Here is a 44,625-nt window from a genome sequence, read left to right on the forward strand (position 1 = left end):
GGTGACATCGAGCGTTCCACGAATGGAGCTATCCAGAGTTTGAATACGAAACGGTCCCGCAGGCACCGTTGTTTCTAACACAATACGGTTATGGCTTTTGACAATAACGGTGGCATTAGTCTGGGCAATACCAATAATTTCAGGGGCATAACCTGTTAACTTTGGCGGCATCATGTTTTCATCGGTTTCAAGAGAAATACCGGTGTACTGCCAAGAGTCAAAAATAGCGGAGTAAAAGTAGTTTTCACCTAGCGTTAAAATAGATGCTATTGATTTAATTGAACGATATGCGAATAAGCGGCTAAACGAAGCATCGCTATATTGGTTCTCAAAGCTCCCCGTGGATTTACGGTAATTGGCTTGGTAATCACCCCGTAAGCGCCATGCACCAAAATTAAGGCCTGTTGTTCCATTGGCTGAAATATATGACTCTCGAGAGCCTGAGTTTCTACGCGTTAAAGAACCTGTGAGGTTGTAATCTAATAAAAAGCCATTAACACCTTCCTCCCAACGGGAAGGAGGAACCCAACTTGGATCAGTGTATTCTAAATAGCTTTGTGGAATTAAAATTGAGAGTGTTAATGTGGATAAATCAACATTCAGCGTTGCCCCCTCAAGTGCGGACAAATCCAAGCATTTTCCATTATCACGATATTGAACTAATTTGATTGCATCAGGCGTTAATCCTAAGCGATCCAAAATATTGAAAGGAATACAAACCGTATCGAATAAATTATTTTCTTGAGATTGCGGTGCGATTACTGTGATATCTTGTGCACTTCCCATACTCTCATTATTGACTTTGAGTGTTAAATGGTAAGTGCCAGGCATAATAAATCCGGCCTGAGAAAACTGGCTAAAATCGATATTCTGTGTGTCTTCGGTATCTAACATATCCGTATTAAATTCGACAGCATAGGCTATTGAAGAAATAGAAGATAAAAAAGACGTCACAATAATGTAGGAATAAATATTAAGTCTAACCATGATTTTTTCATCGAATTAATTATGTGTTTATTTATTAATCGTAAGTAACGTTGAATTTAATAGTGGTAAAATAATCCCCAGGCGTAATTTCATTATTACTTGTGCCTAATTCTGTTTCATATTTCAAATAGCTTTCTTTACTTTTATGATCAAAATAAATGTAGTTATTAGATATAGAATAAAGTTTATTTGGCATTAATAAGTTGTCATTACTATCGTAAATATATAGAACAACACCAGGCTTAGGTCCTGAAAGCTTTATTGCATTACTGTATATATCCTGTGGTGCAAAGAAGCGAATTTTAATGCCTTTGTGGTTATTATTGTCATATTCGCTAATACAGTTATTCAATTTTATATAAAATGGCTTACGCGTTATTTTTCTATCTTCTATTTCGTTAATACTAAAGTTAGATATATAGTCGTAATTGATATACTGATACTGGCTATCTGTTTCAATAGAGCAGGGGGCAGCAACAATATAGCCTTGCATTACCGCCTCACCACGAAGCCCATCTTGTACATGTCCTAAATTAGAATCTATTGCATAAGAATTAATAGAGCTCAATAATAAGGTGGTTAATATATAAATATTTTTTTTCATAATGAACCTTTTTATAGGGAGGAATAAAATCCTCCCTTAAAAAATTACTCGTATGTGATTTTAAAATCAGCAATAGAGCTAAATTCACCTTCAGTGACTGCAACAGCACCATCAACACGTTTAGCTAATGCAGTAAATTCTAAAACGTTTTCACCTTGTTTATTACGAATTTGGTTCATCACAGATTTAGCTTCATCAAATTTAAAGTCTTTAATCTGAACACCGATGTTTGTTGCAGAACCTGTAGTACCTAAGAATTCTTTGTTAGTACCCACATAGTTTTTACCACCAAAGGTAATTTTGATATCTTTAACTGCAACCCAGTTATCATCTTTATCTTTACTGAATTCATCGAAATTACAGTCTTTGATTTTAATCGCGATATCTTTTTCAGCTGCATTACCTGCTTCTAAAGATGCGCGAGAAAGTTGACCAAAAGGAACTTCTTGTTTAGTGCTTTCAGATTCAATATTACATGGCGCATTAACAACTTGGCCGCTGAAATGTAATTCGCCTGAGTTGCCACTTGCTAATACAGAGGTAGACAGTGTTGACGCAGCAAATAAAACAGCAACAGATAATTTATTTAATTTCATGCTAAAATCCTTAAGAGAAAAATTAACAATTTCCATAATGAAGCCTCTTAACTAGCGGGCATTATAGGAATTGATTTACTTACCCATCATTGGGATGTAACTGGTTATATATAAAAGAAAAATTGGGCCTTTTATAAACCTGTATCCATTCGTACTTTCATATCAGGAAATGATATTTGAATATCAGTCTATTCGACGAGAGCTATATTACCCTTACTGAGCGTATAGCGAAATAAAATTCTTAATTTTTAATCTAATATGAACGTTTATTCTATATTGTTATTGTGTTTTAATGAGTTTTAATATTTTTATGCTTCATTAATATTGAAGTAAATAATTAATTTTTGTGATTTTAAGGTGTTTTAATATGTTTCAATGTATGAATTTTTTAAAATACAAAAAAAATGCATCAGATATATAGAATATCTGATGCATTTTGTTGTTTTTTTGAGGGTTACTAACAGTGATTAGATTGTACAAATAAACATTGGCGAGTAATTTTCTTCAAAAATATAATTTTTATCGTTTAACCGTTTTACTCTAGTGAAGTAAATTTGGTTAAGCTGAGGGAGGCCTCGTATATAAATGTCATCGCCAGCCTGGTCGCTCGGGTCAATGTAAATATTTTTTATCCGAGAAAAAAAATGACCGCCTTGCTGTTTGTATTCAATAAGCATTTTACGGGAGATCATGAATTTTTTATGATTAAAATTAATTTCTCCTGACATGATAAAAGAATATTGATTATCATTATCCTCACTTGGAATGATACTCAATAAGTAATAGCCATTTAAGCTAGATCGATCGTCTGAGATATCAATTTTTAAAGTTGCACGGCAGTCAGGTACAATAGGTGTATTAATTTGAATATATGTATATAAGCTAATTAAAATCAAAGTGATGGTGGTGAGGAGTAAAAAAACAAATCGTACAGCTTTGTTATTTGGCATAGAAATTCTCACAACTTATTGTAGCACCATCTTTTGCAGTTTTAGGGCAGTATGATAAAAATAGATAGTCATCATCGAAATTTTTATTTCGGGTGATAATTCCCACATTATAGTAAAAAATAGTAGCGGGTTTCTTGCAATTAATATTTAAACTTTTTAGCCTATCTTTTAGTACAGAAAAACTCATTGAGCGAGTATCTGCCTTGTGGTAACTGTTTATATAACGAATTGAGCACTGATCAATTTGACCGACTTCTGGGTATTCAGTACGGCTAGCAAAAAAGTAGCTTTTAAACAAATAAAGCAAACAAAAGATAATAACGGCAATCAGTGTTATTTCTAGGTAGCGATTATTTAAAATATAAGCTTTTTTAACGGGGGTTTTGGCATTTATTTCGTTTTCTTCATCTATTTCTAAAGAAGACTCAGTCGATGGAGATAAGAGGGAGGGGATTTCTGAAATAGTTTCTTCAGGCTGTTCGTCGCTTATTTCAAAGGTTAAATTAGCTGAAAATTTTATTCCTACTTTTGGAATAGTTGAAATAATTTCTTCATCAAAAAAAGATGATAAATGGCGGCGCAAAACAGAAATACTGCTATTTAAATTATTGTCAGAAACAACTTGGTTATGTTCTTCCCATACACGACGTAATAAAGTTTCCCTATCTAAAACTTCTCCGTTATTTTGTGCTAATACTAAAAGTAAACGATTTAACGTTGTCGTCAGCTTAATTGCGTCGTCAACGTGACTCGTATACAACAGCCCCTGATTGCTGTCATAGGTAACATGCTGATTAATTAAATATTTCATTTTAGGATGGGTTTTATTTATAGTGGAATACAACTGTATGGTGTCAGTTTATACCCGTAATTCGGGATATGTCAATTAAACTGCATTAGAGTAATTTATTATATTATTTAAAGTGGAAAATGCGAAATAAATATCTAAGTGAGTAAGTGGGATTTAATTGAGGTAATGACAACTTTATTATGTTTAATTAAACAATAAAAGCCCCGGTTAGGGGGCTTTGATGTATTAGATTATCCGTTAAGCTGTTGGCTCAAGGATTTGATGCATAACCGGATGGAATTTACGTTTAAAGTAAACTAACCCATGCCCTGTATCATTTACAATGATTTGTTTCATTTCAACCATGTAGACAGAGTGCGTACCAATGTCCTGAACTTGCGTGATTTCGCCTTCAAGATTAGCGAGGGCATTTTTCAGTAATGGTTGCTGTAAAATACCGTTATCCCACACATTCCAGTTAAAACGCTCTTCCATTGTGGAACCTTTCATTCCCGCAAAATGGCACGCTAATTCTTCTTGGTCATGGCTTAGCACATTCACACACAGGCGGCCATTCTTTTGAAATACCGCATTCATTGCACTGTTGCGGTTGACACATACCATCAAAGTTGGTGGCGTATCTGTAACTGAACAGACTGCAGTTGCTGTAATTCCACAGCGACCTTCAGTACCATCCGTGGTGACTATGTTCACTGCTGCACCGAGACTAGCCATCGCATCTCTGAAACGCAGGCGATGTTCATTTTCTAAAGACATTTTGACCTCCTGCTACTGATTACTTCAGCAGCGAATCTAACTGATTAATATCATTGTTGTTATACAGGTGTGGACGTTTCCATCCGTGTTGATCGTAATCTGATAAGCAGCGATCAACCATATCTGTCATGGCTTTCATGTTGCCAGAACCTTGTGCATGACGCAGACATTGCAGACGAATTTCGTCTTGGCTTCCTGCGTAGTTAATTTCATACAGTTCATGGCGACCACCAAACTCACTACCAATTGCATCCCACATGAGTTTGAGGATCTTAATACGTTCGACGTGATCCATTCCGTTTGAACCGCGTACATATTTAGCTAAGTACCTATCAATTTCTGGATTATTCATATCACGAACGCTGGATGGCAAGTAGATCAGCCCACTCGTTACGTTACTTTCAATGATATTTTTAATTTTGGTGTAGGCCATAGGTGCCATAACACGGTATGTCTGGATAGCTTGGGTATCTGGTAGGAATGCCCCGCCTTCCCAAGCTTTCGCTTCTGATGTCATTGCATCAGTCAATGACCAGAACAGGTTACGCCACGCGACCACTTCACCTAAATCAGCCTGTACACCACGGAAATCAATAACACCTGTACATTCTAAACTTTTTTGTAACAATCCGGTAATGAAGTCTAATTTAACGGCCAAGCGGACACAAGCTTGTAATGGGAATAAACGTGCGAACCCACCTTGTACAGCCCAATTACGAGCACGGTCAAAGTCACGGTAAATCAAGACGTTTTCCCATGGAATTAACACATGATCCATCACTAAGATGGCATCATTTTCATCGAAACGGCTGGAAAGTGGGTAATCAAATGGTGCGCCAGTTGCGCCAGCTACTAATTCATAAGAGGCGCGAGAGATTAATTTCACACCGTCGGCATCCATTGGTGCAACAAACATCAGTGCAAAGTCAGGGTTATCGCCCATCACTTGCGCAGAACCAAAACCGATAAAGTTATAGTGAGTCAATGCAGAGTTGGTTGCGACGACTTTTGCGCCGCTGACGATAATCCCTGCATCAGTTTCTTTTTCGAGTTTAATATAAACATCTTTCACTTCATCTGCGGGCTTATGGCGATCAATTGGTGGGTTAACAATCGCATGGTTAAAGTATAAGCCGCTTTCTTGAATGCGTTTGTACCAGTTGCGCGCGTTATCCGCAAATTGGCCGTAATATTCAGGGTTTGCGCCTAAACAGCTGGCGAATGCCGCCTTATAGTCTGGAGTGCGTCCCATCCATCCGTAGCTCTGGCGTGACCAATCTGCGATTGCATCACGTTGTTGGCGTAATTCGTCTGCACTTTTCGCGAAACGGAAGAACTTGTGCGTGTATCCACCGTTACCTGTGTCGGTGTTCCAGCAAAGCTGGTCATGAGTCGTTTTATCATGGAGCGCATCATATAACTGTCCTATAGAAGCCGCTGAATTACGAAAAGCAGGGTGAGTGGTGACATCTTTTACGCGTTCGCCATAAATATAAATTTCACGGCCATCTTGTAGGCTTTTTAGGTATTCTTGGCTATTAAAAGGGCGTTTAGCATCTGAGCGAAAATCTTCTGGTTTCATGTCTACCTCGTTATCTCACAATGAGGGCTTGCATTGATAGGGGACAAAGGTGCAAGCGAATATGTTAATTTTATGTTTGTTTTGTGTTTATTAATTGAATCGCTTTCTGAGACAATTTTAAAGAGACTTTAGAAAGGTTTACTGGTACTTTTCGTTGGTATGGTAAGTTTATAAAAGAAATGTGATCTTATCGATATTTTAATGTTAATGTAATCATTATTTTTAATTAAAATAATCTAAATATCATAATATTAAAGTTTGTTTATATATTAACAATAAGTTATTTTATTTTATTCGCATGCCTATTTTTTATCCTTTTATTTCACTTTTTGTTATTCTGGATAACCTTGTTTAAGTAAGTTAAAACAAAATTGATAAGAGATAAAAATGTTTTTAAAATGTAAAATAAAATTTATTGCCGCTGAATTGTTCAACGGCAATGAAACTTTTCAAGTGAAAGGGAAGTATTTGACCGCTTAATGGATATTTTGTTCACGCCAAGTGCTCGGTGAGCTGCCGACGAGTCGGTTAAAAAAGCGAGCGAAGTAGGCTGGGTCTTTAAACCCGAGTTGGTAGGCAATTTCAGAAACAGGGCTGTCCGAAAAAATAAGCAAACGCTTGGCCTCACGTAGAATACGGTCAAAAATGAGCCTTTTTGGCGGCCGATTAGCAAATCGGCGGCACATATCTTTGAGGCGCGATTCTGTTACGCCAAGTTTTTGTGCATATTCAGGTACGGCAAGGTGCTCATGATAATGTAAGTCAATTAATTGGTTAAACCGTTGGAATAGGCGATGCTCCCCTCGAACACCGCTAGTCGGGTGCCCATCTAATGGGATTGACCGTAGTAGAAAAGTAAAAAGTGCTTGCGCCAAAGAGGATAAAGCTTGATGTTTCCCTACATTGTTATTTGCTGATTCACGCGCCATCAATGCCCAGTAATGATTGAAAGTATCAATATCATCGAGCTTATCGGCAACCGATAAGCAAATAGCAGGAATATCCACTAAATCAGGATGAGCAGGATAAAGAGACTCAAGCAGTGGCATGATAAGATCTTGTCGCACAGTCAGTACATGCCCGTCCGTGTCTTCTTGAGTAAAAAAGGCATGGGCGACAGAAGGGGGAGTTAAAATAAACAACGGTGCCTGGACAGAATAGCGTAATTCGTCAAGCTGCAAGGTAATGTGGCCAGTGACCAAATAATGCAACTGGAAGAAACCATCATGGCGATGCGCCTGCATATCACGACCAAAAAAGGCAGCCATGTTGCCGAAGGTTTGGTAGTGGACGTCGTCAGTGCCTTGGGTTTCGTCGTAGTCTGTACTGATGTCGATATTCGTAATTAAAGTTGAGTTACCCTTCATTCTTCGGCTCGCAGCGTTGTTGGCCTCACAAGCCAACCCTAGTCACATACTTCAGTATGCTCCTAGGGATTAACTTGCTTGCCGCCTAGCTGCAACTCGAATTGCTCTTCATTCTTTGGCCCGCAGCGTTGTTGGCTTCACACGCTAACCCTAGTCACATACTAGTGTATGCTCCTAGGGATTAGCTTGCTTGCCGCCTAGCTGCAAGCCAAATTATTTTGAGCAATATCCATTGTTATTGAGTTACAGCACTCTAATTTATTAAACCTTACAGTTTTAAGGTGTTGCTCTTGGTCTTGAGTTTTTCATTGGGATAGCAATGACTAACAGCGCACCGACCACCAGCAGGCCAGCCACAAAATACAGGCCGGAATTAAAGCTGCCGGTTTGGTCTTTTAGCCAACCAATTAACAGAGGGCTGACGGCAGAACCTATATTACCCGTTGCGTTGATAACAGCAATACCGATAGCACGAGCACGTAGACTGATTGATTGGTCTGGCGTTGTCCAGAACACAGCCATTGCAGTAAATGAACCCGTTGATGCCATAATGATACCAATCAATTGAATAATTGGGTGGCTAGTCATTGCAGCGAGAACCCAACCCGCGGCAGCAAATAAATATGGCAAGGCGGTGTGCATTTTCCGTTCTTGCAATCTATCTGAACGGCGGCTCCAGTAAATCATCCCCAAAATCGTACAGAATTGTGGGATAGCGGTAAGTAGCCCAATCATGGCATTACTACTGCCTTGGTTGAAGCTCTGCATGATTTGTGGCGTCCAGATATTAATCGCGCTTAACGTGTTGGTTAAACAGAAATAAGCGACGGTATACATCAAGATAACAGGGGTGAAAATCTCTTTCCACAAACTGGTATTTTGCAGGGCACTGTGACTTTTTGACCCTTGTGGCTGCACGAGTTCCAGCTGGTCTTTATCCATCATTTCTTGCAGTGTGTCTTTATCTTCTTGCGTCAGCCATTTGGCTTTCTTCGGTGAATCATCAAGGTAGAACCAAACTAACACACCTAAAATCACGGAAGGGAAGCCTTCAAGCAGGAACAACCATTGCCAGCCTTTTAGGTCTAAAATGCCATCCATCCCTAAAATATAACCAGAAGCTAGGGAGCCGAACGCCATGGTGACTGGCATCGCAATCATAAATAAGGCATTAGCACGAGCACGGAAATAGGCTGGAAACCAATAAGTTAGATACACCAGAATCCCTGGCAAGAAGCCCGCTTCAGCGATACCCACTAACATTCGCAGAACGTACAAACTTGTTGGCCCTGTGGCAAACATGGTTGCCGTTGAAGCAATCCCCCAAAGTACCATGATGGTGGCTATCCAGCGACGCGCACCAACAATCCCCAACATAATATTACTTGGAATACCAAAAATAACGTAGGTGGCATAGAACAAGGTGGCAGCTAAACCAAACATGGTTGAGGTCAGGCCGATGTCTTTCCCCATGGTGAGACCCGCAAAGCCAATGTTAATACGGTCTAGGAAAGAGAAAACAAACAGCACGAATAAAAAGACGATCAGCCGTTTGAATAATTTATTAATGACCCGCTGCTGCGGCTCAGTTAAATTTTTATGTTGTTCAGCAGGGTTAGTGCTTGCAAGTTGTTGATTACTCATTGTAGGGCCCTCAATTCTTTCTTCTGAAAATTATTATAGGTACAAGGGACGATGAGGCAGTCATGGTGGTGTCTGCCCTTTATTGCGATTTTAATATTTCACTCGTTTAGATAAGCTGTTTGTCTGTAGGGTAAAAAGTTATCTAAATAAGCAGGTTTAGTTAGTAAACACTAGGTGTGCTGGATGTCACTTCCGAGACCGTTTTGCCAAATTTTGCGGCAAGGGCTTCGGCGGTACGTGCTAGCAGCGTAGTATCAACGCCGACAGCGACAAACAGTGCGCCGAGTTTCAGATAATGTTCAGCAACCTCAGGGGCTGCCATTAAGATGCCAGGGGCGAGACCCGCAGCACGAATTTGTACAATCGCTTTTTCTATCACGGCTTTGACTTCAGGGTGGTTAGGATTTCCCGAAAAGCCCATGTCTGCACTGAGATCAGCTGGACCGATAAATACACCATCGACGCCTTCTACTTTTAAGATCTCTGGCAGGTTATTCATTGCTTCGCGGGTTTCGACCTGCACGATCACGCACATTTCATCGTTGGCACGAGTGAGGTAATCAGGGACTCGATTCCAGCGAGATGCACGTGCTAGTGCACTGCCAACACCGCGGATCCCTGCGGGTGGGTAGCGTGTTGCGCGTACTGCTTGCTTCGCTTGTTCGGCATTTTGTACCATTGGCAGCAACAAAGTTTGTGCGCCAATATCTAACAGTTGTTTAATGATCACAGGATCATTCCACGGTGGACGCACAACGGGTTGCGATGAATAAGGGGCGATCGCTTGCAATTGCGATAATGTTGTCTGTACATTATTCGGTGCATGCTCTCCGTCGATCAGTAGCCAGTCAAAGCCAGCACCCGCTAACAACTCGGCACTATACGGGCTGCATAAACCCAGCCATAAACCAATTTGAGGTTGGCCACTTTTTAGCGCTTTTTTGAATTTATTTTCTAAGATGTCCATTATAATTTCCTTATACAAAACGGCAGCTTATAGAACCCATGTTGCCGTAATCGACGTGGAACACATCGCCTTTACGTGCGGGAACTGGGCGGGTAAAGGACCCGCCAAGAATGATCTGGCCGGGTTCAAGTTGAACATTATGTGGCGCCAATTTATTGGCTAACCATGCAACGCCATTGGCAGGGTGATTCAGCACTGCTGCCGCAACGCCAGATTCTTCAATGACACCATTGCGATAAAGCAGGGCGCTGATCCAACGCATATCTAAATCGCGTGGTTTAATTGGGCGTCCGCCTAAAATGACCGCGGCGTTTGCGGCGTTATCTGAGATAGTATCGAACACTTTACGTGGGCGATTAGTTTCAGGATCATTGTTATGGCAACGGGCATCGATCAGCTCAAGCGCGGGGATCACGTAGTCTGTGGCGTTATAAACATCAAAAATTGTGCAGTTTGGCCCACGCAGTGGTTTTGCTAAAACGAACGCGAGTTCAACTTCAATGCGCGGTACAATAAAGCGGTCGGTTGGGATGTCACAGCCGTCATCAAAAAACATATCATCAAGTAGCGCACCGTAATCTGGCTCATCAATTTGTGAGCTGGCCTGCATCGCTTTTGATGTCAGCCCAATTTTATGGCCTTTGAGCACGCGCCCTTCAGCGATTTTTAACCCAACCCATTCTTTTTGAACGGCATAAGCATCGTCGATCGTCATTTCAGGGTGATCTAAAGAAATCTGGCGGATCTGCTCACCGCTTTTTTCCGCTTGATTTAGACGCTGCGCTATTTGCAAGATTATGTCTTTCTGTAACATCTTATTTTCCTTTTGTACCTCAGCTCGTCATGCTTCGAGTGAGAACTGCATTAACTGCCTTGTTCTCACTCGAATTATTTAGAGCTAACAATTTGGATTTAAAATCATCCGTTCAAGTTATACTTCGAGCTTAGGTTTTATCTGCAATTTATTGAAAAATAGTCTGCTAATTAACTAGTTAGAAAGACCGCCAAAGCAGAGGTATTTCACTTCCAGATAATCTTCAATGCCGTAGCGCGAACCTTCACGCCCCAGTCCAGACTGTTTAATGCCACCAAATGGGGCGACTTCATTCGAAATAATGCCTTCGTTGATACCCACCATGCCGCTTTCTAATGCTTCAGCAACGCGATAGATACGGCCGATATCCCGTGAATAGAAATAAGATGCCAAGCCAAATTCAGTATCATTGGCAAGAGCGATAGCGTCTTCTTCATCACGGAATTTAAATAGTGGTGCTAGCGGGCCAAAGGTTTCTTCTTTGGCGACTTTCATGGATTTTGTTACGCCAGTGATAACAGTAGGTTCAAAGAACAAGCCACCTAAACTTGCTGCTTTACCGCCAGCAACCACTTTTGCCCCATGAGAAACAGCATCTGCAATGTGCTCAGTTACCTTATCAACCGCAGCTTGGTTAATGAGAGGGCCTTGTTGGGAGTCGGCTTGTGTTGCAGGGCCAATTTTGAGTGCATTAACCGCTTTGGCTAAGCGAGCTGCAAACTCATCATAGACACCCTCTTGCACTAAAATGCGGTTTGCACATACGCAAGTTTGGCCGCTATTACGGAATTTCGCGGCTAAAGCACCTTGAACTGCGGCGTCTAGATCAGCGTCATCAAATACGATAAACGGTGCGTTACCACCAAGTTCTAATGACATTTTTTTCACGGTGTTGGCACACTGTTCCATCAATAATTTACCAACACGGGTTGAGCCAGTGAATGTCAGCTTACGCACAATTGGGCTTGATGTCATAACGCCACCAATAGCCTGCGCGTCAGTCCCTGGAACAATATTAAATACCCCAGCAGGAATACCAGCCTCTTCACCAAGAACCGCTAGAGCGAGGGCTGACAGTGGCGTTTCAGCCGCAGGTTTCAGCACCATCGTACAGCCTGCCGCAAGGGCTGGGCCCACTTTGCGCGTGATCATCGCATTCGGGAAGTTCCATGGTGTGATGGCTGCGACAACGCCCACAGGTTGTTTGATGGTTACAAGGCGGCGACCTGGTAATGGGGACGGAATGCTTTCACCGTAAACACGCTTACCTTCTTCAGCAAACCACTCAATAAAGCTAGCACCGTAAGCAATTTCACCCATCGATTCTGTCATCGATTTGCCTTGCTCTGCGCTTAGCAGTTGCGCTAACTCTTTTTGGTTATCCATCATTAAACGGAACCATTTATTTAAGATTTGGCTACGCTCTTTGGCAGTTTTTGCCCGCCAAGCAGGTAAGGCTTTTTCGGCCGCTTCGATAGCGCGTTGGGTTTCTACTGCGCCCATATTGCTGACTTTGGCAATCACCGTGTTATCCGCAGGGTTGGTCACCTCAAATACGCTTTTATCTTGGGCATCAACCCATTGACCGTTGATATAAGCCTGTTGGCGGAATAATGTAGAATTGGTGTTTATGCTCATTTTTCGTTTTTCTCCGAAGACACGGATTGAATTTGTGGGCGGATGTTTTTAGCCGATAAACGTTGGCTCGTAAAACTTAATCCAGCACAAATCGCCATCACAAGTGCCATAGCAAAAGGGGATTCATCCTGTAAGACAGAAACTGCAACGCTCGCCAGTGCCGCCAACGCAAATTGAATAGAAATCGCAAGTGCGCTTGCACTGCCAGCAATTTTGCCGCGATGTTGCAGTAACAGTGACAAACTGTTGGTGCCGATAGCGTTGACCATCGATAGGAACAGCACCACAAGAATAACAATTATGGGGAGATTTTGTTGGTAAAAAAGTAGCAAAAGCAGACCAAATGCTAATTGAAAGCCACTTTGCATGGTGAGTATGCGTGTTAAACTGTAAATTTTTAGCAGTTTCACATTTAGCAATAACATCACAATCATCCCCAAAATATTGCAGCCGAACAACAAGCCATAATGTTGTTCAGATACCCCAAAATAGTTGATGTACACAAACGGTGAACCACTGATAAAGGCAAACATTCCTGCAAAAGAGAAGGCCATGGTGCCGATAATACTCAGTGCTTCTCGGTCTGTGAGCACCTGCGTGTAGTTTTTAAACGCCACACAAAGTAAATTCTCTGACGAGCGCTGGTGGACTAACGTTTCGGGTAATAGAAGGAAAATCGTACTCACCGAAACTAGACCAACTAACGCCAACAGATAAAAAATTGCCTGCCACTGAAAATGAATCAATAAAAAACCGCCCAGTAGGGGTGCTAGCAAAGGCGCAATCATGGTGACTAAGGTCATCAATGACAGCACTTTGGGTAATTCATTTGCAGGGTAAACATCCCGCGCGATTGCCCTTGCCATGACAATTGCAGCACCGCTACCAAACGCTTGTAATGCTCTGAAAATAATCAAGGTATTGGCATTAGTCGCTTGAGCACATAACAAGCTTGCCACGGTAAAAATAGCCAGCCCGCTTAACAACATTTTTCGGCGACCCAGTAGGTCACTGAGTGGGCCATAAAACAGCATGCCCACACAGAAACCCGCAAAGAATGCTCCAAGGGTATACTGCATTTGTCCTTGTGTTGCCTGTAGAGCTGTCCCCATTTGAGGCAGGGCAGGAAGATACATATCGATAGACAATGGCCCAAATGCCACCAATGATCCTAATAATGGGATCAGCCAGTGTGGGATGTGTTTATCGAAATTTTTGACCATCGTGCCCTCGCTTTCTTCGCTCAACGTTCACGCTTTGAATAAAGCGTGAACGTTGTTTTGTTTGTAGTTCAATATGGGGTCAAGCTCTTCCATGGTAAATGACAGCGCTAATAGGCGCTTTGCCGTTAAATCTGCAAAATGCGCCTTGATTAGGTCGAAAAGCATTTCCCCTGTTTTTTGCCTGTCTTCTAGGGAACGACCTGCACCAATTTTTAGCGTCATATGCACGAAAGCATAGTCATGTTTACCATCCGCCATTTGCCATGTATCTAACCAAATTGCACGGCTACGAATGCCGCCCAATGGAAAAATACCTGTACCCGCAAGGGCTTCATTTACTTTGGCAAATAATTCGGGAAGCTTAGCCTCTTCACGGATATTTTCGGTACATTCTGCATAAAAATGTGGCATAACAATTCCTTACGCAGTTTCAGTTTGCTTGTCAGTGATATAGCTTGGTAGTGGGAAAACCGCATTGAGCTGCCCTGTACCTGAGCTGGCGAATAAATCGGTTAAGATTTCTACGTTCTCTGAATATTTGTCCCAACCTAACATGCCAAGCAACATAACTGTGTCATGCATATGGCCTTCGCCGTAGCAGTAGTCCGCGTATTCAGGCAGCATTTTGCAGAACTCTTGAAAACGGCCTTCACGCCATAATTTGACGACACGCTTGTCCATTTGCTCATCAAATTCACGGGTGTAGCTATTCATGCCATCTTCCGCTTTTTGGTCATCGATAAAGCGGTGTGATAACGAGCCACTGGCTAATACCGCCACCGTACCATCGTATTTTTCAATGGCAGTGAGGACGGCTTCGCCTAACTTGCGGCTGTCTTCAAAGCTATGTGACGTACAAAATGCAGAGATTGAAATGACTTTGAAGTGGCGATCGCTATTCATATAGCGCATTGGAACTAAGGTTGCATATTCGAGAGTTAAGCTTGGAATTTCATGTGCTTGAGCACGAACACCGAGCTTACGCGCCTCTTCACCTATCATCTGGCCTAAGGCAGAGTTGCCATCATATTCATATTCCATATCGCGAATGAAATGTGGAAGTTCATTACTAGTATAAATACCTTTGAAATGATCGGCACAGTTGATGTGATACGCGCTGTTGACTAACCAGTGAGTGTCAAAAACAATAATGGTATCCACGCCTAATTCACGGCAGCGACGGCTAATTTCTTTATGGCCATCGATAGCGGCTTGGCGGCACCCATGGTTTTTACCTGGTAATTCAGATAGGTACATGGATGGGACGTGTGTGATCTTCGCAGCTAGTGCCAGTTTACCCATATCTATATCCTTACCCGTCATTCTTCAAGCTGTAGCGTTGTTGACTGCTCGCGCTAACCCTAGTCACATACTTGTGTATGCTCCTAGGGATTAGCTTGTTTGTCGCCTAGCTACAACTCGAATTATTTAGGGTAAGACATCGAGTCCGCCTAAGTTGTAGCTCTTCTAACGACCTGAAGTGACTTGGTTTATCAGTTTTAACGATGCTGAGTATCAACAGAATTCAGCGGAAAGTGCTAGAATATAAGGTTTCCAGCACAGAGCTTTGTAAACTTATACACCCCAGCGTGGGATGTTGTGGTCTCCGTAGGAGATACACACGTTCTTCATTTCGGCGAACACTTCAAAGCTGTACTCGCCACCTTCGCGGCCAACACCGGAAGCTTTGACACCGCCAAATGGTTGGCGCAGGTCACGGACGTTTTGGGTGTTAACAAACACCATACCTGCCTCGATGCTGCGAGATAAACGCAGAATTTTGCTGACATCTTGCGTCCAAATATACGAAGCCAGGCCGTACTCCACATCGTTCGCCATACGTAGACCATCTTCTTCAGTCTTGAATGGGATCAAACAAGCGACGGGCCCGAAGATCTCTTCTTGTGCAACGCGCATACGGTTATCCACATCAGCCAGAACGGTTGGGCGCAAGAAATGACCATTTTTCAGGTGATCAGGTAGATCAGTTGGTTTATCTGGGCCACCCGCTAACAGAGTTGCGCCTTCTTCCATGCCGATGCGGATATAACCAGACACTTTGTTCCAGTGCTGTTGGCTGATCAATGCACCGACTTGTGTTTTCGGATCGTTCGGGTCACCAACGATCAGACGGTTTGCGCGTTCAGCAAAACGTTTTACAAACTCAGGATAAATGCTTTCTTGAATGAAAATACGTGAGCCCGCGGTGCAACGTTCACCATTAATAGAGAAAATAGTAAACAGCGCCGCATCCATTGCGCGCTCAATATCAGCATCTTCAAAAATCAGGACTGGAGATTTACCCCCTAATTCCATTGAATATTTTTTCAGCCCTGCGTTTTGCATAATGGCACGGCCTGTTGCTGTACCACCAGTGAATGAAACTGCGCGCACATCGTGATGTTTCACCAGTGCATCACCTGCCGTTGCACCATAACCTTGTACTACGTTCAGGACGCCTGCAGGAATTCCTGCTTCAAGCGCTAACTCCCCTAAACGGTTTGCAGATAGCGGAGACAGTTCAGACATTTTCAGCACGGCAGTATTACCCAGTGCTAAACAGGGTGCCGTTTTCCATGTTGCCGTCATAAACGGTACGTTCCACGGAGAGATTAATCCACACACACCGACGGGTTGTATCAGGGTGTAGTTCATCATTTTGTCGTCAACGGGATAGGTGCGGCCGTTCATTTGTTGGCAAATTTCAGCAAAGAATTCAAAGTTGTGTGAAGCGCGTGGGATCAACACATTTTTGGTTTGGTGAATTGGCAAACCCGTATCTTTGGTTTCCATTTCTGCAATTTGCGGTACGTTTTCGTCGATCAATTCACCTAAACGGCGCATTAAGCGAGCACGTTCTTTCATTGGCGTGTTAGCCCATTTTGGAAACGCGTCTTTCGCGGCGGCAACGGCTTGGTTGATTTCGTCTTGACCGCCAGAGGCGACTTCAGCGAGTACTTCACCCGTAGCTGGGTTCGTCGTTTGGAAATACTCTTTGCTGGCAACGTTCTTACCGTTGATCCAATGATTAATCTTAGTCATTACACTCGTTCCTCATAGTCTTTTTCGCTGATAATGGTGTTAACCAGTCGGCCAACGCCTTCAACTTCAACAATGACTTCGTCACCTGGTACCACATCTGACAGCCCTTTCGGCGTGCCTGTGGCGATCATGTCGCCTGGTTGCAGTGTCATAAAGTCACTGAGGTAAGCAATTAAAAATGGAATATCGAAAATTAAATCAGCCGTGGTGCCTTTTTGGCGTAAATCCCCATTCACATAGGTATAAAGCGCAAGGTTATGCGGGTCTTTCACTGCATCTTTATCAACAATCCAAGGGCCAATAGGTGTCAATGTATCGCGGCTCTTAACACGCAGATTGGGGCGATAGTAATTTTCCAAATAGTCGCGGATCGCGTAGTCATTACACACGGTATAACCCGCGACATAATCCATCGCATCTTCTCTTGAGACCTTGTGAGCCGTTTTGCCAATCACCACTACTAACTCAGACTCATAATGCATATATTCAACATTGTCTGGGCGTACAGAAACTTGACGGTGGCCTGTTAAGCTACTTTCTGCTTTTAAGAAAATTAATGGTTCTTCAGGTGGCTTAAATTCTAACTCTGCGGCATGGTCAGCGTAGTTCAAACCAAGGGCGAATAGGGTACCTTGCGCAGGGGGTAGCCACGTCACATCAGATGAATCCCCAGCAACAATATTCCCGTTTGGTAATGTGATGGCTTCGTTATCGCCAACAGTGACGGCATATTCTGTCCCTTTAAAAAGGATTTTTGCGCGTTTAGTGATAGTAGACATTATTTTCCTCCTGCCGCGACAACCGTGTTTTTCAGACTTGGGAAGCCTTCTGCTTGAACCACCACTTCATCACCTGGTTTGATAGTGATGCGTTGTTGTGGGGTTCCCATCAGGATCACATCGCCTTGTTTTAAGGTGGCGAAATCACTGAGGGCAGCAACTAGCTCACTGGCATCACGGATTAAATCTTTTGTTGACCAACGGTCGACTTCTTTGCCATTCACTTGAGTGATGATATCAACAGGGGCATTTAGTGACGTTTTCACCATCTCACCAATTGGGCAGAAAGTATCACGGCATTTTGCTTTGATAGCAGGGCGGTAGAAGGTGTCTTCCGGCAGGCTCACTTCATTCGCGAGAGCAAATCCAGCAATAAATTTCATTGCATTCGCTTTGCTGACTTTGCGTGCATCTTGGCCAATCACCAGTGCAAGGGTTGCTCCACTTTGCACTTCTTCGCCCGCAGGGTGCAAAATTTGCTCGCCGGAATTGATGCGCGTATTGCGCGGCTTAATAAACCACACTGGGGTTTTGGGTGGGGTTTTATAAGGGGCTTGCTGGAATGCCTCGAGCCAATGGCTAAGTTGGCTTTGATGATTGAGGGCAACGGCAAATACTGTGCCTTTCATTGACAACTCCTTAATGAAAAGAATTCAACTTTCGAGTAATTATTAACATATTAATAAAGTATAATTTTGAAATTAGCAATACCTTTATGGAAATGTTAATTTTAATTGTGATCGTATTAACAAAATGCAACTTCCACTATGTAAGTTATTGTTATTAAATATTTTATTATTTTTTCAACTTTTTTTTAATTACAATTATTTAACTTGAATGATAATTAAAAAATTATTTACTCATTAATATTTTAGGGTTTTTCTTTGAGATTGTTATTTGAGCGTGCTACTCTTTAACAGAGGTGAGTGAGGTGGATTGAAGTCAGGGTGAAAATAGTGTGTTTTTATTAACAACAAGCCCAAAAGCATAACTTCAAAGCACCTAAATAGGGATTAAATAACATTAATTAAGTGATGAGTTTTAAGCTTATGCATGAATCATTGACAATTGCATTATTGCAAGCGAGAGAAACCGCAATGGGGTTCTTTCGGCCCATTTTAAAGTCGTATAATTTGACTGAACAGCAATGGCGTATCATTCGCGTTTTAGCTGATAACCGTTCAATTGATTTTCATGAGTTATCGGTTCAAACCTGTATTCTCCGTCCAAGCCTAACGGGGATCTTAACCCGTATGGAGCGCGAAGGTTTAATTTTTCGCTTAAAGCCACTGAATGACCAACGTAAACTCTACGTTTCGCTAACGCCAACAGGGCAAGAGCTGTACGATAAAGCTCGTCAGGAAGTCGAAGAAGGTTATCAAAAAATCGAGTTAGCTTTTTCGCCAGAAAAAATGCAGCAATTGACGGCATTATTAGATGAGCTAATTGCGTTGGAGAGCCCGGACTACAGTGAGATAAATAAGCGTAAAAGCGCTTGATGTTCTCATACGCTCCGAATCTATGATGCCGTCGGTATCTTTAGGTTACTTTGGTTGTTTACTTGTATATATAACCGAGGTGGCCTTATTTTTTCCTAGTCACAGCACGAACTATTTAGAAAATTAATTTGTATCTAGGAAATTAGTTTGCCTTCGCCATATTTCGCATTGTGACTTGCTTTACATGTTGGTGTGTGTTCATCAAACTATCCTCAATTACCGCCTTCCTGCAATTCGAATTATTTAGAGTATAGCTATTACTTAAATGATTCACTTTTCCCTGTAGATTCACTGAAGTCAAGCTTCACTGATACTTATTAGATAGGTAGTCAGTTCCTTACCGTCATGTTCCTTTTTACAATTGTGAAATTACCTCTAGGGAGATTGGTAACCATTCATCAGCAAAATTATTTCCAAAAAAATCAATTGATTTTTTTGGCGAATAATACTTATTATCATGCAGAATTAAGGTTAAAGTGAAATAATTTAATTAAAATTAGAAAGAAAACAGAATTAAACATTAAGGCTTTAAATTTTAGTCATGGTGAATATTTTTTACCTAAAAACGCTTAATGAGAATAAGTTACATTACGTAAAAGTTAGCCAAAACCAATAAACTCACCTTCAGCACCAATGACAATATTGTTATTCGTCGCGATGAATCCAATTTAATGAAACTCGCGGCTTCAGAGCCTACCCAAAATATCAATGAGTTACTCACGAAAACAGGAAGTTGGGTGAGTTCAGGGGAAATAAACCTCACTGCAGGTAAAAATATTGAAGCGCGAGGAATAACCTTTAACAGTGGAAAATCAATCGCTTTCAATGCAGGCCAAGATATTTTGTTAGGCTCTAAGGCAATTAAAGATGCCGACGATGTATTCAAGACCAATCGCTACCCAGAGCTACGCTCTCAACTTATTGCGAATGGCAATATCACGTTAAATGCCGCGCGTGATATGGATTTGCAATCTGCTAATCTTCAATCCAAAGACAAAATTACTGCATTGTCAGGTCGTGATATTAAATTAACCGCTACCGCCTACTCTGCCATTCCCAACCCCAATGAAGATAACCAAGATGTACGTTATGTGACCTCGACACATTCTGGTGATAAAGGCGTTACGCTGGCCACCAATGGCGCACTCACCGCACAAGGCAGCACAATCAAATCCCTAGGTGATATCACATTATCAAGCGGCGGAAATGTGCGCTTAGAGTCGGTCAAAACGAATTATCGAAAACAGTCAGGGAAAAAATTTGAAGAGCTATATCGACAAATTGGAACTGAAATTAATAGTGGTAAAACCCTGACCATTTTGTCTGAGGGGAGCATCCTTTTCCAAGCGTCTCGTCTCGTTGCCAAAGGTGCGATGGATATTGCGGCAAAAGGTGGGTATCTCTATGCCCAAGCCATGGAGGAAAGCAGTTACTTCGAAGAGTATAAAAAGAAATGCAATAGATGGACGCTTTGTATTACGAAAAAGGAAGTGAGAAAAACACGCAGTGATAAAACGAATAAAGTTACTGAGTTTACCGCAGGTGGCGATATTAATTTATTGGCAAAAGATGATGTGACATTAGAGGCCACAAAAATAAATACAGGGAAAAATGCCAAAATTACCAGCCAAACGGGCAAGGTCAATTTTAAAGCTGTCAAAAATTCGCAATTTGAACAAGTGATTACAAATTCTAACGGTTTTTATATTACACAGCGCAATAAAGGATATACCTCAGATAAATGGGTTTTACCTGCATTGCATATTGGTGGAAAACTGACTGTTGATGCGAATAAAGGGATTACTGCGGACATCAAATCGAAAAATGGTCAGAGCTTAGAAAATGCTTTAGAGGCTCTTGGTAAAACAGAAGGTACACAGTGGCTTGCAGGCTTAAAAGACCGTAAAGATGTACAGTGGAACTTAGTTAAAGATGCCTATGACAGTTGGGATTATAAAAGCCGGAGTTTAAACCCAGTTGCTGCTGCACTGATTATGATAACCGTTGCAGCGATGACGTCAGGTACAGCAACTAAATTTGCGGCTTGGGCGGCATCCGGTAGCAGTGGTCCGAGTGCTGCGGTGATATCAGGCGCGGCTTACTCGGGTATGACGGCTCTTTCAACACAAGCGGCAATCGCACTGGCTGAAAACCAAGGAAACTTATCCAAAGCGCTTAATTCACTAGGTAAAAGCGAAACAGTTAAATCTATTGTTGCTCAAATGGTGATCTCCGGGGCGCTTAATGGTTTAGATGTCAAAATGGGATGGACAAAAGGGAATCCGGGGAATGCCAAATTACCGCTATTAAGTAATGGAGATTGGAATAAGGTTGCTCAACGTGTTGCCGCGCAATCTGTGATTAGCTCAACCGTGAATACCACGATACAAGGCGGTAGTTTCACTGATAACTTTAAGAGTGCCTTACTCAGTAATATCGGGAGTCAGGTGAATGCGGAGGGAGCCAAACTTATTGGGGATAAAGGGGACATTTTAGGTCACTCAGGCAAGCTTTTAGGCCATTCTGTGGTTTCGGGTATTAGCGCTGAAATTGCAGGTGGAAATGCAAAAGGGGCAATAGTTGGTAGTCTTGCTGTTCAGTTAGCAGGAATTACGCTAAACAATAATTTAATCAATGAAAAAGAGTGGCAAAAGGATTCTGAGAAATACGCTCAATTATCCCGAGTACTGGGTGGATTTGCGGGTGCAATATTTACTGGTGAGCCAGGAGGGGTTTACAGTGGTGCTGATTCCGCGCAAAGCACCTTCAGGTTTAACCATCTACTCCACGAACTTGCCATGGATTTTGATAGAAATATGCAAAAATGTGCAGGTAATACAAGCTGTGAAGCTACACAAATAAAAAAGTATGCTATGTTCAGCATAATAAACAGTGGAAATTTAGATTTAGAAATAACTAATAACCCATTAGTTACACAAGATATCACTAAAACGAGAATATCAAATGCATTTGATTTAGCTAAAAGGCCTTACTGGGCTAGTTACCTCGGCTTTGATGTCATGCAAAATGATCTAGCAAAACAATATTTAATGTATTGGAACTCACAAGACTTAAATAAAATAAACGCAAAAACACCGGGTTGGACAAAAGCAGCAGTATTAATATCAGATCCTGAAATACAAGCATCTGTTGTTTCATTAGGTTGGATAGGAAAACAACTTATACAAAAGAGCGCCTTTACAATATCTAAACTAGGTTCTGATGAAATAACATCAGTAATAAAAAGTACGCAAACGGGTCTAAAACACCCTAATCAAGTAGATCAAATGAAAATAGACATGCTCAGTAATAACTATAAATTCACTGCGCCAGAAGGTATTATTGCTGGATATGTCGATAAAAAAGGAGTTTATTATATTTCAGAAGGCAATCATAGAATGGTAGCTGCTAAAGAAATATATATTAAAACAGGAGACTCACAGTATATTAATAAATTGATTGAAAATGGAAGATGGACTGTAGTCGAATCCGCTCCTGTTGGAGCTAAATCATTACCATCTAGAAATTAATAGGATAATCTCATGACAAAAAGTGAAATATATATAGATATGTTATTTTGGATCCTTCCATACATAAGAAATATTCAATCTCAGGATGCAAAAATAAAATCTGAGGATTTATCATGTTACTATGAATCTGAACTAATACATAACTTGCCAAATAAAATACTAATTAATGAGTTTACTAGTGGTGATATATCATTTTTAAACTATCAAGCTAAATACTATTATGAAAACTGCACGCCAAAAATTAGTATACTTTACTCAAAAAATATTGAATATATCAAAATGTTATTTGATTTAGTACCTGATGAGTTAAAAGAGCAACTAAAATGGTTAGGTCCAAAAAATAATTCTATAGCTAATTAAAAACGAGCTTAGAATTTGCAGAGCAAAATAAAAACTATAATATTTCCATATATCAGGGAACAACAGGAAGGTGCAAGTAATGGAAATGCCGTTTTTAGTCAGTAGTGTATATCTCAATAATATACAATATATTAATGGAAAGGCCTTTTTAACTATATCCTTAAACGGTGTTAACAACGTTTTTATAGCATATCCTGAGGATGGTGAGATATCAGTAATGAGATCGTCTGATGAACTATCAAAACTATTAATGCACCTATCACAATATGAAAGTTCGATATATAAAAAGATATTCACCTTGGTATGGGATTACGTTAAAGGCAAAGACGTAATACTTCCTGCAAAATTATTATAAAAATCAGGCAATAACAATCAGTAAGCCCCAATGATAGGGTGTAGGTAGCTCTAAGTTCAATAGAATTGGGCAAAAAAGATGGAAAAAACAGGCGGCTATAATTTTAGCCGCCTGTGAATTTTTATCGACACATTTTAGGTAACGCTTCTCTTTTTAGGCTACTTACCCAACAAGTGTAAGAAATGAATATGTTTTTCATATTGGTCGAGAATATCGTGGATGATCTGTTCTTTTGCCCAGCCCATCACATCGTAGTCTTGGCCGCCTTCTTTTAGGTGAATTTCGGCGCGGTAATAACGTTGTTCTTCACTCTTTTCTTCATCACTTTCTGTGCCCATACCAGCTAAGGCAAAAGAGGGCTGAATATAATAACGGAGGCGAACTTCGTAGAAAAAGTTCATATCGTCGCCTAAATCCACTTCAAAACCAATACGGTCATCTTTGTCTGTGTGAATATGGCAAACTGTGCCTTGCTTCGCTAATTCCTCAGAAACCATCTCCATTGACGGCTTAACGGACTCTTCCATAAAGCGCTTCACATGGGCACGCTTAGGGAAATAGACAATATTACGTAAGCGGCGTTGCCATGGGATTGGGTTGCGGCTTGCCGTAGGTGCAATGGTGGCTAATTGTTGGCTATCCCGTTTATACGCATCTACTCGCAGTGCTTTAAATAACCCATAAATAGAGGCAAGCAAGACCATTGCAAACGGCAAGGCACTGGCAATGGTTAAAGTTTGCAGCGCTTGTAGCCCCCCCGCCAGCAGCATAGTGATGGCGACGACGCCCATTAATCCTGCCCAGAAAATACGTTGCCAAATTGGGGTATTGGAGTCGCCGCCAGAAGCCAATGTATCGACCACCATCGCCCCTGAATCCGCAGAAGTGACAAAGAACACCACCACCATCAACATGGCAAAAAATGATAGCACTGAAGAGAATGGGAAATAATTTAGGAATTCAAACAGGGCAAGGGAGACATCCGATTGCACGGTTTCGGCAAGCTTTACTGCCCCTTGATTTTTGATAAGGTCAATGGCGGTATTACCGAAGAATGTCATCCACATTAATGTGAACCCAGCAGGCACGAATAACACGCCCATAACAAACTCACGGATAGTACGACCACGGGAAATTCGGGCGATAAACATCCCCACAAACGGTGACCATGATAACCACCAACCCCAATACAGTAACGTCCAGCCACCTAACCAATCGCTTGATTTAGGTTCATAAGCGTACAAATTAAAGGTTTTGGTCACAATTTCAGAAAGATAACCACCTGTATTTTCCACAAACGATTTTAATAACAGAACAGTCGGCCCCAGTATCACAATCAGCAGTAGCAGCAAGAACGCGAGACCTAGGTTAAGTTCTGATAAAATGCGAATGCCTTTATCCAGCCCAGAGACCACAGAAAGCGTTGCCAGTGCGGTAAAGGTGACAATTAGCCCAACTTGTACCATTTCATTAACGGGTAAACCAAATAAATGGTTCATCCCTGCATTGACCTGTAATACACCAAAGCCTAATGAAGTGGCGACACCAAACACCGTACCAACAACCGCAAAAATATCAACAGCATGGCCAATAGGGCCATAGATACGTTCACCGATAATAGGGTACAGAGCCGAGCGTAAGGTCAGTGGTAACCCGTGGCGATAGCTAAAAAATGCTAAAATTAAGGCAACAATGGCATAAATCGCCCAAGCGTGTAACCCCCAGTGGAAGAAGGTCAAACGCATGGCTTCCTTAGCTGCCTCAACAGTTTGTGCATCACCCACTGGTGGGTTGAGGTAATGCATCACGGGTTCAGCGACCCCAAAGAACATCAAACCAATTCCCATACCTGCGGAAAACAGCATGGCAAACCACGACACATAACTAAAATTTGGCTGCGCATGGTCTGGCCCTAGCTTTATTTGCCCATAGCGGGAGAGTCCCAGATAAGTCACACTCAGTAGGATGATGGCTACAGCAAGGATGTAGAACCAACTGGCGTTGTTAAACAAGTTTTGTTGAAGATGACTTAGATGAGATTCTGCGACTTTTGGCATTAGTGCGGCAAAGCCGACAATAACCAAAATGATAATAGCAGAGCTATAAAATACAGGGGGGCTAATTTTAGAACGAACTTTTTTCGAATCAGTATCAATTTGACTCATAACAACCTTCTTTTGTTTTATTTTATTTTTGGCATACCAAGAGCGAGAAAGGTATGCAACGACCAGTCCTTCTTAATGAAACAATGGATAATTGCGAAAATATTCCCTAAGGGAACGTAATAGAAAGAACAATAAAAACGCGTTATACGTGGTGTTGTTGGCAGTGAAAACGGCCGAAAAAAACATAAATGTCGAGTCTTTGCTACCTCAGTAAGTTAAAAAATAGTCGGTTATACTGCCATGATATGGATGAATGATCAACAATAGTGGGGAATAAGATTAGAAAGACAGATAAAATATCGTGTTAATTATCAATTTATTAATAATTAAGAATGATAAATTTATATGTTTTACCAATAAGTTAAAGAAGATAGATGAAAGAGGATATTAACTTGCAAAAAATAGCCAATTCTTTGATAAGAAAAGGGTGTTACCTTAATTGGCTATCCTTACTACCACGCCGATTGTAACCACTAAAGGCGGCTTGTTTTTTGTCTAGTTCAGATTGGCAATTTAGACAGAGTTTCACGCCTAATACCGCCAAACGGCGCGCTTCAGGAATAGGTTCTCCACATTCCTCACAAAATTCAGCACTTTCACCTGAAGGCAACTGGCCACGTGCTTTCGCAATCGCGTCATCGAGCGTGGCATCAATTTGTTCCTGCACCGCATTTTCATTTGCCCAGCCGTTCGCCATAGTATACCTCTAACTGGTTAATAATTGACCTTATCTTAATATGGCGGCGAGAAAATTAATTTCAAGGGCAAAGTTAACGGTTTAAAGATAAGCTCATAAAAATATGATCCATGCCATCTTCATCGTACATTTCCCCTTCGGTTTGATAACCTAGGCTTTGGTAGAATGAGATAGCAGTGTGTTGGGCAGAAAGGCCGATTTTTTGATACTGGTTTGCAGTACCATATTGCTGGACAAACTTCATCATTTCACGGCCTAAGCCTTTACCGCGATGCGATTTTTGCACTGCAACACGGCCTACTTTGATCAACCCATTATCTAACAATACACAACGCAAAACGGCCGCAGGCTGCTGGTTTAAATATAAAACGACATGCAGTGCTGCATCATCATACTCATCAATATCGATTTCAGCGGGGAACCCCTGTTCTTGGGTAAAGACTTGCTGGCGTAGGTCAAAGGCATCTGCGACTAATGCAGGGTTTGCATGGCCAAGGCTGTGTTTGATTTCCATGGTGAGTCCTAGTATTGACGTCATAAAATGAAAGAAGGTTTACTATATAACGAGATAGCCGTTGGAACAGGTAGGTTTTGGTGCTTTTTAGTATGGGAATAGATAAAACAGGCAAATGCAGGCGAAAAAACCTGCATTTGGGGGCATGAGTCAGTGCGATTACAGCGTTTTACTCTCGCACTTTTTTAAACATTACTTATTCTCTGTTTTAGCATCATTTTCAGCTTTGATGGATTCTGTTTTCTCTTTCACATCAGTTGCAATTTCATCCGCTTTATTAATGGCATCAGTTTTAACTTCTTGGCTAAGATCAGAAGCATTTTGTTTCAGCTCCTCAGCTTTATTTTTTGTCTCTTCAGCAAGTTCATTGGCTTTTTGTTCACCATCAGCTTTGAGTTGCTGAGCTTTTTCTTCAGCTTGCTTAACAGTATCGCTGGGTTTAGATGAATCATCACAGCCTGTTATGACAGTAAATAGGCCGACAAAAAATAATGAAGCGATGATTTTCTTATTCATAAATATGTCCTTAGAATAAAATGAGTTTAAAACCATTTTTCAGCATTGATATTTATGCTTATATTTTAATATAGCTGGTTTTAAGATTTTTATAAAATCAATAGGTGAATTTTTGAAATATTAAAAGGATGTTTGGTTGTCTGATATCATTAATTACAACCTTGTGCTGAATGTGCGTGGTTTTTAATGACTCGTGAAGTCATTACATCTAAAGGGGCGTAAACAGGCTAAACTGATTGTACAAGCACAAGAAGTAAAAAATGTTTTGAATTAGATAATATAAAAGGTAGCAATATGACGTACTATTATTCGTTTATCATTTTAAAGTTCATTATTGGTTTCGCTATCGTTATTACTCATATGAATTTGTCTGGAAAAACGCAGCTCTCTCAAATGACACCAATTGATTTCATTGGTAATTTTGTCTTAGGGGGAATTATCGGAGGGGTGATCTACAGTGATACAATACCATTGTATCAATATATAACGATCTTAATAATCGGTGTTTTATTGATTAGTTCTTTGAATTTATTAACAAAGAAAGTGAATTTTTTCCGTAATGTCGCAATTGGTAACCCAATACCGATTATTAAAAAGGGGCAATTCATTATGGAAAATATATTAAAGAAAAAAAATAAAATAGATATCATCAATATCTCATCACGCATTCATGCTCAAGGTATTCATTCATTTCAAGAAATTTACTACGCACAAATCGAACCTGACGGGCAGCTCACCATCATTTGTGATGAAAAAAATATGCCTTCGGTACTTTTAATGAAAGATGGCGTGATAAGAACCAGTGAGTTGGAATCGATAGAAAGGGATGAAGCTTGGTTAAAACAACAGATTGAATTTCAAGGTATTGAATCGCTCGATGATATTTTCTTAGCGGAGTTCTGGCGTGGTGAAGTCAGTTTTATTTTGCAAGATGGCAAAATAAACCGCGAAGGTACACATGAACTAAAAAGCATTGCTTAAGATAGGCAAGTAGATGAAATGCAATGCACTTCACCTACTTGTTATGACATTATTTCTTCAAATCATCATAAAGCATGATTGAGGATTTATTATCAGGGTCGCCGATGTAACGAGGCTGAGGTTTAAACTCTGTGCTAAACAAGCTCTTTTCTGGTTCATAACCTGTGTAGTTAAAGCCTGCTAAGTCAGACCATGCATAGATGAAATCCATCGTGCTGAATGGGCGAGTTGTTTTTTCTTTTAAATCAAACTGATGGGTACTTAACCATTCAGGTGATTGCCAAACAAGGAATGGCACATTGTAGATAACCTTGCTTGGTTTACCTTCGCTACGGCCTAACATTTCATGTGGTGGTGTATCATAGACATCTTCTCCGTGGTCAGAGAAAAAGACTAAGAAGCCATTTTCTTTAGAAGAATCAAAGTCTTTAATTAAGGTTGACACCACATAATCATTATAATGCTGTGCATTATCATACGCGTTGTAATCTTTGACTTGGTCATCTTTCAGGTTAGCAGGTACCAGGCTGTCTCTTTGCGTAAATATCGCTTTATCTTCTGGGTAGCGGAATTCATAACGCATATGTGTGCCTAGCAGGTGTACAACGATAAATTTCTTTTCCGCAGGGTCAGCAAGTGCTTCTTTGAAAGGATCAAATACCACGTCATCATAGATACGTGAACTCTGAGCCATATCATTATTGAGGTAATACTGCTTATCCGTTTGGCGAGAGAAGGCCGTCAGTAAGGTATTTCGCTCAGTCATAGTTTGCTGATTGGTGATCCAGAACGTTTTAAAGCCCGCTTGCTTCATCATATTCATGATAGAAGGGCGAGAGTTAAACAGTTCAGGCTCTGTCTGGGTGGCAAACGTCAGAATTTGTTGTAGCGCTTCAATGGTATATGGGCGTGGCGTTACCACATCATTAAATACCGATAAGTTAGCAGGATAGTCTTTTGCAAGTTCTACTAATTCTGGCGTTGTTGGGCGCTGATAACCGTATAAACTCATTCTATCGCGGCTGGTGGACTCACCAATCACTAATACAAAGGTACGTGGCGTGTTGCCATTGGTATCGACAAAGTTGGCGAGCGGTGGAATTTTACTGTTGTCTCTGATCAACTCCTCCATATTAGCTAACTGGTTTTTATAGAGAAAGTAACCACTAACAAACTGCCATGGTGCTGCATAGGCCAGTTTGCTATTTACATAAGAAGCCACATTGGCTAGTGGTCTATCTTGTTTGATGCCTTTGTTGTAATACGGCACACCAAACAAAATGATCAATATTAGCAAGGAAACAACCACGTTGCCTTTTTTCGGTATATAAACGGGTTTTAGGCGTGACCACAAGAAAATAGCCACTAAGGTGTAGGCAAGAATGATGCCGACGACTTTAAAACTAAAGTATTGTTTGAGGAATTCCCCTGCTTCATTGGTATTGGTTTCAAACATCACAAACATAACGCTCTGTGAGATTTGGTGGCCGTAAACCACAAAGTAAGCGAGGGCGACGACAGAAGATAGCCACAAGATAACCCCAATAACGCCTGCAATAAGCTTAATTTTCCGAGGGAAAAGTAGCGCGGGAATTAGCCATAAAGAGCTATACAGCAGTGAATCCCTTAACCCGATACTGTTACTTTGGCCTGTGACGACCACATACAGTTGCAATAACGACGAGAAATACCAAAAGTAGATTAATAGCCAGAGTAGTGATAACCAGCTAAATCTCTCTGTGCGTGTAGTGTTAAGCATAGTGTTTTTAAACTCTTATTTTCTTTAATCGCTAAGTAATATTGAAAAATAATTGAGAAATCGGTGTTTAGATTTACAGGTCAAACTTAAGTTCAAAATAGTTTGGCCATGATCACTAATATTTAAGTATTCTTTAATGTTTTGTTTTTTCAGCAAAATGGAAGTGAGATTAACTCATTTTAGCCTATCACCGAATGAGGTGACTTCCAATTATAGACGATGTTTTATCATTCATAATCTAAATGTCCCGATAACGAATGACGATTTGTTATCGGGCAAACGGAATTGATATTATCTTTTGTTATATTTATGGTATATAAAAAGTTTTAATGGTTTGCTAAAAAAGGATGAAAGTCAGTCATGTTAGATAACGCGTTTGTGGCTTTTTTGAGATCATCCTTAACGATCAGGATAGTGCTTTCTATCTTGATCATCATTGATGGTTCTATGATTTTAAAGCCTGTTTTAAGTGCTTATACGGACTACATTGACTGGCGTGAAAATGGTTTTACCGAGTGGTTGAAATCATTAGGGTTTATGAAATTATTAGATATTCCGCGTTTTTTACTTGGTATTTCACTCATTTTTCTTTCTCTATTTATGTTAAATGGCGCGCGTATCGCGTGGATTTTCTCTCTATTTTTATTAGGGATCATTTCATTTGTTGATTTACGACTAGCTCAAGAAAATATTCACCAAGGTTATTTTTCTTTGGCCTTATTTGTTGCACTGGGGTTATTTTGGAAGCTTTACCATCATCACAGCTTAACCAGTGCGGGGTTTGTGGCAATTACTTGTATTATTTCATTATTGTTATATTCCATTTTCGGTACTCTCTATATTGGCAATGAGTTCCTACCTGTCGTGAAAGATGGTACAACGGCCTTCTATTTCGCACTGGTGTGCATGACGACAGTTGGCTTTGGCGATATTGTGCCCGTGACGTTAGATGCGCGGGTATTTACCGTGACTGTCATTATTCTAGGTATTACTATTTTCACCACTTCAGTTGTGTATGTTGTTGGCGTATTGGCAAAAGGCACAAAAGAAATTGTGCGTAAGAGGTTTTCATATATGAAAAATCATTATGTGGTGATTGGTAGTACGCCAATGGCGGTCAATGTGTATCAAGGATTAAAAAAACGCGAGCTACCTGTAGCCGTTATTTGTCAAGAGAATCACCGTAGCCATTACCCTGAAAAAGACAATATTGTCACAGGTGATCCAACCAGCTCTGAGCTACTTGCCGCCGCCAATGTCAAACATGCGAAGTGTGTGTTGATCATGACTGACAGTGACTCACTTAGCACATTTGCTTTGTTAGGCGTGAGAGAGTTAGCGGGCAGCGATAGCACAGTAAAAACCGTTGTATTGATCAATCAAGAAAGCAATATGGATAAAATCCGCTTGCTTAAACCCGACATGTTATTTTCTCTATCCACTTTAGGCTCTGAAGTTTTGATGCAAGTGCTTTGCGGTGAAGCAATATCGAGTGACTCCATCAGTGATATGCTGTTGAACAAAATTGCCAAATCTTAGAATAAAAAACAGGAAATCAACGGCATGCTAAGTGCACAACAAGTCAGTTGCCATCGTCAAAATCGCATTTTATTTCAACAGCTCGATTTTACCGTTCAACCGAGTGAAATTTTGCAGGTTGAAGGGCCTAATGGCGCGGGAAAAACCACGCTTTTACGAATGATGGCTGGGCTACTTAAGCCTGATGAGGGCGAGGTATGTTGGCAAAATCAACCGATTGACAAACTTAAAGAAGAATTTACTCGCCATTTGCTGTATTTAGGCCACAAACCTGCTGTTAAATCGTTACTCACGCCGTATGAAAACCTCAAGTTTTATCATCAAATGCACCATAAAGGGCCTGAAGGGGATAGCATATGGCAGGCTTTAGAGGAAGTTTCGTTGATTGGCTTTGAAGATATTCCTGTGAACCAGCTTTCTGCAGGGCAGCAGCGCCGTGTGAACTTAGCACGCTTATGGTTAAGTGAAGCACCATTGTGGATCCTAGACGAGCCTTTTACCGCAATTGATGTGGCAGGGGTTGAACGGTTAACGATGCGTTTTCATCAACATGCTAATCAAGGGGGGATTATTTTGTTTACCTCTCATCAGGCGATGTCAGGGCGATTTGGCTCATTAAAACTGACGGGTGGAGGTGAATCATGTTTTGGTTATTAATTAAACGAGAATTGAAAATTGCCTTTCGCAGTTTTTCTGAGTTAGTTAACCCACTGTGGTTTTTCTTGATTGTCATTACGCTTTTTCCGCTGAGTATTGGGCCAGAGCCACAGCTATTATCACGTATTTCTGTAGGGGTTTTTTGGGTTGCTGCCATTTTATCATCTTTACTTTCTTTAGAGCGTTTATTTAAAGATGATTATCTTGATGGCTCCCTTGAGCAGCTATTGTTGGCGCCTCATCCGTTGTTTATCACTGTTTTTGCAAAAGTGATTGCACACTGGTTAGTGACGGGGTTACCGCTGATTTTATTGTCACCAATCGCTGCATTGATGTTGTCATTTACTAGCGATACCCTAATGGTATTAGCGGGAACATTACTACTGGGAACGCCTGTGTTAAGCTTTATTGGCGCGATAGGTGCAGCACTGACGGTGTCATTAAAAAAAGGTGGTGTGTTAGTTAGTTTGCTGGTATTGCCTTTATATATTCCCGTGTTGATTTATGCGACAGGTACCATGGAAGCGCACAGTTTCAAAATGCCATTAGATGGCTATTTTGCCATTCTCGCTGCATTATTTGCCGCAAGTATTACTTTCTCCCCTTTAGCGATTGCAGCAGCGTTGAAAATCAATATTAGCAATAGCTAAAAATCACATCATTTATCTTTAAATAAGGGTGAATTATTGCCCTTATCGCCCTTTCTTAGTTATTTTCACTCATCAAGCTCTAGTTCACAATAAAATCTAAATCAATAAGATATATTTACTCATTTTTTGGGTGGCTATTAGTTATTTTTTATTTTTTTAACGTAACAACAATGGTGAAAATAATTTTTATGCCAAGTTAATAAGGTTTATCAGTGAACTTAACGCCATTTAAATAAGCTGGTTTTTCTATTGTTTTTTTTATGAAAAATTTTTTTACAGTTTAATATTACATTTAAATCAATTCATTAAATAAAATACTAAAGGGTGTAATAAAAATGCAGGGGCTAGTCCGATTGTAATTTAAGTCAAATTGTGTAAAGTTGCGTATATTGACTTAACTCAAATCATAGTGATTAATAAAAATAATGTTTTTAAAGCGTAATTTTATCTATGGATCAATTTTATTTACCTTTTGTTTTCCTACCGTCGCAAAAGCCTCACTATTGAAGCCTGATAATACAGATAACTTATTTAATCGGCAGACGCAGCAGCAGCAAGCGCAACAACAACAATTTGACGCGAAGGCTCCTGATGTCAGCTTGCTTTCACCTATTGCAAAAACACAGTTGCAATTCCCTGAGGAAACCCCCTGCTTTGTGATTAGACAAGTTGAAATCACAGGGCAAGAAGGCTTACCTCATTGGGTTCCTGTACAACGTTTAGCCAATCAGGCGGTTGGGCATTGTATTGGTATTGATGGTATCAATCTCTTAATTACCGACGTGCAGAATCGTTTGATCAGTCATGGCTGGATCACTTCACGAGTGTTGGTACCTGAGCAAGATTTATCTACGGGCACACTTAAATTGGTGGTGCTACCTGGTAAGGTACAAAAAGTTCTCTTTACTGATAACTCATCTCAATACAGCACGTTATATACCGCGATGCCAGCGCATTCGGGAAATTTATTAGATTTGCGTGATATTGAGCAAGGCCTCGAAAATTTACAACGCTTACCAACGGTACAAGCCTCAATGGAAATGATCCCTGGGGATGGGCCAGGCGAAACGCAAATTGTGATTAATCGGCAACAATCACGCTATTGGCATGCGAGCGCATGGGCAGATAACACAGGGTCAAAAAGTACGGGTAAAAACCAAGCTGGTATCATGCTTGCCTTAGATAATCCGACTTCACTGAGCGATCTTTTCTACATTACTGCAACTCGTGACTTGAGCTTTTCAAGTAGCAAGGATACGACGAACTACAGTGCCCACTATTCTGTTCCTTTTGGTTATTGGCAATTTGCGACCACGGCGAGTGATTATGAATATACACAAACAATTGCTGGTATGAATGATGATATTCAATATCGTGGAAAAAGTAAGAGCTTAAACTTGCAGCTCAGCAATGTGTTATATCGTGATGCAACAGCAAAAACGACGGCAACGTATGATGTTAACTTACGCGAAACACGTAACTTTGTTCGTGATACCGAAATTGAAAACCAAAAGCGCCGTACTACCTCTTGGAAACTGGGTCTCAACCATCGTCAATATATCGGGCAGTCAACGATCACCGCTGGCGCAAGCTATCAACATGGAACGCGTTGGTTTGGTGCGATGCCTGCTTTTGAAGAAACGAACGATCCCAACTCAAGGGAATATGCCACTGCACTGGCAAAAGTGATGCAATTTTCAGCCTCCGCAAGTATTCCTTTTCGTGTTTCAGACCAACAACTGCGTTTTGAAACTCAATATTTACGCCAAATTAGTGACAGACAGCTAACTCCTCAAGATCAATTCAGTATCGGTAACCGCTGGACGGTTCGCGGCTTTGATGGGGAACGAACTCTCAGTGCAGACCAAGGATGGACGCTAAGAAATACCCTTTCATGGGTAACACCGCTCCCGAACCAAGAGCTCTATCTTGGGGCTGATTATGGGGAAATTGGTGGACACGGTACATACCGTAATCTTGGCAATCACCTTGCGGGGGGCGCAATTGGTCTGAGGGGAGCAATCAGTGCGGCTAACCTCAGCTACGACCTCTCTATTGGTACGCCATTCTCTAAACCTGACGGATTTAAAACGGATCCGGCGACGTTTGCATTTTCTGTTAATTGGAATTATTAAGGTATCTCAGGATGAATAAGTTATTTTACCGTTTAATTTTTAATGCAGCGCGCCAAATGGTGATGGTCGTTGCGGACATTACTCGAAGTCATCAAGCAGGGCCTGCGTGCCAAACAGAAAATCGTGTTAAAAAAACAGCAAATAGCCGAGTTCGTTGGTCAATTAAACCCATTGTTACCAGTCTTTGGTTGACGCTGGGTATGGTGAGCATTAGCGCCTCCGCATCGAACATTAAAGCGGATAGTAATGCGCCTAGTAATCAGCAACCGACGATTGTGAATACCCAAAATGGGTTACCTCAAGTGAATATTCAAGCGCCTAATCGTGATGGCGTTTCACGTAACCAATACAGCCAATTTGATGTTGATAACAAAGGGGTAATCCTGAATAACAGCCGCCACGACGTCAACACTCAACTGGGTGGAATGATCCAAGGCAATGAGTGGTTGGCAAAGGGCGAGGCGAAAATCATCTTAAATGAGGTAAATAGCCGCGATCCGAGTCAATTAAACGGTTTTATCGAAGTTGCAGGGAAAAAAGCCGATGTGATCATCGCCAATCCAGTGGGGATCACCTGTAATGGTTGTGGGTTTATCAATGCGGATAAAGCTTTGCTATCGGCAGGCAAAACCTTGATTGAAAATGGCAAAATCAAAGGGTTTGAAGTTGATAAAGGCAGTATCAATATTGTTGGTAAGGGGTACAACGGTAATGGTACCAACTATACGGCGTTAATCGCCCGTTCAGTCAATATTAATGCTAAATTGCATGCTAAAGACTTAGCCATTACCACAGGGAAAAACACGGTTGCAGCGGATGGGAAAACCATTCTCAAAACGGATAATTCCACAACGGATGATAAACCTGAGTTTGCTTTAGATGTTGCTGCATTGGGGGGGATGTACGCCAATACCATCAAAATGCGTGGAACAGAAAATGGCGTGGGTGTACGAAATGCAGGGCATATTGGGGCAGAAGCTGGGGATATCACTTTATCAGCGAATGGTAAAGTGGGAAACTCGGGGGTGATCACGGCACGCCAAAACATTGCCATCGACAGCCAACAATCAATTCATAACCAAGGTACTGTTTTAGCTCAGCAAAATGTGAAGCTCAATGCAAAACAGGCAATTACCAACACCGATAAAGGCCAAATGGTTGCTGGGGGTGATACGGCCTTAAATGCCGCACAAATCAACAGTGATAAAACAGCCTTGCTCGCGGCAGGGGTCGACAGCAAAGGAAAATTAACCTCGGCGGGCTCTTTAACGGTTCAAGGTGATAAAAACGTTACACTTCAAGGTGATATTGTTGCTAAAGAATCGTTAACAGCGACAGGGAGTGAACTCGACCTTTCGTTCTCAAATACCCAAGCTCAAAACATCACACTGACATCGACAATAAAAGATATTCGCACCAAAGAAGCGCATTTACAGGCAACGGATAAAGTCACATTAACGGCAAAAACAGGGATTGATAACCAAAAAGGGGAAATTGTTGCCAAAGACTTGTTGTTAATTGCCCCTGAATTTATCCATAACCAACAAGGTAAATTGGTCCAAACGGGCAATTCGAAAAACGCATTACAGACCCAACTGCTTGATAACCAAAATGGGGAAATTAACCTTGCGGGTGATACCGCAATCATCACGCAGCAGTTGAATAACCAGTCAGGGCAGCTGCTCAGCCGTGATGGCAAAATGGATATTCAAAGTCAAAATGTGAACAACCAGCAAGGCACGATTTTAGCCTCTGGCAAACAAGGGCTATCCATCAAAACAGACAAGTTGGATGGAAAAAAAGGGGAAATTCTGACCAGTGGCGCCCTAAGCTTAACTGGGAAATCCATGAATTTGGATAATGGGAAGACTCAAGCTGAACAAATCACCTTAAAAGCCAATGCGTTCTCTCATCGCCAAGGAAATATCCTACAAACAGGCGATAAAGCCATGACGGTGGACGTTGCGACGACCTTGGATAACCATGGGGGAAGTGTGTCATCCAAAGGTGACCTGCACATACAGGCCGATAACCTTGATAACAGGGATGGTAAATTATTCACCAGTGCTAACAAACAGTTAGAGATCACTGCAACCACAAAATTGAATAACACGCAGGGCGTGATCCAAACTGATAAATATTTAGCTATCAAAGCCAATCAGCTGGTGAATACACAAGGAAAAATTAGCAGTTTATCAGGCGCTGCATTACTCACCGCAAACCAGGTGGATGGCCATAAAGGAACGGTTTTCGCACAAAACTCTTTGCATATTGAAAGTCAAGATATCAATTTAAATCATGGGCTTACGCAAGCTAATCAAATTACCATTTTAGCCAATAACTTTTCCCATCAAGGTGCAACGTTACTGCAAGTAGGGGAAGGGAAAACAGAACTACGCATTCAAAATCATTTTGATAATCAGCGTGGGGAAATCTCCAGCAATGGGCAAATTGAGATTTCAGCCAATGCGTTGAATAACCAAGACGGCAAAATTATTGCAGCGAAATTAGGGCAATTATCCCTAAATATTCAACAAGCATTGAATAATACTCAAGGCACATTATTAGGTAATCAAGGTATTAAACTTGCAGCAAATCGTTTGATTAACCAATCAGGTAAACTTATTGCGAGCTTTGGAGATAACCAGCTAACACTTAAGCAGCTAGAGGGCGAGAAAGGCGAAATACTCTCGAAAGGCAAGCTGACTTTAACGGCAGATAATCTCAACCTTAATGGCGCGATTACTCAAGCGGATAATATTCAGATAGACGGGAAAACCCTTTTTCACCAACGTGGGAAAATGCTGCAAACAGGCAGTGAAAAAGGCCAAATCAAGCTGACTCAAACCCTTGATAACCAAGCGGGTAATATCAGCAGCCAAGGTTCATTACATCTGGATATGAATAGGCTGAATAATCAACAAGGTACTGTCGTTGCTGCGAAAGTGGGGGCATTGTTTATTCATGCACAAGACAGCGTAGATAACACAGCAGGAACGCTGTTTGCCGAACATGATTTCACATTGAACGCCCCGCAACTCACTAATGTGGATGGCAAGGTGATTAGCAAGCAAGGAAACATGTTCATTGTTGCTGAAAATGTACAAGGCCAGCGCGGGGAAATTGTTGCGGATGGGAAACTTGTCCTACGTGGGCAAGATATTGACCTTAGTGCAGGAAATACACAAGCCAATCATATCCAACTGACAGCGGAAAATCTAAACCATCAGCAAGGGACAATGACTCAACTTGGAGAGCAACAAGGTTCACTTCTCGTTTCTCGACACCTAAATAACCAAGCGGGTAACATCAGTGGTAATGGTTCTTGGCAGATAACGGCAAATACGTTAGGAAACCAACAAGGCAAAATATTCAGTGCAAGAATGGGGGCGTTAAACCTACAAATTCAACAGGTACTGGATAATACAAGCGGCACCTTAACTGGACGCCAAGGGGTATTCGCCGATACTCAATTACTGATTAACCGTACAGGTAAAGTGATTGCGAGTATGGGGGATGTTACCTTAAACAGCCAATCTCTTGATGGTGATAAAGGCGAGCTACTGGCTGCAAATACCTTGAATATTCAAAGTGAAACGCTGTCATTAAACCAAGGGGTTACTCAGGCAGCTCAGGTTTTTCTCACGGCAAACACCCTCGAACACCAAAATGGCAAATTATTACAAACAGGTGATAAAGCCGGAAAAATCACGCTGCAAGGGCGGTTAAACAACCAAGCAGGTGAAATTGGCAGTAATGGCCACTTTACGATAACAGCAGATTCCCTTGATAACCAAGATGGCCAGATCTTAACAGCAAATAATGGTCACTTATCCATTGGTGTAAAAAATGAGTTAGTTAACCAAAATGGTGCTTTGGTCGGTGAAAATGGCCTGAAAATCACAGCGAGTGAACTGAATAACCAGCAGGGTAAGGTTGTCGCACGCCATGGGAATAGCACATTAGATATTGCGGGTCATATCAATAACCAAGCGGGACTTATTGCGGCAGAGCAAGTATTGCAGATGCGTAACCAAGCACTGCAAAACCAGCAAGGGTACATTCAGGCCAATAGCATCAATATCAATACCCAAAACCAGTTATTTGATAACACACAAGGGGCATTGTTAGCGCAACAAAAACTCACGTTAAATAGCGGTAAAATTGAAAACCAGCAGGGCACCATTCAGTCAGGTAGTGACATGCTGATTGATACTCATGGTGAGCAATTAAACAATACACAAAGTGATGATAATAAAGGTATTTATGCACAAGGCGGGCTAACGTTAACCACGGGGGGGCTCGATAACGAAAAAGGCCGTATTGTGGCAAAAGGCCAGTTGGCGCTTAATAGCCAAGCGTTAACTAACCAGCAAGGTTTGATTGGCAGCCAATCTGCTATCTCGATGAAAACTCAGCAGTTGGATAACACCGAAGGCACGATTAAGGGGCAATCTATCACCCTTGATACTCAAGGCCAACGTTTAACCAACACCGCAAAAACAGACGATCAAGGGATTTTTGCTAGCCAAAAACTGGCGTTAACGGTTGGTGAGCTGATTAATCAACAAGGCCATATTCAAGCGAGTGATATTAGAATCGATACACAGAAAAACCGTGTCGATAACTCCCAAGGGGAAATTTTAGCCAGTTTCGGGTTAAGCTTGAACAGTGGGGAGTTTGATAACCAGCAAGGGCGGGTTCAAGCAGGTCTGCAGTTAGCCTTGGACACTCATGGGCAGCTTCTCAACAATAGCTACACACAAAAAACTGGTGGGTTGTTAAGTGGTGGGAACCTCACGCTCAACAGCGGCAAATTAACGAACCAGCAAGGGCAAATCCAAAGTGCGGGGGCAAATGTATTAACCTCTCAGACCTTGGATAACCAGCAAGGGCGGATTTATTCGGGTGGCTTATTGGATATCAATACTCAGAAAAATGATGTATTGAACCAAGAGGGCGTGTTAGCGAGTGAAGAGAAACTCACCCTAACAGCCAATGATCTGAAGAATCAGCAAGGGTTCGTGCAAGGTAAACAAGGCTTAAATGTCGATGTTAATCATATCGATAACCAAAAAGGCACACTCTTAAGTCAATCTTCAGCGAAAATCACAGGCACCACCCTGAATAACCGCGAAGGAACATTGCAATCACAGGGAAATAGCCACCTGACGATTACGCAAGGTGTTGATAACCAACAAGGGCAAATTTTATCAGGGGCAGATTTACAGGTTGCTAGCCAATACCTGAATAACACCAAAGGCACTCTTCAAGGGCTAAACAACGTTGAATTGCTTTTAGTGCAACAGCTTGATAACCAACAAGGCTGGATTAAAGCTAATGGTAACCTGAATATCACCGCAAAGAATATTGATAACCAAAATACCGCCCAAGCAGGGCAAGGGATTGAAGGGCAAAATACCACGCTAAAAGCGACTGAATTGAATAACCAACGTGGCGCAGTGCGCGCAGGGCAAGCTATTCAGGCAAATATCGCTCAATCCTTAAATAATAACCAAGGCATGGTATCCGCAGGGTCAGATTTGACCATTACTGATAATGTGAAAGGAAAAGCCTTAACGCTGACAAACCAGCAAGGGGTCATCGTTAGCAATGGTTCTGCGAGTGTATCAGCGAACACATTAACAGGCGAAGGGAAACTTATTGCCCAAAAAGCACTGACATTCGCTATTAATCAAGCATTTGAAAATCATGGGCGTATTCAGGCGGGCGAACGCTTAACCGCTAATTTTGCCCAAGGTTTCACAAATTATGGGCTAATGTCTAGCCTTGGTGAGCTGGCTTTAAGCACGACGGCTGTCATTAATCAGCTATCTGGGGAAATTAGTGGGCAAAATACGCGAATCAAGGCCAGTGGCAACGTCCTCAATACTGGGATAATTGATGGTACCTTGACCCACATTGTTGCAAAAAATCTCGATAACGTAGGTACAGGGCGTATTTATGGCGATTTCTTATCAATAGCAGCCAATGCCTTATTGAATGATAAACAAGGGGATAAATCGGCGGTTATTGCAGGGCGTAAAGAGGTTAATCTCGCAGTTTCTGAGCTGGTAAACCGCGACCACGCTTTAATTTACAGTGACGGTGATTTAGCCATCGGCAATGTGCTCAACGACAAGCTACAAGCCACAGGCCATGCTAAAAGTGTGAAAAACCACAGTGCAAATATTGAAGCGGATGGCAATCTTACTCTCAAAACTGATCTACTGGAAAACAAAGATATTCACTTAGAGCTGACTGAAAAACCAGTTGAAGTTAGCCGCGAGCACTTTGATTGGTACGATTACGGTAATGGTAAGCGCTATAAAATTCAGCCACGTAATGGTAACCAAACCCGTTATGCGATTAATGACGATGGTACGCTCAACAAGGAAGTGGGTATTCACTATGAAAAATCCAATCGCTGGCGGATGTTTGAGTATGGTAATTGGACTAAAAATTTCTATGAATATGATTACGACCGTATAATTTATGAAACGCAAATCATCAAACGCGATGCAGCATTAATCACCAGTGGTAAACACTTAACGATTGATGGACAGCAACTGAATAATGAAAATTCACGCGTTGTTGCGGGGCAAAACCTGATCTTAACAGGCTATGAGCTAAACAATAAAGAAGCACAAGGTGTTCGTCATATTTTTGAGGATGGAAATACGATTTATCGCTATAAAGGCGGTGGTAAATGGAAAACGCGTACTAGTACGTCAAAATACCAAGGTATTAATAGCGAAGAAGATTTACCGCTACATTTACTGGAGGTAAAAGAGCAAGCGGGGGGAATTAATAAAACTCACTTGGATGGTGTGAAAGTCAATCCGCTCGATGGCGCAGCGGATACCGTGTCTGAGTCAACGATAACGGATAACCAAGGGGCGTTGCTGGCGGAAACTACATTAAAAGACAGTCAAAATACGCCTCTTGAGCTTACAGCAGGCCAACAGGCTGAAGTAACGCAATTACCTTCGGTTTCGGCGAAAGCTGACGTGAGCGATGATAAAACTGTTGGCGCGACAGCGCAGACAGGTGATGCCAATGTGGGGAATGGTACTGATATTCAAGGCCAAACTGACGTAGGTAAAGGGCAAAATATCACGGCAGAAAAAGCGCCCCAAGGTAAAGACAACCTCGATACCGTGATCAGAACCGTTGGGCCAAGTACCCAATTGCCAGATAACAGCTTGTTTAACGTCATACCAGGCACGGATAGCCAGTTCTTAATTGAAACGGACTCTCGCTTCACTAATTACAAAAAATGGTTATCCAGCATTGATATTGTCACTAATGAGCAGCTACATAAGCGTTTAGGTGATGGCTATTATGAGCAACGCTTAGTTCGCGATCAATTGATTGAAACTACAGGGCAGCGCTTATTAGGCAACTACAATAGTGATGAAGAACAATACCGTGCGCTGCTGACGAATGGTGTTGCGTTTGGTAATCAATTTAACCTGACTCCAGGTATTGCATTATCACCAGAACAAATGGCGAACTTAACAACCGATATTGTGTGGATGGTAAATAAAGAAGTCACCTTGCCAGATGGACGTGTTGAGATGGTAAGTGTGCCCCAGGTGTATGTTCGTGCACGCCAAGGCGATCTAAACGGCAATGGCGCACTACTTGCAGGGCGCAATGTGTCTGCCAATATTACGGGTGATTTGCTCAATAGTGGTGAAATTAACAGCCGCGAATTAACAGATTTACGCGCAGAAAATATTGAAAACAGCGGGCGTATTCAAGGGAAGGATATTCAGCTCAACGCATTGAAAGATATAAAAAATGTGGGTGGTGAAATCCGTGGTTTAGATAGCGTATCACTCATCGCGGGGCGCGATATTCTCAGCGAAACCGCGCAGCGTGGAGATGGCCAATCACAATGGCTCGACCGCCCTGCCAGCATTTATGTTACGGGTGATAACGGTCAGCTTACCTTAAAAGCCGTGCAAGATATCAACCTGATCGCTACAGATGTTGGCAATTTAGGCGTTGATGGTAAAACCTCCATTATTGCGGGTCAGGATATTAGTTTAGAAACGCGCGATGTTAGCTCAGCGTTTGATTACACACATAATTCAAGCAATTACTATCGTGGCGCTAATAGCACAGAAGTGGGCACACAAATCCAAACTCAAGGGGATTTAACACTGTCTGCAGGTCAAGATCTCTCCGCTCGCGCAGCGAATGTGTCCAGTGGCGGCGAATTAGCTGTGAATGTGGGGCGTGATATTAACCTGACCTCAGGGGTGGAAAGCAGTGACTATGCTAAGCACACCAAACACACGGACAAAGGTTTTCTATCGAGCACCACAAAAGAAACCCATGATGAAGTCAACGCGCGTACTGCGATCAGCAGTACATTAAGTGGCGATAGCATCAAAATGACCGCAGGTAATGACGTGAATATTCAGGGCAGCAATGTTCTGGGAACTAACGATGTTGCCGTCAATGCAGGTAACCAGCTGAATGTCACTACGTCTGATGAGGCGTTACATGAAATTCATATGTCCAAGACGAAGAAATCAGGGCTGATGAGTACAGGCGGCTTGGGTTTAACTGTCGGATCAACGTCTCAAAAAGTCACGACTGATAGTGACAGTAACTTGAAAAAAGGCAGCGTAATCGGCAGCTCCGCAGGTGATGTGACACTGGAGGCTGGTGGTTCAGCGAACATCCATGGCAGTGATGTAATCGCCGCGAAAGATATTAATATCACAGGCAGTGACGTGAATATTACGGCCGCTGAAAATAGCCGAACCGATATCACGACGGTGGAAAGTAAGTCCAGTGGCCTCACGGTGTCATTAGGTGGTACTGCGGGCAGTATGTTAGACGGTATGGCGCAGACAGCGAAATCGGCGAAACAGGAAGACGATGGCCAATTAGCGGCACTTAAAGGGATGAAAGCGGGTCTGCAAGGTGTTCAAGCAGAACAAGCCGGTGAGTTGGCTGGGCTGAAAAAAGGCGGCAGTGTCACAGATGCCTTTGGTGTGAACGTGTCTTATGGCAGTAGCTCGTCAAAATCCACGACAAAAACGCAGCAAAATACCGCATCTGGTAGCAGCCTGAGCGCTGGGGATAATATTAACCTTACAGCCACGGGCAAAAAAGAAGGCAGTCAAGGCAACTTGGCAGTACAAGGCAGCCAGTTAACCGCAGATAAAGACATCACCTTAACAGCAAAAAATGATATCGACCTGACCAGTGCTAGCAACACGCAAACGGTGGATGGCAAAAACTCAAGCTCAGGCAGTTCAATTGGTGCGGGGATCAGCTCAGGCGGTTGGAACGTCAATGCCAGCGTTAATAAAGGCAGCGGTTTCGAAAAAGGTAATAGTGAGTATTACACCGATACACAGGTGGATGCAGGTAAACAACTGACCTTGAACAGCGGCAAAGATACCACATTAACAGGTGCGCAGGTCAGCGGCGAAACAGTGAAAGCCAATGTTGGCGGCAATTTAACTTTATCGAGCCAGCAAAT

At 41.7% G+C, this 44,625-nt stretch carries 33 protein-coding genes; 10 read left to right on the forward strand and 23 right to left on the reverse strand.

What is annotated here, in order from left to right; genetic code table 11:
* The 18 genes from PSF27_RS19620 to PSF27_RS19705 form a co-directional block, all read right to left on the reverse strand.
* A partial coding sequence (locus PSF27_RS19620; RefSeq protein WP_272682100.1) for a fimbria/pilus outer membrane usher protein occupies window positions 1-987 on the reverse strand: 987 nt, incomplete at its 3' end.
* A 34-nt stretch (window positions 988-1,021) separates the two neighbouring features.
* Window positions 1,022-1,591 (reverse strand): fimbrial protein, encoded by a 570-nt coding sequence (locus tag PSF27_RS19625; protein WP_206084671.1) that lies wholly within the window; start codon window positions 1,589-1,591, stop codon window positions 1,022-1,024.
* Between the two features lie 44 nt (window positions 1,592-1,635).
* Entirely contained in the window at window positions 1,636-2,187 is a 552-nt protein-coding gene (locus PSF27_RS19630; protein WP_206084672.1) for a fimbrial protein, read from the reverse strand.
* A gap of 467 nt (window positions 2,188-2,654) precedes the next feature.
* Window positions 2,655-3,137 (reverse strand): hypothetical protein, encoded by a 483-nt coding sequence (locus PSF27_RS19635; protein WP_272682101.1) that lies wholly within the window; start codon window positions 3,135-3,137, stop codon window positions 2,655-2,657.
* Window positions 3,127-3,948: a winged helix-turn-helix domain-containing protein gene (locus PSF27_RS19640; RefSeq protein WP_272682102.1), complete on the reverse strand. Its 822-nt coding sequence runs from the start codon at window positions 3,946-3,948 to the stop codon at window positions 3,127-3,129. The genes PSF27_RS19635 and PSF27_RS19640 overlap by 11 nt, the downstream gene beginning before the upstream one ends.
* 237 nt (window positions 3,949-4,185) lie before the next feature.
* Window positions 4,186-4,704 (reverse strand): 4-hydroxyphenylacetate 3-monooxygenase, reductase component, encoded by a 519-nt coding sequence (hpaC, locus tag PSF27_RS19645; protein ID WP_272539023.1) that lies wholly within the window; start codon window positions 4,702-4,704, stop codon window positions 4,186-4,188.
* A 19-nt stretch (window positions 4,705-4,723) separates the two neighbouring features.
* A complete protein-coding gene (hpaB, locus tag PSF27_RS19650; protein ID WP_206084676.1) occupies window positions 4,724-6,286 on the reverse strand; it encodes a 4-hydroxyphenylacetate 3-monooxygenase, oxygenase component in 1,563 nt (520 codons plus the stop codon).
* A gap of 476 nt (window positions 6,287-6,762) precedes the next feature.
* Window positions 6,763-7,653, reverse strand: coding sequence for a 4-hydroxyphenylacetate catabolism regulatory protein HpaA (hpaA, locus tag PSF27_RS19655; RefSeq protein ID WP_206084677.1), 891 nt, complete (start codon window positions 7,651-7,653; stop codon window positions 6,763-6,765).
* 276 nt (window positions 7,654-7,929) lie between these two features.
* Entirely contained in the window at window positions 7,930-9,297 is a 1,368-nt protein-coding gene (hpaX, locus tag PSF27_RS19660) for a 4-hydroxyphenylacetate permease (RefSeq protein ID WP_272516356.1), read from the reverse strand.
* A gap of 160 nt (window positions 9,298-9,457) precedes the next feature.
* Entirely contained in the window at window positions 9,458-10,264 is an 807-nt protein-coding gene (hpaI, locus tag PSF27_RS19665; protein WP_206084679.1) for a 4-hydroxy-2-oxoheptanedioate aldolase, read from the reverse strand.
* Window positions 10,265-10,274: 10 nt separating this feature from the next.
* On the reverse strand, window positions 10,275-11,078 hold the full coding sequence (gene hpaH / locus PSF27_RS19670; protein WP_206084680.1) for a 2-oxo-hept-4-ene-1,7-dioate hydratase: 804 nt from the start codon (window positions 11,076-11,078) through the stop codon (window positions 10,275-10,277).
* 174 nt (window positions 11,079-11,252) lie between these two features.
* Window positions 11,253-12,716 (reverse strand): NAD-dependent succinate-semialdehyde dehydrogenase, encoded by a 1,464-nt coding sequence (locus PSF27_RS19675; RefSeq protein WP_272682103.1) that lies wholly within the window; start codon window positions 12,714-12,716, stop codon window positions 11,253-11,255.
* Window positions 12,713-13,939, reverse strand: a complete 1,227-nt coding sequence (locus PSF27_RS19680) for a Bcr/CflA family multidrug efflux MFS transporter (RefSeq protein WP_272574232.1) — start codon at window positions 13,937-13,939, stop codon at window positions 12,713-12,715. Before PSF27_RS19680 ends, PSF27_RS19675 begins: the two co-directional genes overlap by 4 nt.
* Window positions 13,940-13,966: 27 nt before the next feature.
* A complete protein-coding gene (locus PSF27_RS19685; protein ID WP_272539027.1) occupies window positions 13,967-14,350 on the reverse strand; it encodes a 5-carboxymethyl-2-hydroxymuconate Delta-isomerase in 384 nt (127 codons plus the stop codon).
* 9 nt (window positions 14,351-14,359) lie between these two features.
* A complete protein-coding gene (hpaD, locus tag PSF27_RS19690) occupies window positions 14,360-15,241 on the reverse strand; it encodes a 3,4-dihydroxyphenylacetate 2,3-dioxygenase (RefSeq protein WP_206084683.1) in 882 nt (293 codons plus the stop codon).
* A gap of 273 nt (window positions 15,242-15,514) precedes the next feature.
* The gene (gene hpaE, locus PSF27_RS19695; protein WP_206084684.1) at window positions 15,515-16,981 is read right to left on the reverse strand and encodes a 5-carboxymethyl-2-hydroxymuconate semialdehyde dehydrogenase; all 1,467 of its coding nucleotides are present in this window, start codon (window positions 16,979-16,981) and stop codon (window positions 15,515-15,517) included.
* Window positions 16,981-17,760 carry a fumarylacetoacetate hydrolase family protein gene (locus PSF27_RS19700; protein ID WP_272682104.1) on the reverse strand — a complete coding sequence of 260 codons (780 nt, stop codon included), beginning with the start codon at window positions 17,758-17,760 and terminating at the stop codon, window positions 16,981-16,983. Before PSF27_RS19700 ends, hpaE begins: the two co-directional genes overlap by 1 nt.
* On the reverse strand, window positions 17,760-18,389 hold the full coding sequence (locus tag PSF27_RS19705; protein ID WP_206084686.1) for a fumarylacetoacetate hydrolase family protein: 630 nt from the start codon (window positions 18,387-18,389) through the stop codon (window positions 17,760-17,762). The genes PSF27_RS19700 and PSF27_RS19705 overlap by 1 nt, the downstream gene beginning before the upstream one ends.
* Window positions 18,390-18,809: 420 nt before the next feature.
* Between PSF27_RS19705 and hpaR the strand changes: the two genes are divergently transcribed.
* From hpaR to PSF27_RS19725, 4 genes are all read left to right on the forward strand, one after another.
* Window positions 18,810-19,259, forward strand: coding sequence for a homoprotocatechuate degradation operon regulator HpaR (hpaR, locus tag PSF27_RS19710; protein ID WP_272682105.1), 450 nt, complete (start codon window positions 18,810-18,812; stop codon window positions 19,257-19,259).
* A 671-nt stretch (window positions 19,260-19,930) separates the two neighbouring features.
* Complete coding sequence (locus PSF27_RS19715) at window positions 19,931-22,789, forward strand: DUF637 domain-containing protein (RefSeq protein WP_272682106.1); 2,859 nt, start codon at window positions 19,931-19,933, stop codon at window positions 22,787-22,789.
* Between the two features lie 12 nt (window positions 22,790-22,801).
* The gene (locus PSF27_RS19720; protein WP_272682107.1) at window positions 22,802-23,149 is read left to right on the forward strand and encodes a zinc ABC transporter substrate-binding protein; all 348 of its coding nucleotides are present in this window, start codon (window positions 22,802-22,804) and stop codon (window positions 23,147-23,149) included.
* 79 nt (window positions 23,150-23,228) lie between these two features.
* Window positions 23,229-23,504, forward strand: a complete 276-nt coding sequence (locus PSF27_RS19725; protein ID WP_272682108.1) for a hypothetical protein — start codon at window positions 23,229-23,231, stop codon at window positions 23,502-23,504.
* A 158-nt stretch (window positions 23,505-23,662) separates the two neighbouring features.
* On the opposite strand, the gene PSF27_RS19730 is transcribed toward PSF27_RS19725, so the two are convergent.
* The 4 genes from PSF27_RS19730 to PSF27_RS19745 all read right to left on the reverse strand — a co-directional run bounded on the left by PSF27_RS19730 (window position 23,663) and on the right by PSF27_RS19745 (window position 27,396).
* Window positions 23,663-25,669: a BCCT family transporter gene (locus PSF27_RS19730; RefSeq protein WP_272682109.1), complete on the reverse strand. Its 2,007-nt coding sequence runs from the start codon at window positions 25,667-25,669 to the stop codon at window positions 23,663-23,665.
* A 430-nt stretch (window positions 25,670-26,099) separates the two neighbouring features.
* The gene (locus PSF27_RS19735; protein ID WP_272539032.1) at window positions 26,100-26,366 is read right to left on the reverse strand and encodes a DksA/TraR family C4-type zinc finger protein; all 267 of its coding nucleotides are present in this window, start codon (window positions 26,364-26,366) and stop codon (window positions 26,100-26,102) included.
* Between the two features lie 73 nt (window positions 26,367-26,439).
* Window positions 26,440-26,880 carry a GNAT family N-acetyltransferase gene (locus PSF27_RS19740; RefSeq protein ID WP_206084693.1) on the reverse strand — a complete coding sequence of 147 codons (441 nt, stop codon included), beginning with the start codon at window positions 26,878-26,880 and terminating at the stop codon, window positions 26,440-26,442.
* Window positions 26,881-27,072: 192 nt separating this feature from the next.
* The gene (locus PSF27_RS19745; protein ID WP_206084694.1) at window positions 27,073-27,396 is read right to left on the reverse strand and encodes a hypothetical protein; all 324 of its coding nucleotides are present in this window, start codon (window positions 27,394-27,396) and stop codon (window positions 27,073-27,075) included.
* A 294-nt stretch (window positions 27,397-27,690) separates the two neighbouring features.
* Here PSF27_RS19745 and PSF27_RS19750 point away from each other — a divergent pair, with 294 nt between their 5' ends.
* Entirely contained in the window at window positions 27,691-28,377 is a 687-nt protein-coding gene (locus PSF27_RS19750) for a DUF421 domain-containing protein (protein WP_206084695.1), read from the forward strand.
* Window positions 28,378-28,426: 49 nt separating this feature from the next.
* Here the strand turns inward: PSF27_RS19750 and cptA are convergent, their stop codons facing one another.
* Entirely contained in the window at window positions 28,427-30,136 is a 1,710-nt protein-coding gene (cptA, locus tag PSF27_RS19755; protein ID WP_272682110.1) for a phosphoethanolamine transferase CptA, read from the reverse strand.
* Window positions 30,137-30,496: 360 nt separating this feature from the next.
* On the opposite strand from cptA, the gene PSF27_RS19760 reads away from it, so the two are divergent.
* The 5 genes from PSF27_RS19760 to PSF27_RS19780 all read left to right on the forward strand — a co-directional run.
* Entirely contained in the window at window positions 30,497-31,675 is a 1,179-nt protein-coding gene (locus tag PSF27_RS19760; RefSeq protein WP_206084697.1) for an ion channel, read from the forward strand.
* 24 nt (window positions 31,676-31,699) lie between these two features.
* Window positions 31,700-32,332, forward strand: coding sequence for a cytochrome c biogenesis heme-transporting ATPase CcmA (gene ccmA / locus PSF27_RS19765; RefSeq protein WP_272539034.1), 633 nt, complete (start codon window positions 31,700-31,702; stop codon window positions 32,330-32,332).
* On the forward strand, window positions 32,317-32,982 hold the full coding sequence (gene ccmB / locus PSF27_RS19770; protein WP_206084699.1) for a heme exporter protein CcmB: 666 nt from the start codon (window positions 32,317-32,319) through the stop codon (window positions 32,980-32,982). The genes ccmA and ccmB overlap by 16 nt, the downstream gene beginning before the upstream one ends.
* Window positions 32,983-33,407: 425 nt before the next feature.
* Window positions 33,408-35,117, forward strand: coding sequence for a ShlB/FhaC/HecB family hemolysin secretion/activation protein (locus PSF27_RS19775; RefSeq protein WP_206084700.1), 1,710 nt, complete (start codon window positions 33,408-33,410; stop codon window positions 35,115-35,117).
* A gap of 11 nt (window positions 35,118-35,128) precedes the next feature.
* Window positions 35,129-44,625 (forward strand): hemagglutinin repeat-containing protein (locus tag PSF27_RS19780; protein WP_272682111.1); only part of this gene is annotated, 9,497 nt, incomplete at its 3' end.

This window comes from Providencia sp. PROV129, from assembly GCF_028482245.1.
In the GTDB taxonomy this organism is placed as follows: Bacteria; Pseudomonadota; Gammaproteobacteria; order Enterobacterales; family Enterobacteriaceae; genus Providencia; species Providencia vermicola.

What these genes read in the sequence shown, in the direction of transcription:
- PSF27_RS19740 (WP_206084693.1), bottom strand. Translation starts at nt 26,880, where the DNA reads ATGGAAATCAAACACAGCCTTGGCCATGCAAACCCTGCATTAGTCGCA.
- hpaX (WP_272516356.1), bottom strand. Translation starts at nt 9,297, where the DNA reads ATGAGTAATCAACAACTTGCAAGCACTAACCCTGCTGAACAACATAAA.
- hpaC (WP_272539023.1), bottom strand. Translation starts at nt 4,704, where the DNA reads ATGTCTTTAGAAAATGAACATCGCCTGCGTTTCAGAGATGCGATGGCT.
- PSF27_RS19705 (WP_206084686.1), bottom strand. Translation starts at nt 18,389, where the DNA reads ATGAAAGGCACAGTATTTGCCGTTGCCCTCAATCATCAAAGCCAACTT.
- PSF27_RS19630 (WP_206084672.1), bottom strand. Translation starts at nt 2,187, where the DNA reads ATGAAATTAAATAAATTATCTGTTGCTGTTTTATTTGCTGCGTCAACA.
- hpaE (WP_206084684.1), bottom strand. Translation starts at nt 16,981, where the DNA reads ATGACTAAGATTAATCATTGGATCAACGGTAAGAACGTTGCCAGCAAA.
- PSF27_RS19725 (WP_272682108.1), top strand. Translation starts at nt 23,229, where the DNA reads ATGGAAATGCCGTTTTTAGTCAGTAGTGTATATCTCAATAATATACAA.
- PSF27_RS19700 (WP_272682104.1), bottom strand. Translation starts at nt 17,760, where the DNA reads ATGTCTACTATCACTAAACGCGCAAAAATCCTTTTTAAAGGGACAGAA.
- PSF27_RS19750 (WP_206084695.1), top strand. Translation starts at nt 27,691, where the DNA reads ATGACGTACTATTATTCGTTTATCATTTTAAAGTTCATTATTGGTTTC.
- PSF27_RS19720 (WP_272682107.1), top strand. Translation starts at nt 22,802, where the DNA reads ATGACAAAAAGTGAAATATATATAGATATGTTATTTTGGATCCTTCCA.
- hpaD (WP_206084683.1), bottom strand. Translation starts at nt 15,241, where the DNA reads ATGGGTAAACTGGCACTAGCTGCGAAGATCACACACGTCCCATCCATG.
- PSF27_RS19745 (WP_206084694.1), bottom strand. Translation starts at nt 27,396, where the DNA reads ATGAATAAGAAAATCATCGCTTCATTATTTTTTGTCGGCCTATTTACT.
- PSF27_RS19680 (WP_272574232.1), bottom strand. Translation starts at nt 13,939, where the DNA reads ATGGTCAAAAATTTCGATAAACACATCCCACACTGGCTGATCCCATTA.
- PSF27_RS19715 (WP_272682106.1), top strand. Translation starts at nt 19,931, where the DNA reads ATGAAACTCGCGGCTTCAGAGCCTACCCAAAATATCAATGAGTTACTC.
- PSF27_RS19635 (WP_272682101.1), bottom strand. Translation starts at nt 3,137, where the DNA reads ATGCCAAATAACAAAGCTGTACGATTTGTTTTTTTACTCCTCACCACC.
- hpaI (WP_206084679.1), bottom strand. Translation starts at nt 10,264, where the DNA reads ATGGACATCTTAGAAAATAAATTCAAAAAAGCGCTAAAAAGTGGCCAA.
- PSF27_RS19675 (WP_272682103.1), bottom strand. Translation starts at nt 12,716, where the DNA reads ATGAGCATAAACACCAATTCTACATTATTCCGCCAACAGGCTTATATC.
- PSF27_RS19625 (WP_206084671.1), bottom strand. Translation starts at nt 1,591, where the DNA reads ATGAAAAAAAATATTTATATATTAACCACCTTATTATTGAGCTCTATT.
- hpaH (WP_206084680.1), bottom strand. Translation starts at nt 11,078, where the DNA reads ATGTTACAGAAAGACATAATCTTGCAAATAGCGCAGCGTCTAAATCAA.
- hpaB (WP_206084676.1), bottom strand. Translation starts at nt 6,286, where the DNA reads ATGAAACCAGAAGATTTTCGCTCAGATGCTAAACGCCCTTTTAATAGC.
- PSF27_RS19735 (WP_272539032.1), bottom strand. Translation starts at nt 26,366, where the DNA reads ATGGCGAACGGCTGGGCAAATGAAAATGCGGTGCAGGAACAAATTGAT.
- cptA (WP_272682110.1), bottom strand. Translation starts at nt 30,136, where the DNA reads ATGCTTAACACTACACGCACAGAGAGATTTAGCTGGTTATCACTACTC.
- hpaA (WP_206084677.1), bottom strand. Translation starts at nt 7,653, where the DNA reads ATGAAGGGTAACTCAACTTTAATTACGAATATCGACATCAGTACAGAC.
- PSF27_RS19760 (WP_206084697.1), top strand. Translation starts at nt 30,497, where the DNA reads ATGTTAGATAACGCGTTTGTGGCTTTTTTGAGATCATCCTTAACGATC.
- PSF27_RS19730 (WP_272682109.1), bottom strand. Translation starts at nt 25,669, where the DNA reads ATGAGTCAAATTGATACTGATTCGAAAAAAGTTCGTTCTAAAATTAGC.
- hpaR (WP_272682105.1), top strand. Translation starts at nt 18,810, where the DNA reads ATGCATGAATCATTGACAATTGCATTATTGCAAGCGAGAGAAACCGCA.
- PSF27_RS19640 (WP_272682102.1), bottom strand. Translation starts at nt 3,948, where the DNA reads ATGAAATATTTAATTAATCAGCATGTTACCTATGACAGCAATCAGGGG.
- ccmB (WP_206084699.1), top strand. Translation starts at nt 32,317, where the DNA reads ATGTTTTGGTTATTAATTAAACGAGAATTGAAAATTGCCTTTCGCAGT.
- PSF27_RS19685 (WP_272539027.1), bottom strand. Translation starts at nt 14,350, where the DNA reads ATGCCACATTTTTATGCAGAATGTACCGAAAATATCCGTGAAGAGGCT.
- PSF27_RS19775 (WP_206084700.1), top strand. Translation starts at nt 33,408, where the DNA reads ATGTTTTTAAAGCGTAATTTTATCTATGGATCAATTTTATTTACCTTT.
- ccmA (WP_272539034.1), top strand. Translation starts at nt 31,700, where the DNA reads ATGCTAAGTGCACAACAAGTCAGTTGCCATCGTCAAAATCGCATTTTA.